Below are 57,671 nucleotides of genomic sequence, written 5' to 3'. Positions count from 1 at the left end.
ATGCCGCTGAAGGTTACCGTGGTCGACGCGGGCGGCCGGGTGCTAAATGAGCGCGTGCGCTGAGCCGCCATTTCCCGCGCTCGAGTTCTTCAACGAGCCGTCGTCACTGATCTTCGGCATCGGCAACGTCGGACGCCGGGATGACGGACTGGGTTGGGCATTCGTTGATCGGCTCGAGGCGCGACAGCCGCTGCCGCGTGCAGTCCTGCATCGCAACTATCAACTCAATCTCGAAGACGCCGATCTGATTCAGGGATTCGCCCGGGTGTTGTTCGTGGACGCGACGAAGGATCCGGCGATCTCGTCGTTCGCGCTGACTCGCCCTGAGCCGAAGCTGGATTTCAGTTTCACCTCGCATGCAATCTCGGTTCCTTCGATCCTGGCGACCGCCACGCAGTGCTTCGGATGGCTTCCCGAGGTCTACCTGTTGGCGATCCGCGGCTTCGAGTGGGAATTGCAGATCGGGCTGACCGAGCGAGCAGAACAGAACCTTTGCGATTCACTGAAATTCGTTTCCGGCTAAGACACGGTTTCGGGTTAAACAAGTTGAGGAGAAAGACATGACGGTTCGAGTAGGCATCAACGGTTTCGGTCGAATCGGACGCAGTTTTTACCGGGCGCTCGAGGCACAGAAGACGAAGGGTAACGGCACCGACATCGAAGTGGTCGCCGTCAACGACCTCACCGACAACACCGCGCTCGCACATTTGCTGAAGTTCGACTCGATCCTCGGCCGCTTGCCGCAAGATGTCAGCGTCGACGGCGACGACACCATCATCGTCGGCAGCAATAAGTTCAAGGCCCTCGAGGTCAAGGACGGGCCGGCCGCGATGCCGTGGGGCGACCTCGGCGTAGACGTTGTTCTCGAATCCACCGGCAGGTTCAACGACGGGGGCCAGGCCAAGGGGCACCTGGCAGCCGGTGCCAAGAAGGTCATCTTCTCCGCCCCGGCCAAGAACGAAGACCTGACCGTCGTGCTCGGAGTCAACGAGGACCAGTACGACGGCAGTCAGAACCTGATCAGCAATGCCTCGTGCACCACGAATTGCCTTGCGCCGGTTGCCAAGGTGCTCAATGACGAGTTCGGCATCGTCAGGGGCCTGATGACCACCATCCACGCCTACACTCAGGACCAGAACCTGCAGGACGGCCCGCACCGGGACCTGCGCCGCGCCCGCGCCGCCGCGCTGAACATCGTACCGACCTCGACCGGCGCCGCCAAGGCCATCGGCCTGGTGCTGCCGGAGTTGAAGGGCAAGCTTGACGGCTACGCATTGCGGGTGCCTGTGCCTACCGGCTCGGTCGTCGACCTGACCGTCGACGTGTCGAAGTCGGCGAGCGCTGAAGAAATCAACGCTGCGTTCAAAGCTGCCGCAGAAGGCAAGCTGAAGGGCATCCTGAGGTACTACGACGCGCCGATCGTCTCCACGGACATCATCGCCGACCCGCACTCCTCGATCTTCGACTCGGGCCTGACGAAGGTGATCGGCAGCCAGGCCAAGGTGGTGTCGTGGTACGACAACGAGTTTGGCTACTCATCCCGGCTCGTTGACCTCATCGCTATGGTCGGAAAGTCGCTGTAGCGATGACTCTTCCAAATCTCGACAACCTCCTGGCGCAAGGCGTCTCCGGGCGTTTCGTGCTAGTGCGGTCGGACTTCAATGTCCCGCTCGAGGACGGCAGGATCACCGATACCGGCCGCATCGTGGCATCGGTGCCCACCCTTACCGCATTGGCCGAGGCCGGCGCCAAGGTAGTGGTCACGGCCCATCTCGGCCGCCCCAAGGGCGCACCCGACCCGAAATTCTCGCTCAAACCCGTCGCCGCGGCGCTGAGTGAAGAGCTTGGCCGCAATGTCCAATTGGCAGCCGACGTGATCGGACCCGACGCGCTGGCGCGAGCCGAGGGTCTGGCCGACGGCGAGGTGCTGCTGCTGGAGAACATCAGGTTCGACTCTCGTGAGACCAGTAAGGATGAGGCTGACAGGGCAGCACTGGCCAAGCAGTTGGCCGAATTGGTCGGCGACGATGGTGCTTTCGTGTCCGACGGGTTCGGCGTGGTGCATCGCAAGCAGGCTTCGGTGTACGACGTCGCCAAGTTGCTGCCGCACTACGCGGGCAAGTTGGTCGCGGCCGAAGTAGCGGTGCTGCAACAACTCATCAGTTCCACCGAGCGGCTGTACGTGGTTGTGCTCGGCGGGTCCAAAGTGTCGGACAAGCTGGCCGTGATCGAAGAATTGGCCAAGAAGGCCGACAGTCTGCTGATCGGCGGCGGCATGTGCTTTACATTTCTTGCCGCCCAAGGCCTTTCGGTCGGCAAGTCACTCATACAGCCGGAGATGACCGAAACCTGCGGGCAACTTCTCGAGTCCTACGCCGACGTGATCAACCTCCCGGTCGACATCGTCGTCGCCGACGAATTCAAGGCCGACTCGGCGGCGCAAATCCTCGCCGCCGACGAAATCCCCCAAGACAAAATGGGTTTGGATATCGGCCCGGAAACCGTCCAGCAGTTCACCACTGTGCTCTCCGATGCGAGGACGGTCTTCTGGAACGGCCCGATGGGCGTGTTCGAGTTCCCGGCATTCGCGGCCGGCACGAAAGGCGTTGCGCAGGCGATCATCGGTGCAACCGGCAAAGGCGCGTTCAGCGTCGTCGGCGGGGGTGACTCCGCCGCCGCCGTGCGGACGCTTGGTCTACCCGCGAACGGCTTCTCGCACATTTCGACGGGTGGCGGGGCGTCGCTCGAATACCTTGAGGGCAAGACATTGCCCGGCATCGAGGTGTTGGAAGAGTCGTGAGCCCACGAGCCGGCTGCGGGCTCTGCTAAATGATTGATACTCAAACCACATTTAGACCGCGCGAGCGGAACTGCTCCTCGACCCGAACAACGAGCTCGGGCTCGGGAGAGCAGACCTCCCGGAGCTGGTAGGGCACGCCCAGCTCGTCCCATTTGGGCACGCCGAACTGGTGGAACGGCAGCACCTCGACGCGGTCCACGCCGTGCAAGGTAGCGACGAAGTCGGCGATGCCGTCGACGTTTTCGACCGCATCGGTCAGGCCTGGAACCAGGACGAATCGGATCCACATGTGATTGCCGCGGTCGGACAGCCGACGCGCGAACCGCAGCGTGGGGCCGGGCTCCACCGAGGTGACGAGCCGGAACGTGGCCGGGTCCCACGACTTGATGTCGAGCAGGACCAGGTCGAGGTTGTCGAGGTACTTCTCCGACGCCCGGTCCCCCAGGTATCCGGAGGTGTCCAGGCAGGTGTGCAGGCCGAGGTCGTGCCTGGCCCGCCGGAAGATCTCGCCGGTGAACTTGATCTGGAGCATCGGCTCGCCGCCGGTGATCGTCAGCCCGCCGTGGGCGACCTTGAGGACCCTGGCGTACTTGCCGATCTCTTCCATCATCCGATCGGCTGTGACCCTTCGGCCGTTGCGCATCATCCAGGTGTCGGGGTTGTGGCAGTACTGGCAGCGAAGCGGGCAGCCGGTGACGAACAGGGTGAAGCGCATGCCCGGCCCGTTCACCGCTCCGGTGAGCTCGTAGGAGTGGTAGAACCCTACGTTCGGGTCGTCCTCCTCCTCCTCGAGCCGGCCCGCGTCCACCAGCTCGGAGCGGCCCACTGACAGGTTGCTCACGGGCACGATCGGCAGCCGGCGCAGGCCCGGCCGGACCGCTGCGGCGACCTTCAACGCTTCGTTGAGGTCGGGAAGCTCCGGCGGACACCCGGTTGGCGACATCATGGCCTCACGGTCACGGGCTCACGCGTTCCGGGCGGACACTAGAGGGCGCCGTGGAAGGTGCGGTTGATCACGTCAAGCTGCTGCTCGCGGGTGAGACGGACGAAATTCACCGCGTATCCCGACACCCGGATGGTGAGTTGCGGGTAATTCTCGGGGTGCTCCACCGCGTCAAGCAACGTGTCGCGGTTGAGCACGTTGATGTTCACATGGAAGCCGCTCTCGCCGAAGTAGCCGTCGAGGACGCCGACCAGGTTACCGACGCGCTCGTCCGTCGTCTTGCCGAGCGCCTGAGGCACCATGCTCCCGGTGAGTGAGATGCCGTCCTTGGCCTGCTGGTACGGCAGCTTGGCGACCGACAGCGCCGACGCGAGGAAGCCATGGGTGTCCCGGCCATTCATGGGGTTGGCGCCCGGCGAGAACGGCTCACCTGCGCGCCGGCCGTCGGGGGTGTTGCCAGTATGCTTGCCGTACACCACGTTTGACGTGATGGTCAGCACCGAAGTGGTGTGCTCGGCGTCCCGGTAGGTCTTATACATGCGGACCTTATCCATGAACTTCTCGACGAGCATGACGGCGAGCTCGTCGACCCGGTCGTCGTTGTTGCCATACGCCGGATAGTCGCCCTCGATCTCGTAGTCCACCGCGAGGCCGGTGTCGTCCCGGACGACCTTGACCCGGGCGTAGCGCATCGCCGACAGGCTGTCGGCGGCAATGGCGAGGCCGGCGATGCCCATCGCCATGGTGCGCTTGACGGGGTAGTCGTGCAGCGCCATCTCGATGCGCTCGTACGCATACTTGTCGTGCATGTAGTGGATGACGTTGAGGGCGTTTACGTACGTCGCGGCGAGCCAGTCCATCATCCGGTCGAACGCCTCGAGGACCTCGTAATAATCGAGGTACTCCGACGTGATCGCGGGCTGCTTCGGCCCGACCTGTATGCCGCTGACCTCGTCGCGCCCACCGTTGATCGCGTACAGCAGGGTCTTGGCCAGGTTGACCCGGGCACCGAAGAACTGCATCTGCTTGCCCACCGGGGCGGCCGACACGCAACAAGCGATCGCTACATCGTCGCCGTACTCCGGGCGCATCAGCTCGTCGCTCTCGTACTGGATCGACGAGGTATCGATCGACACCTTCGCGCAGAATTCCTTGAATCCTTGGGGCAGTCGGACAGACCAGAACACCGTCAGATTCGGCTCCGGGGCCGGGCCGAGGTTGTACAGCGTCTGCAGGAAGCGGAACGAGCTCTTCGACACCAGCGGCCGGCCGTCGCTACCGATGCCGCCGATCGACTCGGTGACCCATGTCGGGTCGCCCGAGAACAGCTCGTCGTACTCCGGGGTACGCAGAAAGCGCACGATCCGCAGCTTGATGACGAAGTCGTCGATCAGCTCCTGGGCTTCGACCTCGGTCAGCCGGCCCTCGGCCAGGTCGCGCTCGATGTAGATGTCGAGGAACGTCGAGGTGCGTCCCAGCGACATGGCCGCGCCGTTCTGCTCCTTGATCGCTGCCAGGTAGGCGAAGTAAGTCCACTGGATCGACTCGCGGGCGGTCCCGGCCGGCCCGGAGATGTCGTAGCCGTATTTGGCCGCCATCTCCTTGAGCTCGCCCAGCGCACGGATCTGCTCGGCGAGCTCCTCGCGGTCGCGGATAACGTCGTCACTGGAGAACACCCTGTCCAGCGACAGGTGGTCCTTGCGCTTCTGCTCGATCAGCCGGTCGACGCCGTACAGGGCCACGCGACGGTAGTCGCCGACAATGCGGCCGCGCCCGTACGCGTCCGGCAGACCGGTGACGATGTGCGATCTGCGGGCGGCCCGGATGTCGGAGGTGTAAGCGTCGAAGACACCGTCGTTATGCGTCTTGCGGTACTTCGTGAAGATCTCGTGCACCTCGGGCGGCACCGGGTAGCCGTAGACGGTCAGCGCGGTCTCGACCATGCGTAGGCCGCCGTTCGGCATGATCGCCCGCTTCAGCGGCGCATCGGTCTGCAGTCCCACGATGAGCTCGCGGTCCTTATCGATATACCCGGGGTCGTGGGCCGTGATGGACGAGGGAATCAGGGATACGTCCAGGACGCCCTTCTCGCGCTCCTTGGGAAACAGCTCGCCCAGCCTGTGCCAGACCTGCGTCGTGCGTTCGGTCGGGCCGGCGACGAAGGACGCGTCCCCCTCGTAGGGCGTGTAGTTCTCCTTGATGAAGTCCCGAACAGAGATGCCGTCCCGCCAGATCAGTCCGTTGAACCCGCGCCAGGCGTCGAAATCACCGGCAGCGGCGGTGCGCTCTACGTCCGTGGCTGTCATCGCAAACCCCCGTCGTCGATTGGGGCCACCCGCCGCCTGGCGAGACCTACCGCGAGTGGCGGTTTTCGGCTGGCTGCTGGAGCTATTGTCCCACGCCCACAGGGAGTTGTCGCCGTCGTCATCCACGCACCGACGAGGCGGCAATGCCCAACAAATCGTGCAAGGTGCTTTGGATGTTGTCGTTTCGGGGTTGGATAATAGAGGCCACCATCCAACGTCGAGCAGTAGGCGAATAGTCCAGTCGAATGGCGACCGCAACGTACCGGTCGTGGTGATCGTCCAGCGTCGGGAAATCGCACTCGCCGGACGGCTGAGCGAACCGGATGAAAGGAGTCCGGCGGTGACAAATGATTCCCTGGTGAGCCAGTCGATGGACGACTCCGCAAACGGGCCACGGCTGGCGCTAAAGCCCGAAGCGCCTCTCCCGCCCCGCCTCGACGGGGCCTGGTGGCCGCGTTCGGGGCATTTGGCGACTGAGTTGCCCGGCCTGATTGCGGAGCTGTCGTACCGACTCGGTGAGGTTAACCTCGTCGGCTATCTTCTCGGCAACTGGACGGAAACCCCGCCAGAGATCGAGATCGCCGGCCAGACAATCAAATTGGTGGGCCTCACGTCCGACGAACCGAATAGCATCGTCCTCGTCGGGAAAGCCCACCGCATCGCGTTGCGCGTCATCGCGCCCGACGTCGCAGGAGATGTCGCCGAACGGCAATTGGACGAGGCGTCGTCAGGCAGGGGTGCGACTCGGGCCGACCAACAGATGGTGAATCAGGTGGCGGCAAAGTTAAACAGTCACGAAGCAAGCGGCGATCCTACACGCCTCGACCAGATCACGAAGTGGTGCGGGGAAGTGGCTGAACAGTTCGTCGAGGCACCGATACAAGTGTTCGTCCCGATCCTCATCGAGAACATGGTCCGCGATCGGATGGACCGTGAGCGCAATGCGACGCATCGTAGATAACTGCTACCTCAACGGTCGGCGGCTTCCGACTATCTCGCATCGACACTGATCCTGCTACACCGCCTGCGGGCGTTGGCGCTTGCGTGACCAACTAGACCTAGGCGCGCATGATCGTCGCCAGGTCTCGGTGTTCCATCCAGCGCTGCTCGACCGGACGGCGAACGTCGCTTTCGACGAGCACTGGATAGGACGTCAAGTCGGTGAGCTGCACCCGCCCCGATTGGAAGCCGACCATTGCACTGGCCCGTCCGCCGGATTCGAGTTGCTCTGACAGGAATTCGATGCAGCGGGCGGTCAGAGTCGTCGCATGTATCCGGTCGAACGGCGATGGGTCGCCCCCTTCCTGGAGGTGGCCGAAGATCGCCTGCCGAGCATCGAAGAGATCCCGGCCTTCCTTCTCAAACAGTGAGGTGATGAACGGGGTGGTGTAGACAGGGTCGGCGCCTTCGCCACGGACGATGAGGCCCAAGCGTTTTCCAGAGTGGAAGCCCTCTGCGAGGGCCTTTATGTCCGCAGTGAGGTCAGCGAGCGTGATGCCCTCCTCGGGCAGGTAGATGCGTTCGGCCCCGGTGGCCAACCCGCTGATCAATGCCAGGTAACCGCAGTTGCGACCCATGACCTCGACGACGAACACACGGCGCGAGGCGACCGCGGACTGCCGGATTTTATCGATGTCGGCCACAATACTGTTCAGCGCGGTGTCGCTGCCGATGCTCAATTCGGTCCCTGGGACGTCGTTGTTGATTGTCATCGGCATGCAGACGATCGGAATGTCGAGCGCGCTGTACTGCTGCCGGTGGCGGTGCAGTTCGTGAGCGGCGTGGTAGCCGTCCCAGCCGCCGGCCATCAGCAGACCATCGATCCGGTGAGCGGCAACCTGTTCGGCGATCTGTGCAATGGCAGCGCCGCTGGGCACATACCGGTTGGTGCCGATCTCGGCACCCCCTTCGGAAACCCACCCGCTGACATCCATCCAATGCATCTCCTGGACATCACCTTTGCGCAATCCGCGGAATCCGTTCTTGACAGCCAGCACGCTGTAGCCACGGTCAAGGCCGAGTCGCACGGCGGCGCGGACCGCGGTGTTCATTCCTGGTGCCAGGCCGCCGCCATGTACTACGGCGATCCGAAATCGTCGCCGCATCGCCGATGTGGGCCGCGGCTCTGCCTGCTGAATGGTCTGCAGGATGTTGTACGACTGCCTGAAGCTACCGCCGCGCAGCAGCATCGCTCCGTCGAAGTCGCGCGCCTTGATGCGCTCGGCAACCGCCCGGGTTTGTCCGACGCACTCCATCAGTGGCAAGGTAACCACCCGGTTCCCCCGCAATCCGATCAACCGCGGGGATGCGTCCGGACTATCGGTGAGCAGTTGTTCGACCGCGGCATGGCCGAGCAGCGTGGCCAAGAATCGGTCGAAGGCGCTCGGGGCGCCGCCGCGTTGCACGTGACCAAGAATCGTGATCCTGGTGTCCTCTCCGAGTTCATCCTCGAGCAGCGTTCTGATCTGGTTGGCGGTGATCGGGTTGTCCTCCAGATCGCGCGCGCCCTCGGCGACGATGACCACGCTTTGCCGACGGCCGATGTCCCGACCCGCTTTGATGTCCCGGCACATGTGCTCCGCCCAGTCCTTCGCAGGAGGCTGCTCAGGGATCACCACCCAGTTCGCTGCGGTCGCAAGTGAAGACATCAGCGCAAGGTAGCCGCAATGGCGTCCCATTACTTCGACGACGAAAGTGCGTTGATGGCTGGACGCGGTGCTGCGCAAGGAATCCATAGCTTCGACGATCCGATGCAAAGCGGTATCCGCGCCGATCGTGATGTCGGTACCCGACATGTCGTTGTCGATGGATCCGGCGAGACCAACGAGGCGCAGGGACGGGTGCTCGTCAGCGAGTTCCTGAGCGATCTGCCCGGAGTCGACCAGTTCCGACAGCAACTCCGACCACTCCTCGCGGAACACGTCGGCGCCGGTGAGGCTGCCGTCGCCGCCGATCACCACAAGTGCGTCGATGCCGCGCGCGACGAGGTTGCGGGCAGCCACTCGACGGCCGTCGCGCGTCCTGAATCGCTCAGATCTGGCGGTGCCGATTGCTGTCCCGCCCTTGTGCAGGATGCCATCGGCGTCCGCAGGTTCCGTTAGCCGGATCAGGTCACCGCCTTCGACGAGGCCGTGGTACCCCTCGTGAATCGCGTACACGTCGATACCGCGGTGTGCGGCCGTGCAGATGACCGCACGCACAGCGGGATTCATTCCCGCAGCATCACCACCGCTAGTCAAAACTCCGATGCTGGATGGTCCGGAGTGATTCTCAGACATGTCGGCGAGCCCGCCTTTCGTCTTGCCGGTCAGAATCCACCGCGTCAGCAAGCCCGGCCGACCGACGGCAATTCACGAAACCCAGGACGATGATGCCACTGAGAGGTGTCCAGAACGGCGAGGGCGTAGGCCATGTAGGGCCTTTCGCTGAGCGTCGCGCATTCGGCGCGCATGCTCCGACGGGGCCCAATGACACGTTTGTGAACAACTCGCGAAATCGCCGTCGTCGCTGCGCGGTTTGGATGAAACAGACCGCTATCCGACGCCAGGGGACGAAGTGATGACAACGCTTGGCGCTCAGCCCATTTGACGCTGTTGAGCCATGAATCGCTCGCCTGCCCGATCAGTGGTATGCGCCTCACCCGCGCCTCATCCTTAGCGTGTCGTTGAACACCCGCAGCATCTCGCCCTGCTATTTCGTGAAGATGCGGCGGTAGGGCTCACGGCCTTTCGGTTGTGCGGGTGGTGTTCGGTTCGCGATCTTTGGTACAGGCAGAGTGACTGGGCGCTGGGCGAGCAGGAAGCTGTCGCCGTGGTGGGCCAGCTCGATCGGCTCGCCGTTAAGAAGGCGATATGTCACTTTGTCGTCGTCGATGGCGACGACGATCTTGCTCTGTCGGATCACCATGCGAAACGAGAGGTAGTTGAGCTTGCTCGGCAACCTTGGCGCGAACGTGATTTGGCCGCCGTAATCACGCATGCCACCGAATCCGGCGACGCAATCAATCCACGCACCGGCTAGGGCGGCGATGTGAAGTCCGCTGGAGACGTTCTCGTACAAATCGTCGAGGTCGGTGAACACCGTCTCGACAAGGTAGTCATAGGCGAGGTCCGGGTATCCGACTTCCGCTGCGATCACTGCCTGACAGCAGGCCGACAGCGACGAATCGCGAACCGTCAACTCTTCGTAGTAGTCGAAGTTGCGCTGCTTCTCCTCGGGGGTGAACGCGTCGCCGCGCAGATACATCGCCAACACCAGGTCGGCTTGTTTGACCACTTTCTTGCGGTAAAGGTCGTAGTACGGATAGTTCAGTAACAACGGGTACTTGCCGACCGACGCCTCGAAATCCCAAGGCGCCGACCTGGTGAATGCCTCGGACTGCTCGTGCACAGCGCGCCGTTCATCGTAGGGAATGGCCATATGTTCGGCGCAACGCTGCCAATTGGCCACCTCCGGCGCGTCGACGTTCAGCTGCGCGGCGACATCGGGTCGGCGCTTGCACGCGGCTACCGCGTCGAGCAGGTTCTGTTGGGCGACAAGGTTGGTGAACACGTTGTCGTTGACGGCCGCGGTGTATTCGTCGGGGCCAGTTACGCCGTCGATGTGGAATACGTCGTCGTCGTGGTGGCCGAGTTTAGCAAACAGTCGGGCGCTTTCCACGAGGAGCTCGACGCCGCATTGGGTCTCGAACTGCCTATCCCGCGTTGCGGCGAGGTATCGCGCTGTCGCGTTGGCGATGTCGGCGGTGATGTGTACGGCCGCGGTCCCGGCGAGCCAGTATCCCGAGCATTCGTCCCCATTGATCGACCGCCACGGAAACATTGCTCCGGCCTGGCCGAGCTCGCCCGCCCGCTGCTTGGCCCTGTCGAGGGTCGAGTGCCGCCACCGCAGCACCTCACGGGCGGCAGCCGGGATGGTGTAGGTGAGCATGGGCAAAACGAATGTTTCGGTGTCCCAGAAAGTGTGGCCGTCGTAGCCGGGTCCGGTGAGGCCCTTGGCCGGGATCGCCCTGGCCTGACCTCGAGCGCCCGCCTGTAGGACATGAAAGATCGCGAACCGGACCGCTTGTTGCAATTGCGGGTCGCCATTCATTTCGATGTCGGCCTGTAGCCAGAACTCGTCGAGGAACTCGCGTTGCGACCTCAGCAACTCGTCCCATCCGGCTTCCATCGCCATCGACAAAGCCGCGTCGACCTGCGCGCTGAGTGCCGGCGCCGAGCGCCTTCCGGACCAGCCGTATCCGATGTATTTCGTGAGTGTCAGCCTCGCGCCGGCGGGCACGTGCGCGGCCACCGTCAGCCGCGCCAGGTCACCCTCGGCTCGGACGGACAGGTTAGCGGTGTCGGGATAGTGGATTTCGTGATCCATCCCGGCCACCAGTCGAAGACCCGACCGTCTGGTCTCGTGGGACAGCATCGCCCGATAGTCTCGACACTCGGCTTCCACGGCTACCAGCGGCGCCTCAAGCGCCGCGGCCAGCCTAGGGTCGTCGCCCGGTAGCGGGACGGGCTCGTTGGCGAGCAGGTCGGACTGCAGCACGAGCCGCATGTCATCGCCGATCGGCTCGACTGAGTATCTGATGGCCGCGATCGCGCGCTTCGTGAACGACACCAGGCGCTGCGACGTGATCCTCACCCTGCGCCCGGTTGGCGAAACCCAGAGCGAGTGGCGGCGAAGTGTGCCCGATCGGAAATCCAGTGTCCTTTCGTGTTCTTCCGTGTGCCCGTAACGCAAATCAACCGGCTCGTCCTCGACAAGCAGCCGGATGATCTTTGCGTCGGTCACGTTGACGATTGTCTGGCCCGACTCGGGATAGCCGTACCCGCCCTCGGCGTAGGGCAGGTCACGCAGCTCGTAGAATCCGTTGAGATAGGTGCCCGGTTGGACGACCGGCTCGCCTTCCTCGAGCGTGCCCCGCAGACCGATGTGTCCGTTGGACAGTGCGAACGTGGACTCCGTCAACCCAAGGCTGGCCGGGTCGGCATGACGCCATCGAAGTTCCCACGGTGCGACCTCGAAGCCCGGGGTATCGCGACTCACGGCGGGAGCAATTCTGCGAGATCCGTCACGACTACGTCGGCCCCCGCCGCGCGCAGTGCCGCCGCATGTTCATTGCCACCGACCCGGTCGACTCCGACCACGTACCCGAATTCGCCGGCTGTGGCGGCCTGCACTCCGGACAGGGCGTCCTCGAACACGGCGGCGTTGTGCGGATCAACACCGAACGCGTGGGCACAGGCGAGAAACGAGTCGGGCGCAGGTTTACCGCGCAGGTGCTGGCTGGAAATGTCAATCCCATCGATGCGCTCCTGCACGAAGCGGGAAAGGCCGGCAGCATCCAGCACAGCGCGTCCGTTCTCCGACGACGTCACCACCCCCACATGTATGCCAGCGTCGCGTACCGCGATCAGATAGCGCATCGACCCGGGGTAGGACTCGACCTCGCCACGCTTCAGGCTTGCGAGAACGAGTTCATTCTTGGCGGTGCCGATTTCCTCAACGAGATGATCGGTGACCTCGAACCCGCGCGACCGTAGGAACGTACGTACGCCGTCTTCGCGCGGGCGCCCGTCGACGTATTGCAGGTAATCGCTTTCGGTGAACGGCAGGAACGGCTCCCCGTGTCGTGCGCGAAGGAAGTCGTCGAAAGTTTGCTTCCATGCGTTCTGATGCAAGACCGCGGTGCTGGTTAGTACGCCGTCGAGGTCGAACAGAGCTACCGAGATGGACACGGGCAAGCCCAACGGGGCTTCCTCGCCACCGTGAGCGCGGTCGAAGGTATCAGACACAATCAGCAACTCGATGTTCGAACTGCACCGCTTAATCGTCACACCGTTCGAGTCTTTACTGCAGCCGGTTCGGTGAACAGTTCGCGCAAATTGTGTCGAAGGTTGCGGTTTCGGGGTTGGACGAAAGGGACCGTTATCCAACGCCAAGCAGTTGGTGAGTCGTCCTCAGTCATTGCGGGGAACCGTCGAATGACGACGCCGAAAACCCGACTGCCCAAGAGACCTGTCGTCCATACGGCTGACAGTGCGTCAGTCAAAAAGTTGAACATCGGTTGAAGCCAGCGGTGCTCGCGTCACCGCAGCCTCGAACGCGGTGTCGTCTTCGGTACCTAGGCATTCAGCGCGCGCGTTCGAGAGCATCGCCGTCAGCCCCGACCGGAATGTCGGGCCGCCACGACCGCAGGGAACGCAGCAGCGATGTCTTTTTGTAGTGGTGCTCTGCCATGCGCCGCAGGATGTTGTCGAGGGCGGTCAGCGCGTCGTTGATGTAGGGACCCTTGTTCAGCATTGCGCACTCCGCCCGCGTACTCATCGCGGCGTCACTGATCTCAGCACGGGTAGGGCTCCCGGTTTTCGCGAGCTGCTCGAGTACCTGGGTAGCCCAGATCACCGGCAGATGTGCGGCCTCGCACAGCCAAAGGATCTCCTCCTGCACCTCGGCGAGGCGCTCGTAGCCGCACTCCACGGCAAGATCACCGCGCGCGATCATCACCCCGAGTCGTGGCCAGCGCATCGCGGTCAACAGCAGTTGCGGAAGATGCTCAAATGCCTGGCGCGTCTCGATTTTCAGGATCACCCCAAGCCGCTCGGCGCCGAGCCTGCCGAGCTCGTCAAGCAGTAGCACCACATCCGACGGATCTTGCACGAACGACATCTGCACCAGATCGGCCAGTTCGACGACCGTAGCCAGGGCGGCGACGTCGTCTTCGGTCAGCGCAGCGATGGGCAGGCGGGTGTCGGGCACATTCACGCCCTTAGCGGCCCTGAGCTTGGATCCACCGTCGGCGGCACGTTCGACCCGAATGAGCAGTCGGTCGGCGCTGACGCTTTCGATCCGGCCGCCAATCATGCCGTCATCAAGCAAGATTTTTTGACCGGCAACGGCGTAATCGAAGATCTCGGGCAGGGTGCAACCGATGCGGGAGTTACCGTTCGTCGCAAGCGGGGCCGGCGAGCAGTCCCGGGTCAACTCGAAGATGTCCCCACGGCGCAGCACCAGACTCTGTTCAATGGGAGGAATTTCGCCGATTTCGGCGGGATCCTGCTCACCGAGGACATGCAGCACGGTACCAGTCGTCAGGTAGGTGGTCTTCACTGCGTCGATCACGAAACCCCTTAGCGCGGAGTCGTTTTCGCCGGCGACGCGCAGCATCAAGTGCCGTTTTGATCCGCGGGCATCGCGCACGGCCAGTAGGTCACCGGCCCGCCGCCGGTCGAGCCATGCTCGCGGTACCGGCACGACGGGCGCGCCCGCCCAGGGCGGGGTCGCGGGTTCCTCCACTGACGTCAGCCACGCCTGCGCAGGCGCAGTCGTCTGTCCCAGCGCGTTCTTCTGCGGTCGAAGCTTGATCACCCGCGGCCCTGGCTGCAGCGGTCCAGTCCGCAGTTTCGGGCCGGCCAGGTCCATGGCCACCAGGCAAGGCTGGCCGGTCTGCTCGGCGGCGCTGCGCACGTGTGCGGCCATCGCCCGCCACGCCTGCGCGTCGTCGTGCGCACAGTTGATCCGGGCAAGGTTCATCCCGCGCTGGACCAGTCCGAGTACTAGGGCCGGATCTGTCGCGGCTTCCGATGGCAGCGTCACCATGATGCGGGTGCTGCGGCCTGTAGGTGCACGGCCGAGTAGATCCACGGCGCGGCGCCGGAGCAGCCTGTTGCCTTCATCGATCCGCACTGCGGGGCGTGTAGGGGGCTGCCACGGGGCGCCCAGCATCGCATCAATCGCCGCCTTCACCAGTGCCAGGGTGGCCTCGACGTGGGCTTCACTGCGTCCCAAAGATGACAACCCGAATTCGGCTAGCCGCGTCTGCAAGCTTCGCAGATCCTGCTGGCGCATCGCCCAGTAGTGGATTAGATTCCGAGCACTCGCTCGGTAATTGGCTGCCACCCTCGCGGACCACGGCGTCCATGCCTCCTCAGCCGCGCTGAAACTTGACAGCAGGCGGTCGATGTCGCTGCGCAGTGCGTAGAGCTGTCGGCTAGTCTCGTCGGTCATCACATCGGGAGCCGAGAGCCCGCTCGAGGTAGCGCCATCCCTTTCGTCAGCGGCGGTGCGGTGCTCGCTAAGCGTCATGCTCGATCCACCTTTCGGTTTGACTTGGCGAACCGTCGCGCGGGCAACGCCCAGCTGGCTGGTATTGCCCCGCCTTGCCCGCCGCGGTTTAGGTTCGTCAATTATCGCTCCGCTCGCCGGGCAGAAGCGAGCCAACAACAGACGGTTTCAGGGAACCGTGTGATACTTGGGGCGCAACGCCCTTGGCTGGGCCCGCATTCGGGCAACGGGAGTCCAAATGCCCTGTCCGTTAGCGACGTTTCAGGGCAATGTCGTGCAAGGATTACGAAACTGACTTCGATCCGCCAGCTGAAACTTCGCCGTGTTGAGGGGCTGGGATGACAACCACACCATCACCGTCGGATGAACCACCAGGACAGATCGCCGAGTATGAGGGGTTCGAGTATCAGGGGTTGAATGGTAGCTGGACCCACAAGACCCGACCCGCGTTTGAGTCCGGTCCGTTGCCGTCTACAGCGCAGTTCACTGAAGCTCAAATTGAGCATCTGTCACGCTGGATGCACGATGGGTTACGCAGCCGGATGGAGATCAAGGACGACTACCTGGTGGCGCTTTTCCTCGTTCCGGTATTAGACGCGCACGCGGATACCGTCTGGATGCGAAAAATCTCGATTCTCACTACCCACCACTCAGTGCTTACCGTCGATGACACCCCGGAGGGCCGCCCGCCATTGGATCTCGACACAGTGGTGACGCGATTTCGATCCTGTCCGGATCGGTCGCCCGGACGGCTCGTGTACGTATTGATTGATGAGATCGCAAGAGCCTTTACAGAATTGGCTGATGGCTTCGAGGCTGAAATCAACGAAATCGAGGACGCTCTGGACGACAGCCACCCGCATCGCGCCTCAGATGGCGAATGGTTCCGCAAACGACTTCAACGATTCCGAAGCGACCTTTACGATGTGCGCTCAGCGCTGATTCCGACAGAACACGCGGTGCATTTCATCATCGTCGGTGAGGATCTGACGGGTGCCGAACTTTTCCCCCGCGACATCGAGGACAAGCTTCGCGACACCTATGACAGGCTGCGGTATGTCTCGGAGTCATTAGATGTGGTCCGCGACGAAATCGGCGGTCTTCGTGATTACTTGCAGGCTCGCATCGGCAATGAGCAAAACGAAATCATGAAAGCCCTCACGATCGTCGCCGCTTTAGTCCTGATCCCGACATTCGTCGTCGGTTTCTACGGCCAGAACTTCGAGTACTTCCCGGGCTTACACGGCAAGCGCGCTTTCTGGGCCGTGTGCCTCGTCATGCTGGCGATCGTCATGTCGGAGATTTGGTATCTGTGGCATCGAGGTTGGATCGGCCGGGGACTGCACAGACGCGACATCAAACGTTCGGGCAGGTAGCGCAATCCTGGCAGATTGCGCCGTCGACGGGGCAATCTGCGTCTGGACGACCCGGATCGACAATCAAGGCGAAGCCTGAGCTAGTCTCCGTTCGAACCCGCTTGAAACGAGAAACAGAGCCGCGTGAGCCAACTGCGCCGAAGTCGTTGATGCAGAAGCATTCTCGCAACTGGCGGTCAGCCTGCTTGCGGTAGAAGGTGCCATAAGCCGCGACTATGGTCTCCGCATCGCCATCAGGAACCGAACTTCATGTACGGGAGCAGCGACAACCGGTCAGTTTGTGCTCGTGTTGCCGCTTATGACGGCGGCACGCACTCTGCGGCGCTACGTTGTCGGCGACATCCGTCGTGACCCCCGTCAACGGCCCACGTAAACTGGACCGTCGAGGTTTCACCAGAAAGAGGGCGTACACGCATGAGCGGCCATTCCAAGTGGGCTACAACCAAGCACAAGAAGGCCGTCATCGACGCCAAGCGCGGCAAGATGTTCGCCAAGCTGATCAAGAACATCGAGGTCGCGGCCCGTGTCGGCGGCGGCGACCCGGGCGGTAACCCGACTCTCTACGACGCGATCCAGAAGGCCAAGAAGTCTTCGGTCCCGAATGACAACATCGAGCGCGCCCGCAAGCGCGGCGGTGGCGAAGAAGCCGGCGGCGCCGACTGGCAGACCATCATGTACGAGGGCTACGGCCCCAACGGCGTCGCGGTGCTCATCGAGTGTCTGACCGACAACCGCAACCGCGCCGCCGGTGAGGTCCGCGTCGCGATGACCCGCAACGGCGGCAACATGGCCGACCCGGGTTCAGTGGCCTACCTGTTCTCCCGCAAGGGCATTGTCACCCTGGAAAAGAACGGCCAGTCCGAGGACGACGTACTGATGGCTGTCCTGGATGCCGGTGCCGAAGAGGTCAATGACCTGGGCGACTCCTTCGAGGTGATCTGCGAGCCCACCGATCTGGTGGCGGTACGAACCGCGCTGCAGGACGCCGGCATCGACTACGACTCGGCCGAGTCCGGTTTCCAGCCGTCGGTGTCGGTGCAGGTAGACCTGGACGGTGCCCGCAAGGTCTTCAAGCTGGTTGACGCGCTCGAAGACAGCGATGACGTGCAGAACGTCTACACCAACGTCGACATCCCGGACGACGTCGCAGAGCAGCTCGACGAGGACTAGCTGACGGGTTCAGGCAATAGTTCCGTGCCCGTGAAAGGCTGAGTAAATCGGCGGACTTGGGTTGGGCGTGCGCTGGACGTCGTTGGTAGACATGGCTGAGTTGCCTTCGGCCATGGACGCTGAGGTCATGACGGGCGCTGAGCTGATTGCGAAGGCAATTGCCCCGGCGCCGATCAGTGCCACGATCCGTTGCTGTGCGATTCTCATTGTGGTTCCTTACGTCTGCCTGGCTCCTATCTGGACATAATCCAGTTTCTGTCGGCTATGTTCCGGCGGGCACTGTCGCGTGCGACACAAAGCCCACGGTTCTGGACATGTGCAGCTAGCCGAGTTTTCGTCAGGCGATGAGTGTGTCGGCCAGACGGGTGTGGTCGCTCAGTCGAGTGCGGTGCTGATCGGCGTGTCCCCGGATATCACTTCGAACGTCCGCCCAGCGGTGGCTGGTGTATCCAGTGCTGCCAACAGAATTGCGGCGACATCCTCGCGGGCGACAGTTCCCCGACCAGTGGATTCGGCAATCCGAACCATGCCGGTGCCGGGCTCATTGGTGAGTCCTCCCGGCCGCACGATGGTCGTCTGCAGCGCCGCGCGAGCTCGTACGTCCGCGTCGGCCTCGGACTTGGCTCGGATATACGCCAGGAACACGGGGTCGTATCGGTCGTCCAGGCTGCGGTCGTCGGCAGAGATCGCCGACACCATCACATAGCGGCTCACGCCGGCGGCTTCGGCGGCATCGGCCAGCAGGATCGCTGCGTCCCGGTCCACCGTCTGCTTACGTGCGGCGCCGCTGCCGGGGCCGGCGCCGGCGGCGAACACCACGGCATCAGCACCCTGCAGTTCTAGCGCGACATCCTCGGTGGAAGCGTGCTCGAGGTCGAGCACGATCGCGGTCGCGCCGATCGCTTCCAAGTCGGATGCCTGTGCGGGGTCACGGATCAGCCCGGCAACCGAATCGCCGCGAGCGGTGAGCAACTGCTCGAGAAGTAGAGCGATCTTTCCGTGTCCGCCGGCGATGACAACGTGCATGACTCCACTCTGACATGTAATCGGGGTGCGGCCGACCGCCGCGATGGGGGAGAATGTCCGTCGCCGCTGAGGCGTGTCCTGGCATGAACTGTCGGCGTCTACCGCTAAGCTATCGAACAGCTGTTCGGGACTAGTGGAGGAGCGCGCGTGCGGGTGATGGGCGTCGACCCTGGGCTGACGCGCTGCGGGCTGTCGGTGATAGAAAGCGGCCGTGGTCGCCACGTCATTGCGCTCGACGTCGATGTGGTGCGCACCCCGTCCGACGAGCAACTGCACCGGCGGTTGCTGACCATCAGCGACACCGTTGAGCACTGGATGGACACCCATCGGCCCGACGTCATCGCCATCGAGCGGGTTTTTGCCAACCAGAACGCCAATACCGCTATGGGCACCGCGCAAGCGGGTGGCGTCATCGCGCTGGCGGCGGCCCGCCGGAGTATCGATGTGCATTTCCATACGCCATCGGAGGTCAAAGCCGCGGTCACCGGCAACGGCCGGGCGGACAAGGCCCAGGTCACCACCATGGTCACCAAAATCCTTGGGCTGCAACAGAAGCCGACGCCCGCGGATGCCGCCGACGCCCTCGCCCTGGCCATCTGTCACTGCTGGCGCGCGCCCATGCTCGCGCGGATGGCCGAAGCCGAGGCCAAGGCCGCCGAGTTTCAACGGCAGTACGCGGCGAAACTGAAGGCGGCACGCGCATGATCGCATCGGTGCGCGGCGAGGTCATCGACATCGCCCTCGATCACGCCGTCATCGAGGCCGCCGGTGTCGGCTACAAGGTCATGGCCACCCCGGCGACCCTGTCGACGCTGCGGCGCGGCACAGAGTCGCGGCTGATCACCGCGATGATCGTGCGCGAAGACTCCCAGACGCTCTACGGCTTCGCCGACTCCGACGCCCGCGACCTGTTCACCACGCTGCTCGGGGTGTCGGGCGTAGGCCCAAAGATCGCGCTGGCGACGCTGGCCGTATATGACCCACCGACGTTGCGGCAGGCGCTGGCTGACAGTGATGTCACCGCGTTGACCCGGGTGCCGGGCATCGGTAAGCGGGGCGCCGAGCGCATGGTGCTGGAATTGCGCGACAAGATCGGCGCGCCGGCCGGTGGGGGATTGGCGGTGTCCGGTGGGCACTCGGTGCGTGGACCTGTCGTGGAAGCCCTTGTCGGCCTTGGCTTTGCGGCCAAACAGGCCGAGGAAGCCACTGACAAGGTGCTGGCCAACGACCCGGAAGCCAACACCGCCACGGCACTGCGCGCGGCCCTGTCGATGCTGGGTAAGAAATGAGCCGCTTTGAGGATTTCGAGGATGAGGCGCCCGAAGATCGGGAGGTCACACCGGCGCTGACGGTCGGCGAGGGCGATGTGGATGCCAGCCTGCGTCCCAAGTCGCTGCGCGAATTCATCGGCCAGCCCCGGGTGCGCGAGCAGCTGCAACTAGTCCTCGAAGGCGCCAAGAATCGTGGCGGCACCCCCGACCACATCTTGCTATCCGGGCCGCCTGGTCTGGGGAAGACATCGCTGGCCATGATCATCGCGGCCGAGCTGGGCTCGTCGCTGCGCGTCACCTCCGGGCCGGCACTGGAGCGCGCCGGCGACCTGGCCGCCATGCTGAGCAACCTCGTCGAAGGTGACGTGCTGTTCATCGACGAGATCCACCGCATCGCCCGGCCTGCGGAAGAGATGTTGTATCTGGCCATGGAGGACTTCCGGGTCGATGTCGTCGTCGGCAAAGGCCCTGGAGCGACGTCGATCCCACTAGAAGTGGCACCTTTCACCCTGGTCGGTGCGACCACCCGATCAGGTGCACTGACCGGCCCACTACGCGACCGGTTCGGCTTCACCGCACACATGGACTTCTATGAACCGTCCGAGCTGGAGCGGGTGCTGGCCCGCTCGGCAGGCATTCTGGGTATCGAGCTGGGCGCTGAAGCCGGGGCTGAGGTGGCCCGCCGGTCCCGCGGTACGCCACGGATCGCCAACCGGCTGCTGCGCCGGGTTCGCGACTACGCCGAGGTGCGCGCCGACGGGGTCATCACCAAGGACGTGGCCAAGGCCGCGTTGGAGGTTTATGACGTCGACGAGCTCGGTCTGGACCGGCTCGACCGGGCTGTATTGACCGCTCTGACAAAGAGTTTCGGCGGTGGGCCGGTCGGGGTCTCGACACTGGCGGTAGCCGTGGGAGAGGAAGCCACCACCGTCGAGGAAGTGTGCGAGCCGTTCCTGGTGAGGGCCGGGATGATCGCCCGCACGCCGCGAGGTCGGGTGGCGACCCCCCAGGCGTGGACCCATCTGGGATTGCAACCGCCGATCAACGGACTGGGGCAAGCCGGCCTGTTTGAATAGCACCATGCTGACCGCAGGGTTGATCGTCGCTGGCTTGGCCGCGCTGCTGCACGTCTACATTTTTGTGATGGAGTCGCTCACCTGGACCTCACCGCGAACTAGGGCGACTTTCGGCACCACCGAGGAGCAGGCAGTGGCCACCAAGGAACTCGCTTTCAATCAGGGGTTCTACAACCTGTTCCTGGCCATCGTGACCGCCGTCGGAATTGCGGCAATGGCCATGGGGCATAACGGAATCGGCTTGGCACTGATCTTCGCCGGCGTGGGTTCCATGGCCGCCGCGGCCCTGGTGTTGCTGCTGTCTTCACCGGACAAGGCGCGTTCGGCGGTAGTGCAGGGCGTCTTTCCGGTGATCGCCATCGCGCTGTTGGTCGCGGGTTCGTTGTGATGGCGCGCGGTATCGGTGCCGCTCTGGTGGCCATGACGGTCGTCCTGGTGGGGTGCGGCCCATCCACCGCCGACTCCGATCCCACACCCTCCGAGGCCTCACCCGTGCAGGCGGCAGCACCGCTGCAGCCAGCCACGGAGGCGCCGCCCCCAGGTGCACAGCCCCGACTCGCCGCCGAACCGGCGCAGGTGGCCGACGACCTCGTCGCCGACGAACAGGCGGTGCGTGATCCGTCGACGTCGGAACCGGCGCTGACCACAGCAGCGCACCGGCAGCAGGCCGCCTACCGTGCCATCGCCAAACACCCCGACTGGGACGGCATCATCGCGCCGCGCATCCCACCGGCTTTGGCTGCCGCTTACCGGCATAATGTGGACGCCGCCCGAGGCCTCTCCTCGATGACGGCACCGCGAGATACGGTGCCGCCGTGGACCATTCAGGCACCGGCCCCGGCTGACGAACTACTGGGCTACTACCACGACGCGCAAGCGGCTTCAGGCGTCGACTGGAATTATCTGGCCGCGGTCAACCTGGTCGAGTCGCGTTTCGGCCGGATCAACGGCAACAGCCCCGACGGGGCGCAGGGGCCCATGCAGTTCCTGCCTGCGACCTTCGCCCAGTACGGCGCTGGCGGCGACATTCATGCACCCCGCGATGCGATCATGGCCGCCGGCCGCTACCTGGCCGCGAATGGCTTTGCCGCAGACCGGGATAGCGCCATCCACCACTACAACCATTCGGCCACCTATGTCGATGCCATCAACGACTACGCCGCGGTGTTGGCCGCCGACCCGGCGGCGTTCGCCGGGTACTACCGATGGGACGTGTACGTGAAAACCATCGCTGGCGATCTCCTGCTGCCCGTTGGTTATTCGGCGTCCAGTCCGACGCCTGCGGCCGACTACCTGGCTGCCCACCCGCAATAGGAGCGTTGCGCCGAAAATCACAAGTCGCGCAGAACCAACTCCAGCACGTCGAGCCCTTCGATCAGCAGCTCGTCACTGATGGTCAACGGCGGCAGGAACCGCAGCACGTTTCCGTAAGTGCCACAAGACAATACGATCACGCCGGCCTGATGGGCGCCGACGCACAGCGCCTTGGTCAATTCAGGATCGGGTTCGGTGGTTCCGGCCTTGACCAACTCCACGGCGATCATGGCGCCGCGGCCGCGGACTTCGCCGATGCGCTCGTCGTCGGCCTGCAGGCGACCCAGCCGATCCTTCATGAGCGTTTCGATCTGCGCGGCACGCGACACCAGACCGTCGGCCTCAATGGTGTCGATGGTGGCCAATGCGGCCGCGCACGCGACCGGGTTGCCGCCGTAGGTTCCGCCCAGGCCTGATACGTGTGGGGCGTCCATGATCTCGGCGCGGCCGGTGACAGCAGAGAGCGGCAGGCCGTCGGCGATTCCCTTGGCCGTGACGATCAGGTCCGGTTCGATGCCTTCGTGCTCGCAGGCGAACATCTTGCCGGTGCGGGCGAAGCCGGTCTGCACCTCGTCGGCTATGAACACCACATTGTTCTTGCGGCACCAGGTCAACAATGTTGGCAGGAACCCGTCGGCCGGGACGATGAAGCCGCCCTCGCCCTGGATCGGCTCGATGATGATCGCTGCCAGGTTGTCCGCGCCGATCTGCTTGTCGATGACGGTCAGCGCGCGCCGGGCGGCCAGCTCGCCGTCGGTGGCCAGTTCCTTGCCGAACTCGGCATCGCGGAACGGGTAGGACAGGGGAGCACGGTAGATCTCCGGCGCGAACGGCCCGAACCCGCTCTTGTAAGGCATCGACTTGGCGGTCAGCGCCATGGTCAGGTTGGTTCGGCCGTGATAGGCGTGGTCGAACGCGACGACGGCCTGCTTGCGGGTGTAACTGCGGGCTACCTTGACTGCATTCTCGACTGCTTCGGATCCCGAATTGAACAGTGCGGAGCGCTTCTCACCGGTGCCGGGGGTCAATCGGTTGAGTGCCTCGCACACCGCTACGTATTCCTCGTACGGCGTCACCATGAAGCAGGTGTGGGTGAAACGGGCGGCCTGCTCGGCGACGGCCTCGACGACCTTGGGGGACGAGACGCCGATGGTGGTGACGGCGATGCCGGCCCCCAGGTCGATCAGTCGGTTGCCGTCGACGTCCTCGACGATCCCGCCGCCGGCGCGGGTGGCATAGACCGGCATGGTGGCCCCGACGCCCCGGGATACCGCCGCTGAGCGGCGCTGCGCCAGCGCCACGGACTTCGGACCTGGGATTGCGGTGGCGAGGTGACGGCTCTGCTCGATGGTGCTCACGGCTACTCCTGGGCAACGGCTGGCACGACGGTCGGGGCAGGAACAAGCGTAGTCGGCGGACCACCTGCGACCGTGGCGGTCGGCGAAATTGCGGACAGTGGCACACTGGTCAGTACTGCGCACCGCGATCGCCTGGTCCGGTCTGCCTGCCTACTCAACAGAAACGAAAGATTCTCGTCGTGGATTTGGTTGTCTTTTTGCCGCTGCTCATCGTCATGGGCGGCTTCATGTTCTTTGCTTCGCGGCGGCAGCGGAAGCAGATGCAAGCGACCATCGACCTGCATGAGTCGCTGAAGGTCGGGGACCGGGTGCACACCACCTCGGGCCTGCAGGGGACCATCGCCCGGATCGACGACGACAACGTCGATCTGGAGATCGCCCCCGGCGTCGTCACTACCTGGATGAAGCTGGCAGTTCGTGACCGCATCGAGCCGCAGGCACCCGAGGCCGCCGACGAGGCCAAAGATCAGGCTCCGTCGGAGGTAACCGGCACGTACACCGAAGAGGACGCGCCGAAGACCGACAGCTGACCATCCTGTAGCACCACGTACCCTTTGCTGGGCTGACGTAACCGATCTCGAGGAGACCTTAGAAACGTGGCATCGTCTTCGGCGCCGGTGCACCCATACCGCTATCTGTCGCTGTTCCTTGTGCTTCTGGTCGGTGCTTACCTGCTGGTCTTTCTGACCGGCGACAAGCACGCCAAGCCCAAGCTGGGCATCGACCTGCAGGGCGGTACCCGGGTGACGCTAACTGCGCGTACCCCTGACGGTTCGAAACCGACTCATGAGGCGTTGACGCAGGCGCAGGAGATCATCGGTTCCCGCGTGAACGGTCTGGGCGTCTCCGGCTCGGAAGTGGTGATCGACGGCGACAACCTGATCATCACGGTGCCCGGCCAGGACGGTAGCGAGGCCCGCAACCTGGGCCAGACGGCCCGGCTGTTCATCCGGCCGGTCATCCAGGTCTTCCCGGCCCGTCCCGCCGCGCCCAAGCCGGCCTCTCCCGCCCCGGGTGCTCCTGCGGCTCCTGCCCCAGGCGCTCCCGCCGCGCCCGGAGGCCCAGGCGACGTGGCGCCGCCTCCCGGTGCCGAGGAAGCACCCGCGCCCGCACCTGCCCCGGCGCCCGCTCCGGCGCCGCAGCCCCGGCCTTACCCACAGGACCCCGCACCGTCGCCGGCGCCCGGCCCGGAGCCTGCTCCGGCCGATAACGGCACCCCCGCGTCGCCTGCGAATCCGGCACCTGACGCCGGAGCCCCGGCGGCTCCCGGCGCTCCCGCGCCCGGCGGTCCGGCGCCGGCACCCGCTCAGCCCGCCGGTGGCAAGGCCGACATGACCAAGCGGATCGCTGCTGAAAAGGAACTGCGGCAGAACACCAATCCGCAGATCCAGCTGCTGGCACTGCAGGTGCAGGCAACCCGTTGTGAGCAGCAGGACGTGCTGGCCGGCAACGACGATCCCAACCTGCCACTGGTGACCTGCTCCAAGGACCACAAGCAGGTGTATCTGCTGTCCAAGTCGATCATCAGCGGCGACCAGATCCAGGACGCCTCTTCGGGTTTGGATCAGCAGCGCGGCGAGTACGTCGTCGACGTGCAGTTCAAGAGCCAGGCCGCTGACACCTGGGCCAACTTCACCGCTGCCAATATCGGTGTGCAGACTGCCTTTACGCTGGACTCGCAGGTGGTCAGCGCGCCGGCCATCCAGGAAGCGATTCCCGGTGGACGCACCCAGATCACCGGGCATTTCAACGCCGAGTCGGCCAAGGATCTGGCCAACGTGCTCAAGTACGGTTCGCTGCCGCTGTCATTCGAGTCGTCTGAGGCCGAAACCGTCTCGGCGACTCTCGGTTTGACCTCGCTGAAGGCAGGCCTGATCGCCGGTGGCATCGGCCTGGTGCTGGTGTTGCTCTATTCTCTGCTCTACTACCGCGTGCTCGGACTGCTCACCGCGCTGTCGCTGATCGCCTCGGGCGCAATGGTTTTCGCGATCCTTGTGTTGCTGGGCAGATATATCAACTACACGCTGGACCTGGCCGGTATCGCAGGTCTGATCATCGGTATCGGCACAACTGCGGACTCGTTCGTGGTGTTCTTCGAACGCATCAAAGATGAGATCCGCGAGGGACGTACGTTCCGCTCGGCGGTGCCACGCGGTTGGGCACGGGCCCGTAAGACCATCCTGTCCGGCAACGCCGTGACATTCCTGGCCGCGTTGGTGCTGTACATCCTGGCCATCGGCCAGGTTAAGGGCTTTGCATTCACGTTGGGCCTGACCACCATCCTCGACGTGGTGGTGGTGTTCCTGGTGACCTGGCCGCTGGTGTACCTGGCGTCCAAGTCGGCACGACTGGCCAAGCCGGCCTACAACGGCCTGGGCGCGGTGCAGCAGATAGCCCGTGAGCGTCGGACAGCCGCCAGCGCGACGGGACGGGGGTAACAGCGATATGTCAAGGCACACAACAGATGACACCGACGTCGAGGTGACGGAGTCGGCTGCTATGGAGGACACCGCGGCTGCCGAGGTGACCACGTCGACCGGCGAGGCGTCCGAGGGCAGCCTGCCGCATCACGGTTTCTTCGTCCGGCTCTATACCGGCACCGGCGCGTTCGAGGTGATCGGCAAGCGCCGGATGTGGTACCTGATCAGCGCTTTGATCGTGCTGGTCGCGATTGCCAGCATCGGCATCCGCGGATTCAATTTCGGTATCGACTTCGAGGGTGGCACCAAGGTCGCCATGCCGGTTGCCGGAGCCACTGGCAACGCCACGCCGAAGCAGGTCGAGGACGTGTTCAGCAAGACGCTGGGCCACGCTCCGGAGTCGGTGGTCAAGGTCGGCAACGGCGATGCGGCGACGCTGCAGATCCGCTCGGAGACGCTGTCCACGGCCGACACCGCGAAGCTGCGCGACGCCCTGTTCGCCGCGTTCCAGCCCAAGGGTGAGGACGGCAAGGCCTCGAAGGAGGCCATCAGCGACTCGGCGGTCTCGGAGACCTGGGGTGGGCAGATCACCCAGAAGGCGCTCATCGCGCTGGGGGTGTTCCTCGCCATCGTCGCGGTGTACATCGCGGTCCGCTACGAGCGGTACATGGCGGTCGCCGCGCTCGCATCGTTGGCCTTCGACCTCATCACTACAGCAGGCATCTATTCACTGGTCGGCTTCGAGGTCACGCCGGCCACCGTCATCGGCCTGCTGACCATTCTGGGATTCTCGCTGTACGACACGGTGATCGTGTTCGACAAGGTCGAGGAGAACACCCACGGCTTCGAACACACCACCCGGCGTACCTTCGCCGAACAGGCCAACCTGGCGGTCAACCAGACCTTCATGCGGTCCATCAACACCAGCTTGATCTCGGCGATGCCGATCATCTCGCTGATGGTGGTCGCGGTATGGCTGCTGGGGGTGGGGACGCTCAAGGACCTCGCCCTGGTCCAGCTGGTCGGTGTCATCGTCGGTACCTACTCCTCGATCTTCTTCGCCACGCCACTGCTGGTCAGCATGCGGGAACGCACCGACCTGGTGAAGACACACACCCGCCGGGTGCTGAACCGCCGCAAGTCGGCGGCCCAGCGCGGAGGATCGGGTGACGAGGTCACCGTGGACGTGTCCACCGCGCCCGAGAAGCTCGCTCCGGAGAAGCCCGAGCCGGGTGCCAAGCCCATCCGGCCGACCGGCAAGCCATCAGGTAAGCGGAACAGCCAGCGGTAGGCCCCGATGCCCGCCCGGTTCGGCCCAACGGCCTTCATCAGTGCGGTGATCGTGGTGGCCGGTTCGGTCTTGTCCGCCTGCGGCAGCTCCGATGGTGCCGTCGAATACGTTGTCGACGGCGCCCTGCCCACCTACAACACCGCAACGGTGGTGGGGGCGGCTTCGGGTGCGCCACAAGCATTTTCGCGAGTGCAGACGGGATTCGGGTTCCACGGTCCGGACGGTCAGGTGGTAGCCGACCGGGATTTCGGGACGGTTTCGGTCGTGGGCCGAGCGCCGTTGATCCTGGACTACAAGATCAACGACAACGCGGTCTATTCCGACGGCAAGCCCGTTACCTGTGACGACATGGTGCTGGCGTGGGCCGCCCAGTCCGGCCAGTTCCCGGCGTTCGACGCGGCCAACCATGCCGGCTACGCCGACGTCGGGGTGCTCGACTGCCAGCCCGGACAGAAGAAGGCACGAGTGACCTTCGCCCGCGATCGTGCCTTCATCGACTACGCGCAGCTGTTCGCCGCGACATCGATGATGCCCGCGCACGTGCTCGACGACACTCTCGGGCTGGGCGATGGTGGAGTGACCAAAGCAATTCAGGACGTTGACGGGCCAACCATCGACAGGGTCGCCCAGGCGTGGAACACCACCTGGAATCTGGACTCCTCCACGGACCTGAAGAAGTTTCCGTCCGCGGGACCCTACAAGGTGGGTTCAGTGGCAAAGGACGGCTCGATCACCTTGGTGGCCAACGACAAATGGTGGGGAGCGAAGCCGACCGTCGTCAAAGTCACTGTTGAGCCGCGGAGCGCTGATCTGGCTGGCCGGATCAAGTCGGGCAAGGTCGAGGTGGTCGACGTCGCAGCCGGGTCTATCGGCGACCTGAGCGTGTCGGACAACTACACCCGCACCGACAGCCCGTCGGCCGGTATCCAGCAGTTGATTTTCGCGGCCCAGGGCCCGTTGGCGGACCCGGCGGCGCGTCGGGCGGTGTCGCTGTGCACGCCACGCGACGCCGTCGCGGGTATCGCGGGCGCCCCGGTGAGCAACGTGCGGTTGAACCCGGCGTCGGACGATTCCCTGACCGTCGCTGAAAACCCCGGCGATGGCGCGCAATTCGACAACGCGGACATCGACGGGGCTCGCGCAGCCATCAACCGTCAGCCGCTGAATGTCCGTATCGGCTACCGCGGCCCGGATGCGCGGCTGGCGGCGGTCGTTGCCGCAATCACCAAGTCATGCACCGCAGCCGGGGTGACCGTGCAGGATGCCGCCTCACCGACGGTCGGACCACAGAGCTTGCGCGCCAATGAGATCGATGTGTTGTTGTCCGGTCTGGGTGGCGCCGCTGGCAGCGGTTCGAGCGGTTCGTCGAGCATGGATGCCTACGCCTTGCACAGCGGCAACGGCAACAATCTGTCCGGCTATAACAACGACCGCGTGGACGGAGTCATCGGTGCCCTCGCGGTGAATGCCGATGCCAAGGAGCAGGCCAGGCTACTGGGCGAGGGTTCGCCGGTGCTCTGGGGTGATCTGCCTACCTTGCCACTGTACCGTCAGCAGCGCACCCTGCTGGTCGCCAAGAGCATCGCCGCGGTCAGCGCCAATCCCACGCGCTGGGGTGCAGGCTGGAACATGGACCGATGGGGGAGCAAATAGTGACCGACATCAGTGCCCTGCTCGACGAATTGATCCGTGAGGTACCGGACTTTCCCGAGCCCGGCATCCAGTTCAAGGACCTGACGCCGCTCCTGGCCGACGCCCGCGGTCTGGCGGCGGTGACCGGTGCGCTGGCCGAGGTGGCCGAAGGTGCCGACATTGTCGCCGGGATCGACGCGCGCGGTTTTCTGCTAGGCGCGGCGGTGGCCACCAAGCTGGGCACCGGGGTGCTGGCCGTGCGCAAGGGCGGCAAGCTTCCGCCTCCGGTGTACAGCCGCACATATGCCCTGGAGTACGGCTCGGCGACGCTGGAGATTCCGGCTGACGGGATCGATCTGACCGGCCGGCGCGTTGTGGTTATAGACGACGTGTTGGCGACCGGCGGCACCGTAGCCGCGACCACCGAACTGTTGCGGGCCGCCGGCGCGACGGTGACCGCAGCCGGCGTGGTCCTGGAACTGAGCGCCCTCAGTGGACGCGCGGTGCTGCAACCCCTGCCGGTCACCAGCTTGTACGTGGTCTGAGGGGATATCCTCGACAAACCGGTATGGAAGGTGGTGACCAGTTGGCTGACGATAGGTTGACGCAAACGCAGCCTGGCCCGCCCGAGGTGGCGGTGGGTCTGGACTCTGCCAAGTCGACCGTCAGTGCCTCGCGGCGGGTTCGGGCGCGGCTGGCCCGTCGGATGACCGCGCAGCGCAGCCAGGTGAACCCGGTGCTCGAACCGCTGGTGGCGGTGCACCGCGAGATCTACCCGAAGGCCGACCTGGCGCAGCTGCAGCGGGCGTATGAGGTCGCCGAGCAGCGGCACGCCCCCCAGCTGCGCAAATCCGGTGATCCGTACATCACCCATCCGTTGGCCGTCGCCAACATCCTGGCCGAGCTCGGGATGGACACCACCACGCTGATCGCGGCGCTGTTGCACGACACCGTCGAAGACACCGGCTACACGCTGGAGGCGCTGACCGCCGAATTCGGCACCGAGGTCGGCCATCTGGTGGACGGGGTCACCAAGCTGGACAAGGTGGTGCTGGGCAGCGCCGCCGAGGCCGAGACCATCCGCAAAATGATCATCGCGATGGCGCGGGACCCACGGGTGCTGGTGATCAAGGTCGCCGACCGGCTGCACAACATGCGCACCATGCGCTTCCTGCCGCCGGAGAAGCAGGCCCGTAAGGCGCGCGAGACTTTGGAAGTCATTGCACCGCTTGCCCACCGGCTTGGTATGGCCACGGTCAAATGGGAGCTGGAGGATCTGTCTTTCGCCATCCTGCACCCCAAGAAGTACGAGGAGATCGTTCGGCTGGTGGCTGATCGGGCACCGTCCCGGGATACCTACCTGGCCAAGGTGCGCGCTGAGATCGCCAACTCCCTTGCCGGCATGAAGATCAACGCCACTGTCGAGGGCCGACCCAAGCACTACTGGTCGATCTACCAGAAGATGATCGTCAAAGGCCGTGACTTCGACGATATCCACGACCTGGTGGGCGTGCGAATCCTGTGCGACGAGATCCGGGACTGTTATGCCGCGGTCGGTGTGGTTCACTCGCTATGGCAACCCATGGCCGGCCGGTTCAAGGATTACATCGCCCAGCCGCGGTTCGGGGTGTACCAGTCGTTGCACACCACGGTGGTAGGCCCGGAGGGCAAACCGCTGGAGGTGCAGATCCGTACCCGGGACATGCACCGCACCGCGGAGTACGGCATCGCTGCGCATTGGCGGTACAAGGAAGCCAAGGGCCGCAACGGTTTACCGGCAGCTCACACGGCCACCGAGATCGACGACATGGCCTGGATGCGCCAACTGCTGGACTGGCAGCGGGAGGCCGCCGACCCTGGCGAGTTCCTCGAGTCGCTGCGTTACGACCTTGCGGTACAAGAGATCTTCGTCTTCACCCCGAAGGGTGACGTGATCACTTTGCCGACTGGATCGACGCCGGTGGACTTCGCTTACGCGGTGCACACCGAGGTGGGCCACCGTTGCATCGGTGCCCGGGTCAACGGCCGTCTGGTGGCGTTGGAGCGCAAGCTCGAAAACGGCGAAGTGGTCGAGGTTTTCACCTCCAAGGCGCAGAACGCCGGTCCGTCGCGAGACTGGCAGACGTTCGTGGTGTCGCCGCGGGCGAAGGCGAAGATCCGGCAGTGGTTCGCCAAGGAGCGCCGTGAGGAGGCGCTCGAATCCGGTAAAGACGCCATCGCCCGCGAGGTACGCCGTGGCGGAATGCCGTTGCAGCGCTTGATGAACGCCGAGTCTATGGCTGCGCTTGCTCGCGAGCTGCGCTACGCTGACGTCTCGGCGCTCTACACCGCAGTCGGCGAGGGACATGTCTCGGCCCGGCACGTCGTGCAGCGTCTGGTGGCCACCCTCGGTGGTGACGAGGACGCTGCCGACGAGATCGCCGAGCGGTCGACACCGGCCACCATGCCGGTGCGGCGCCGCACGAATGACGATGTGGGCGTGGCAGTTCCGGGTGCGCCCGGGGTGCTGACCAAGTTGGCCAAGTGCTGTACGCCGGTGCCCGGCGACAACATCATGGGATTCGTCACCCGTGGTGGTGGAGTGAGCGTGCACCGCACCGACTGCACCAACGCAGCCTCACTGCAGCAGCAGGCGGAGCGGATCATCGAGGTGAAGTGGGCGCCGTCGCCGTCGTCGGTGTTCCTGGTGGCCATCCAGGTGGAGGCGCTGGACCGGCACCGCCTGCTGTCCGACGTGACCCGGGTATTGGCGGACGAGAAGGTGAACATCCTGTCGGCGTCGGTGAATACGTCCAACGACCGTGTCGCCATCAGTCGCTTCACTTTTGAAATGGGCGACCCGAAGCACCTGGGCCATGTGCTCAACGTGGTGCGCAATGTCGAGGGCGTCTACGACGTATACCGGGTGACGTCCGCGGCGTAGGCCCGTGATTTCGGCGCGCTCCGTACTGGTCAGCGGGACGGGACGCGCCCAAATCCCCTGTTCACCCTGATTTCGATGTCCTCCAGGTCGACTGGCTGAGCCTCATCGTCAGCGGTCACGACCACGTTGACCTTGTTCCCGGATTCGCGGTCGACGAAGGTCAGCGGTCCTTGGCCGTTCTGCAGATGTTTGTCGCCCCACTGGCTCATGGCCAGGTACACCGGCAGCAGGTCTTCGCCCGCGGCGGTCAGTCGGTACTCGTCGCGGGCGCGTTTGCCGGGTTCCTGATACGGCACCCGGACCAGTAGTTGCGCAGCCTCCAGTTGCTTGAGGGCTCGCGACACGGCCGGCGCCGATGTACCGATCCGCTCGATGAAATCCTCGAATCGGGTTGTACCGAACAAACTTTCGCGGACGGCGAGGAAGACAGTCTTGGTGCTGAGTAGGTCGAGCAGCTTGGCCACCGAACACGCTTCGCCGATCGACCACTGCTGTCGATCGCTGAGCTTTTCTTCAAACTTCATCTCGCCTCCTTTGGCTAATGCTTGCGTTACTCAGATATCTGTGCTTCCATCTTAGTAACGACATCGTTATCCAGCAAGGGAGTGGTTCAGATGGTTGCAGTTGCAGGCAAAGTGGCAGTGGTTACCGGCGGACGTCGTGGGCTCGGGGCCGCGCTGGTTGACGAGCTGCTGGCCAGGGGAGCGCGCAAGGTGTACTCCACGGGCCGATCGTCCTTCGTCGACGACCGGGCGGCAGTGGTGCCCCATCAACTGGAGGTCAGTTCGGAGGCTTCGGTTTCGGCGTTGGCCGAGATCGCTCCGGACGCTGAGATCGTCTTCAACAATGCCGGCATCTTGTTGCCCGATTCGCTGCTGACAGGGAGTTTCGACGACATCGAGACGACCTTTGACATCAACGTGTTCGGACCGCTGCGGGTCGCTCGGGCCTTTGCGCCGATTCTGGCGGCCAACGGCGGCGGTGCACTGGTGAACATGCACTCGGTGTTGTCCTGGGTTGCCGGCAGCGGTGCCTACGGTGCTTCCAAGGCGGCGGCCTGGTCAGTGACCAACTCGCTGCGCGGCGAGCTGGCCGCACAGGGCACCCAGGTGGTCGGCGTGCATGCCGGATTGATCGACACGGACATGGCTGCCGCGCTCGGCGGACCGAAGACCACTGCGGCCGAGATCGCCAAGCGCATCGTCGACGGACTGGAAGCCGGCGAAGTGCAGGTGCTGGCAGACGATGTGACAGTAGGCGTCAAGGCGGTGCTGTCGGGCCCGGTGGAGAACCTGACGTTTGCGCTGGCGGTCTGATCCGGTCTCGATCGAAGGAGCTGAACTGTCATGCCGCTGTGGACCATTCATCACACGCCGGGGTACTTCACCGCAGAGGATAAGCACGACTTGGCGTCTCGCATCACCGATCACTACGAACAAGCCGGATTGCCGAGGTTCTACGTTGTGGTGATCTTCAACGAAACCCGTTCGGACGACCTCTATGTGGGCGGTGAGCCGACCCCGGTCGGGCTGCGCATCGTCATTGATCACATCGCTCGGCACGCCGCAGACAAGCAGAGCCGCAACAGGATCGCCCACTGGATCAACTCGATACTGCTGCCATACCTGCAAGGCCGCGACGACGTCCACTGGGAGTTCCACGTCGATGAGACCAGTGAGGACCTCTGGATGATCAACGGCTTGATCCCGCCGCCGATGGGCTCGGAGGCCGAACAGCGTTGGGCTGCAGACAATATGGCCGCTGCGTACTGACAGCGTTACTGCTGCCGTTGGGGTACTGAGTGTCAGGACCCCAACGGCAGCATTGCCAACTGGCGGCTCTGCACGACCACCTGACCGTTGGCATCGAGGATGACGTGGTCCTCCTCGAACCAGGTGTCACCCACGATGTTTGAGCTGGCCATGACCCGCAGCCAGCCGGGCGCCGGACGGCGGCGCAGGTAGGTGGTGAGCTGCACGGTCGGACTCCAGCCGAAGTGGCCCCGGTTCATCGTTACCGGCGGCGTGATATCGCCTGCCATTAGCGCGAACAGCATTGCCGTGTCGGGGTTGTCCTCATCAGAAGCAAAGGGCCGCAACCACATCCGGTTGACAGGTTCGCCCTCGGCGCCGGTCAGGAACGGGGTAGCGGAGTCCATCCGCAGATCACACGCCTGAGCCAGGTGCACGACCTGGCCCAGGGGATGGTCCGAAGTGACCGGCACCGCGTCGACTGGCGGTTCGGCCGGCATGGCGGTTGCCGCCAAGGATGCTTGATGCCGCGGAGGCTTGGAGTCGAACGGCCCAAGTGTGACCGAGCAGGTGACGGCGGGGCGCCCGTGCTGGGACAGCTCTACCTGGACCAGGCTCACCTGCCGGCCGCGCTTGCGCACGGCGGTGGACAGTTGCACGTCGCCGGGGTCGGGGGCGTTGAGGTAGTTGGCGCTCAACGCGATTGGTGCAGACTCCGTATCGCTACCGATGGCCTGCTGAGCTGCTGCGGCGCACACCGCCATCATGCAACCGCCGTGCACCTTGGGTCCGATGGTCCACAGCGGATCGATGGTCGCGGTGAAGGTGCCGTCGCCCAGGTTGGTGACCGTGGTCAGGTCGGTGAAAGGCCGCGCGGTCATACCATCTCCAGTTCCATTGTGGTGCTGCTCGATTCCTGGCTCCGGGCAGGCCGGGTCCGGACCTTCAACGGCCACCAGAACCAGCGCCCGAGCAACGCTGCGATCGATGGCGTGATCAGCGACCGCACCACGAAGGTGTCGAACAGCAGCCCCAGCCCGATCGTGGTGCCGATCTGCCCGACCGACCGCAGATCGCTGGCGATCATCGAGATCATGGTGAATGCGAAGACCAGTCCAGCTGCGGTGACCACCCCTCCGATCGCCCCCGTCGCGCGGATCAGTCCGGTACGCAAGCCGGCGCCGATCTCCTCCTTGAATCGGGATACCACAAGCAGGTTGTAGTCCGATCCGACGGCCAGCAGCACGATCACCGACATCGCGATCACCAGCCACTGCAACTCGATGCCCAGGAAGTACTGCCAGATCAGGACCGACAGACCGAAGGAAGCGGCAAGTGAGAGCACGACCGTCCCGACGATCACGATCGACGCGACCAACGCTCGGGTGATCAGCAGCATCACGACAAAGATCAAGATGATTGCCGCGAGCGCCGCGATCAGTAAGTCATAATGCGCGCCCTGCTGAATGTCCTTGTACGTAGCCGCGGTTCCACCCAGATAGAACTTCGCACTGGACAACGGGGTGCCCTTGACCGCCTCTTTGGCGGCTTGCAGTTCCGCGTCGACGTGCGAAATGCCTTCCAGCGTCGCGGGATCGGTGTCATGGGTGACGATGAAGCGGGCAGCTTTGCCGTCGGGGGAGAGCATCAGCTGCATGCCGCGCTTGAAGTCCGGGCTGTCGAAGGCTTCCGGCGGCAGGTAGAACATGTCGTCGTTCTTGGCGTCGTCGAAGGTCTGACCCATGACCGCCGCGGTGTCGGTCATGCGTTCCATCTGGTTGACCATGCCGTCGAAAGTGCTGCGCATGGTCTGCATCAGGTCCCGGACGTCGGTCGCCAGACTGATCATCGGCGGCAGCTGCGCGGCGATCTGCGGTGTCACCGAGTCGAGCTTGTCCATCGCGTCGGACAGTGACTTGGTGTTGTCGGCCAGCCGGTCGAAGCCATCGGTGGCGTCGAACACCGAGCGCATGGCGTGGCAGATCGGGATGTCGTAGCAGTGCGGCTCAAAGTAGAAGTAGTTCCGCAGCGGCCGAAAGAAATCGTCGAAATCGGCTACCTGGTCGCGTAATTGGGCGGTGGTCGCCGACATGTCCTGCGCCGCGCCCTGTGCGGTGTGGGTGGCGTCGGCCAGCTGCAGGCTCAGATCATGCATGTGCCGCATGATGCCGATCATCGACGTGAGGTGGTTGGTCATGGTCTGAACATCGCCGAGTCGAGCCTTGAGGAACTGTAGGTTCTCGTTCATCGACACGGCCTGGGCGCTGATCTGGAACGGGACTGATCCATGTTCCATCGGCGGGCCGAGCGGCCGGGTGATGCTCTGCACCCGGGCGACACCAGGAACTCGGAAGATGTATTTGGCTATCCGGTCCAGTACCAGCATGTCGCGTGGGTTGCGCAGGTCGTGGCCGGCCTCGACCATCAGCATGTCGGGGTTCATCCGCGCCGAGGTGAAATGCTTTTCCGCAGCGGCGTATCCGACGTTGGACGGGACATCGGAGGGTACGTAGAAACGGTTGTCGTAGCTGGTGCGGTAGCCGGGCAGGGCCAGCACACCGACCAGTGCGGCAGCGGTTGCGGCGGCCAGGATGGGCGCCGGCCACCGAACCACCGCGGTGCCGACCCGGCGCCAACCACGGGTCTTGGTGGCGCGCTTGGGATCGAGCAGACCGAAGCGGGTGCTGACCACCATGACCGCGGGGGCGAAGGTCAGTGCCATCACCAGGATGACCGCCATGGCCGTGGCACAGGGGTAGGCCAGCGTATTGAAGTAATTCAGCCGGGTGAAGCGCAGGCACATCATGGCACCGGCGATGGTCAGGCCAGACCCCAGGATGACGTGATACACGCTGGAAAACGTTGAGTAGTAAGCGGGTTCCTGATCCTCGCCGGCATTGCGGGCTTCGTGATACCGGCCGAGCAGGAATATCCAGTAGTCCGTTCCGGCGGCGATCGCCAGTGCGGTCAACACGCTCACCGCGAAGGTGGACAGGCTGATGGCCTCGGCGTTGCCCAGCACCGCGACCAAGCCGCGGGCCATGCTCATCTCGGTCAGTACCACCAGCAGAGCGATGAATGTCGTTGCGATGGAACGGTATACGACCAACAGCATGAAGGCGATGACAACCAGCGTCACCAGCGTCATCTTGACCATGCTCTTGTCGCCGGCCTCGTTGTTGTCGGCCACCAGGGCGGCCTGGCCGGTGACATGTGGTTTGACCCCGGCAGGCGGGTGACTGTTCTCCACGATGTGCCGGACCGCGTCCACCGATTCGACGCCCTCGGTGGAGCCCTGGTCACCGCGCAGGTTCACCTGGACGTAGGCGGCTTGATGGTCTTCGCTCTCGGAGCCTGCCGAGGTGATGCGGTCGCCCCAGAAGTCCTGGACGTGCTGAATGTGAGCAGTGTCTTTGTCGAGTTGGTGAACCAGGTCCGCGTAGTAGCGGCGCGCTTGGTCGCCGAGCGGCCCGTCGGACTCGATGATGATCATCAGCACGCTGTCGGAGTCGAATTCGCCGAACGTGGTGCCGATGTGCTTCATAGCCTTGACCGACGGTGCGTCCTGCGGTGACAGGGAAACCGCATGGTTGGCGCCGACCACCTCAAGTTTGGGCACCAGCAGGTTGGTGGCTGCGGTGGCGGCCAGCCAGATCAGGATGATCGGCACAGACAGGATGCGAATCAGCCGCGGATAGCCCCCGCGGCTGCCGTGCTGGCCGCTCATGCCGCCTTCACCAGGCAGAAGGTGGATGCGGCTGCGCCGTCGACGCCCTGGTGATCTCGTAATTCGCCGTTGACCGTGATCCGGCAGCTCAGTTGTCCGCTATCGCCCTGGGCCACCAGGTTCGCGAAGACGCTCGGCACGGTGGTGGTCAAGGTCTTGGACCACGGCAGCGATGTGAACCGCTCGTGCTGAGGCTGCGAGCGCTCATCGACGTAGCTGATCATCCCGGTGGTCCCGGCGGGTCCGTCCACCTCGTAGGTGACGTACTTCGGGATGGTGGAAACGATGTTGTCCGTGCGGCTTTCGGCCGAATGCTGGGCACCGAACACACCATGAAAGCGCACGATGACGAGCCCTCCGGCGGTGACCACAGCGATGACGACCAGCGGCACCCAGCATTTCTGCGCGGCCTTGAGCAACCACTTCATGGCGCGTAACTATACGGTCGTATATATACGCATGTATAGTTATGGTTCGGTGGTGACGATCACACCCGTCCACCTGGGACTTGAGACACAAGAGCCCTCACCGTCTCAAAATAACTGGCGGTTACCAGCAACCGCCCGCCGAGCTCGATATGGTGGGCATTGGTCGGATGGCAGGCAGTGCGCACACGGAATCGGGGTCGTCAAGCGTGTCGGAGTTGGAGCCCAAGTACGAGGAACTGCAGTCGATCTACGACATCTCTAACGAGTTTTTTGAACTCTTTCTTGGCCCCACGATGGGGTATACGTGTTCGTATTTCCCGCGCGACGGCATGACTCTTGAGGAGGGCCAGGAGGCCAAGTTCGATCTGGCGCTCGGCAAGTTGGACCTGCAGCCCGGTATGACGCTTCTCGACATCGGCTGCGGTTGGGGCGGCGGCATGCAACGGGCGATCGAGAACTACGACGTCAACGTCATCGGGTTGACTCTCAGCGAGCGTCAACGTGCCTATGCCGAGGCCAAACTCGCCAGGATCGCGACGGAGCGCAACGTCGAGGTCCGGTTGCAGGGTTGGGAAGAGTTCAACGAGAAGGTCGATCGGATCGTGTCCATCGGCGCGTTCGAGCACTTCGGCCACAGTCGCTACGACGCATTCTTCGCCATGGCCTACAACGCTCTGCCCGACGGCGGGACGATGCTGCTGCACACCATAACCGCGATAACGCAAGCCGACGCCAAACGCCTCGGCGTTCGGCTGACGATGGAGATAGTCCGATTCTCCAAATTCATAGCGACTGAGATCTTCCCGGGCGGTCGCCTGCCCACGGTGTCGATGGTCGAGGAGCACGCCGCCAGGGCCGGCTTCACACTGACGCACAAAGAGGCTATCGGACAGCACTATCCGCGGACACTCGAGCTATGGGCAGCCGGCCTGGAAATGCACCGAGATGAGGCAATCGCGGCGCAGTCGCAAGAGGTCTATGACCGCTACCTGAAGTACCTGACCGGCTGTGGGCGCCTTTTCAACGAAGGGCACACCAACGTTCATCAGTTCACGCTGCAGAAGTAGGGGAGACCTGCTGGCTTCGGGCGATATCACCGCTCGCTACCAGATCAGGAAGCACACCGGTCACACGAATTGAGGTGTGCATCGAACCCGGGATGCTTCAGAAGCTCCATTGAGGTGTGAGTTGGTCGAATGCGAGTCCGGAGGATCCTTCGCCTCGGCCGGTTTGGCGGCTCACTCGTAGCCAGGTGTACACCCGGCCGTCGGTCCATCGGGTGCGTTGGTAGGCCTGGGAGAGGCGGGTGCCGGCGCGGGGGAACCTCTTCCTGATGAACGAAATATGGTTGCGGCGGTGTGTCGTCTAATCCGTTCCGTAGCAACACAGTTCGGGGTTGGACTTTGACCGGGGGGCTAGGGTTGCCTTCGAGGATCCGCGTCCGAGCAAGGCGCACGCGATTTCGGCAAGACGCTGTCTTCGGTCGCTGACGCCATTCAGAAAAGCAATCTCAATTCGCTGTTGACGATGATCGGACTTGCTACCGGCGTGGCGACGGCGACTGTTGCGATGGTCGAGCAGGCCGCAGTGCAGCTCGCCGACGTAGTCGGCCAACTATTGCAGGCCACGAGCGATGACTATGTTGACTTCTACGAGGGCTACTTCCCCCCGCCGCTGCACCGTGGACCAAGGGGGACGTCCAGCATTCGGGTCACGCGAGCACGATCACCCTTAATCAGTTCTAAACCTCCATCGCTACATCCACGAATCCGCATAACTGGCGCGAGCCGATTTGATGGCGGGCCGGGCCCTCCTGGGTACCGACGACCGGCTCACTGTGCTGCGAGTGGGTTCATGCACCACCGTACCGTTCTAGGATTCGCCATCCAGAATGCAAAAACTCGTCCGCCAAACCCGATGCAATCGCGTAAAGGCGGAGGTCAGGGCATCGTGATATGACACGGAGTTTTGCAACCTACAGGGGTTGTAGGTTGCATTTCTCCGTGGAGGATTGCATTCCGTGATGTCGGAAGTTGGCGGATCCGCCAACTGGAATGCAAAAATCGGCGCCCGGCTTGGGCGTGAACAGACTCCTTGGCTCGGCTCAATATGCGGTGCTGGATGCATAGACTGTCTGACTTACTCGATGACATTGGGACAGGGGCAATTTCGCAATCAGTGTCGTTAGCGCGACGCCGTGGGCGGCGGGTTGACGTAGTTTGGGATGATCGGCGTCGCGATTTGGAAGCCGTAGTAGCTCTGCAGGTGGGCGCGACCGGCGGCGGCGGTGTCGCTATCACCGAAGGTGAAGTTGACACAGGTGCCATTGCAGTCGACTGCTCGGATCGGATTCGTCGTGTGGCCCGGCGGAGAGCTTGCTGAAATCTGGCTGAACGACAGACCACGACCGTCGACGGGCAGTGATTGCTGCTGTTAACGTCGGTTTCGAATCGCCAACGAATTTGCGAAAGGCCGGGTCAATGTACATTTCGAAGCTCAAGCTGTGGATTATCGGTGTGCTTGTCGCGGTCAGTTTCGCGGCGCTGGGCACCGGCGTCGCCGCGGCCGATCAGTGGCGTATGTTCGACGCTCGCGACGACCTGCAGAACGCTAAAAACGCTCTCCAAGCGGCCGAGCCTGACAAAGGTGGGCATCGGGTGAGCGCGATCAACCTGGTTCAGCAGGCGATCGATCAGGTCAACGCGGGAATCCAGGCGGGTCGCTGACTGCCTGGCTTGTGCGGGTCTGAAGTGGCCGCCGGCTTGTGGTGTCCAGCGGCAACACGGCGCCGTGCCTCCTGGAGCAGTGAAGAATAGGTCTTCGAAAACGGCTCGGGCAGCAGCCGTTCGACGCGCATTCCAGATCCCACAAGACCTGCTGCTCGGCGGGATCGGCGAATGGTACTGGTTCGCCGGCCCGTGAGCTGCGCGGCAACCAATCCAACAGAACCAGGGCCTCATCGGAACTTAGGTCAAGGTTGACCGCTTCGCGGTAACTGCTCATTGGGCCATTGAACAGTGTTGTCGATCCGTACTTTCTGCTTCCACCACCGCGAGCTCGCCCAGCCGGTTCGTCATTGCCAGATGCACCACCGGCGGTCCGCGCGCCGCCGTTCTCGGCCAGGCCAGCCACGACTCGGCCGCGCCGGCGCGCGTGAGTCATAACGTCCAGCTGCTGCGTCGTCCCGGGTGTCGCGGTGCAGCGACGGTCCGGCTGCATCCCAATCCGGCAGCGCCGTGCCGGCGGTGGCCGTGCGTTCGACCGTCTCTGATCTGACCGGCTACGCGGTCAACATATATTTGACGCGGCAGACAATATAAGTGCATGGTGGAGGGAGGAGTCTCAGCCTGGGCAGGCGGGACAGGCGGGGCAGTGATGGGCGTGGTGAAGCGGGTCTGCGGTGGGTTCCCGTTGGGTGTGCTCGGGTGGATTGGTGCGGCTGTGATGGCCGCCGGCGCGGGACTGATGCCCTCCGCTGCGGGTGTAAAGCGGATCGAGAGCCTGCCGGTTGCTGTGCCGGGTTGCGCGTGCACGGAGGGAGATCCCTCCCAGTGCGTTCACCGTTGGGCTCTGTGAGACTCGCGGGCGCCGTACGCACATGGTCGATCGCTCGACCTGCGGCGGTCTAGATGCCCGCCAACCATGGTCGGTTTGACGGCAGACGCCCGTAAGCTCCACCCGTGCGGGTGCTGGGTGTGGATGCGTGGGTCAAAGGCTGGGTGGGTGTCGAGCTCGTCGACGGTGAATTCGCGGCGGCCCACAGTGCGGCGCAACTCGCTGATCTGCTCAGCGTCGACACCTACGATGCGATTGCCGTCGACATTCCGATGGGTCTGCTGGACAAGGGGTTTCGTACGGCCGAGCGAGCCGCACGGGTCGAGTTGGGTGCGCGCAGATCGTCGGTTTTCGCCACGCCGCCAAGGCCGGTGCTGTTGGAACCGGCGTTCGACGCGGCCAACGCTTTGAGCCGGGAGCTGACAGGTCAGGGCCTGAGTCGGCAGAGCTTCGCGCTGGGGCCGCGGATCTTGGAGGCCGACTCCCTGTACAGCGCGGGTTCGTGGCCGCTATTCGAGGTTCACCCGGAAGTGTCGTTCACGATGATGGGCGGCGGGCCGCCGGCGTCGAGCAAGAAGACCTGGCACAGCCTGCAGGACCGCATGGGTCGTCTGGCGAGCGCGGGCATCGTCGTTCCGGGCGATCTCGGAGCCGCCGCGCAGGCTGGTGCCGATGATGTCCTCGATGCAGCGGCAGCGGCCTGGAGCGCACACCGCCTCGCGATGGGTGTCGGTGTTTCACTGCCGGACCCGCCGCAGATCAACGAGCGTCGGCAGGTGTCGGCCATCTGGTTCTGACCCGCGCATACCGGCCGGTCGGGCCGGTAGCCACCGCCGCGGGGACCCAGTCACTCATCGTTGCGAGTGGAGATGGTGCTCGGTCGAGTCAGTGCGCGCTGCTGCCTCACCGGCCGGCGTGAAATTCAGCCACGTCGCGTACGCGCACGCGTCGGGGTCGTTCCACTGCCCGACCACCGGTGTCTCCAGCCGCGTCACGACCGCGTCGTCCTCGCCCGGCCACGCTGTGAATCCCGGGTTGTCTCAGGGAAGCCGGGTGGCTGCGCTGACGCGGACGTGGGCAGTGAAACCGCAAGAGCGGCAACGGCACCGAGCGGCAGCGCCGCGCGAGTGGCGGCCCGGAACGTCATGGCGGTCACGCTACGGGTGGTGGCTACGTCCAATTCGCGGGGTTCGAGTTTCTCATTAGCTTTGAGACACCGCCGTGCGGCGGATCTATCGCCCGTGCGGCATCACGTTCTCTGCGGCGGCAGTCGAGCGGGTGAGTGGTGATTGGTGATTGGTGCCCCTGAGGCGTCATGCGAGACGTCCGCCGGGGCGTCAGATGGCGGGTCTGATATCGATGTCATGGTCTGTCGGCATGATGTGGCTAGGTCGACGGCGATAGCGCAATCGGCGTGGGCGGACAGAGTGCACCGGGTCGGCCTCGACGACGGTCGCCGGCGGGGTATCGGGCCTCGGGGCGTCGGGTGGCGCGGGCCGGCGCAACTTCCAGGTGGCCAGTCCGCGCAGGAGGTCTTTCTTCTCCTTCACCGCCTGGAATTCGGCGACGGCCGAATGAGCGGCACGCTCGTTGACGGGGTTTTGTTGGACGAGGTCGAGCAGCCGGCCGTGGATGCTGCCGTAATGGGCGGCGAGTATCAGGGCCGCGCCGGCGTCCTCGGCGTAGTTCTTCACTCGCGGCACCAGTGCACAGATGGCCGATGCGAGGGCTATCACGGACATGATCGACTTGGCCAAGGTCGAGTTCGCGGCGGGGGACGAGAAGATGGCCGAGCCGGTGAGTGCGGCGAGGGTCCCGGCCAGTATGGCCCAGAAGTCGGCCTTCTTCTGCCAGCAGTCGGCGAATTGCGGTAGCAGCTGCGACCATCGCTCGGCGCTGTGCAGGCACCCGTGCAGGCGTTCGGCCGAGATGGGCACCGCAGGCGCCGCGTCATCGGTGGTGCTTGTGGTGACCGTGTCAGACATGGTTCCTCCCAGTGGCTACGGGTCATCGTGCGCCGCGAGGGCCGCGCCGTCATGCGTAGTCGACTACTCGAATCGAGTGGCCACTGACCGGGGTCAGGCCCGCCCACCGAGCCGACGGCGAGGCGCGGTGTCGAGGACCGTCGCGAAGTGCAGTAGTCGACTACGCACGCGGGCCGGCGCCCGGGGTCGGACACTGAACTGCACTCGGCTGAGACGTCCAGGTCGACGACGGGGCTTGGGTGTCCGGCCCACCAGGCAAGGAGGAGCGATGAGCCAGCCACGCAATCTGGTGGTGTGCCTGGACGGGACGAACAACGAACCTGCCCACGGCGCCACCAACATCGCACGGATCTATGGTTCCGCGCGCCAGGATGACCGCCAGTTGGCCTACTACGACCCGGGTGTGGGCACCGTCGGCGGGCTGGATACCCTGACGCCCCACCTCGACGCTGTGAAACGGGTCTGGGGTCTGGCAACCGGCTATGGCATCCGCGATAACATCGCCCAGGCCTACAGTTGGCTGGCCGACAACTATCGGCGCGATGACCGGATCTTCGTATTCGGTTTCTCCCGGGGCGCCTACACCGCCCGCGCCCTTACCGGGATGTTGCGCACGGTCGGACTGTTGCATCCTGACAGCGCCAACATGGTCCCGTATGCCTTGAAGCTCTACGCCCAAACCGGGCCGTTGGGCTCCGCGGACGCCGACCCCGACGGCCCACCCGATCCGAGTGCCACGGAAGCCGAACGGCAGTTCTGGCGGCAGCGGGCGGACTTCCGGACCCAGTTCACCAATCCCGACTTCCCGCACCCGTTCGACAGCTCCCGCAACCAGGTGCACTTCCTCGGGGTATGGGACACCGTCAAAACTGTTGCCTGGCTGGACTTCTGGGGAAAACTCATCGTGGCCCGCTGGCCGTTCACCGCGAAGGTCAGCAACGTCGGCACCGCCCGACACGCCATGGCCATCGACGAGCGGCGGCACTTCTACGAAGTGAACCGGTTTGACCCGGCGCTGGTCGCGACCGACCCACAACGCTTTCAGGAAGTGTGGTTCACCGGGGTGCACAGTGACGTCGGCGGCCAGTTCCCCGACCACCGATTGTCCGACCTCGCGTTCAGTTGGATCGCCGCCGAAGCTCACACCGCCGGCCTGGCGATCAACACCAGGCGCTACCAGCGCCTGGTTGGAACTGCGTTCGGCCAACCGCTGCCACCTGACGATTGCCTCGGCGCGCTGCACCCCAACACGTGGCCGTGGTGGCTGCTCGGCGGCTGGCGACCGCGGACGATCCAGCCGGGGGACAACGTGCATTGCAGTGTGCGGCAACGGATCACCGAAACTGCGAACAAACCAGACCCGTACCATCCTGTGCTGCCGGCGAACGTCAGCTGGGTGACCGACGCCGCAACGCAGTCACCGGCCGCAGGTCCGCCCCCGCGCGCGAAGAACGATGCGCAGGCGATCCAACCGGTGCCTTAGGGACGACGGCCGGCACCGACGTTGGAGCCACCGCCGGGCGTAGGAGCACGTAGTGGGCCGTGGCGGACCCGGTGGTGGGGTCTAGTCCGATGTGCCTGGCGTCTTCGATAGCTTGCGCGCTCCTTCACGAGGCGTTCGGCGATGTCGACTTGGGTTTGGCCAGTAGGACAGGCGGCAAGAAAGCGCTGAACATCCCCACTTCTGGATGGGCGACGGCGTCCACCTAATGTTCCGTGATCGAGGTCCGGCATCACGATTTCATGCACCACCGTACCGTTCTCGGATTCGTCAGCCAGAATGCAAAAATCCGTCCGCCAAACCTGATGCAACTAAAGGAAGGCACAGTTCATAACATTTTGGTACGACACGGAGCTCTGCAACCTACAGGGGCATTTAGGGTGAAGGCATGGCAGGGTCGACGCGGCGACGGAACGTGCGTGGTCAGGGCGCTCTGTTGCGCGACGAGATTCTGGCCGCCGCGATCAGGGTCGTCGATTCGTCCCAGACCGCGAATGAAGTGTCGCTGCGCAGTATTGCGCGGGAGGCCGGCATCGCCACCATGTCGGTGTACGGCCACTTCGACAGTCGCGAGGAGCTGCTGGCGGCCGTCGCTGAGCTGAGTTGGGACCAAGTCGGCAGGGAGATCACCGCTCAGGTGCAGGGCGGTGCGACGCCGCGAGACCGGCTGCTGCTCGGCTGCCAGGCGTATGTTGCGTTCGCCCAACGTTTTCCGTTGCGGTACGTGTTGATGGTCAAGGTCGACGAGATCACTCCGTCAGCTCGCCAGGCCCTGCTGGTGGTGACCCGCGGACTGCTGGCCAGCGGTGGGATGGACCCGGACTCAGAGCCGAGCGTTGAGGCGCACCGCGCCGCCGCGGCGCTGTCGGTGGCACTGCATGGCGTCGCGATGTTGCATCGCACTGACACCCCGCATCTGTGGCTGAGTGATTTCAGCACTTACGAGATCATCCAGACGATGGTGGATGCGGCGATTCTGAAGTTGGAGCAAGGCGCCGACGCATCGACGGGGTGACGCTGTGCAGTTGGCCTGCGGAGCGGATACCGACTGCTCGATAATGCCCGGTATGACGAAAACGGCTGTGGGTGCGCTGATTGCGGCAGGCGCGGCGGCATTGATTGCGCTGGTCTTACTACCGGTTGCGCAGGCGGCCCCGGCTAATTTCCCGGATCTGTCGCGGTATCAGCCGGTGAACCCCGACGACTACACCGCCGACCACGGCTACGCGACCGAAGGTGTCCGGTTCAGCACACCGGACGGGCTGCACTGCTCGCTCAGTCATAATGTGCGCGGCAGTGAGTCGGTGGCGCGCTGTCGGGGCGAACTGCCCGGTGTCGGAGGTGCTACCGGAGTGCTGGCGACCACCTACATGCCGACAGTCTGGCAACAGGTGGACCTCAGCAAGCCCGAGATGTATCTGGACATGGGGGACAACGGTTTTATCGACATGCCGGTCGACGGCGCATCGTTTCGGCCGTTGCCGGCCGGAAGCCGGATCACTTACCACAATGTCACCTGTGCCGTCGACAATGCGCAGATGACGGCATGCGTCATTGACAGCGCGGGTCCATCACTGGTCGACCACGGATTCCTGCTGACACCGGGCGGCAGTTCGACGTTCTAGGCCCCTACTTCTCCACTTCCCGCCAGGCCCGCTCGAACGGCAACCGCCAGGCGTTCGGCGCGATCAACTGGTGAATGGCGTTGGGGCCCCACGTCCCGGGTTGGTATATCTTCACCGGCGGTGGATCATCCAGCAGTGCAGCCGAATTCGCCCATAGTGACTCGATGCCCTCGGCGGTGGTGAACAACGTGTGGTCGCCGCGCATGGCATCGAGGATCAACCGTTCGTAGGCCTCCAGAACCTGATCGGCGCCGTCGGCTTCGATGGCCGAGAACTGCATGGACAGCTTCTCCAGCCTCATACCAGGACCAGGGCGCTTGCCGTAGAACGACAATGACACCCTGGAGTTGTCGGCCAGGTCGAAGGTCAAGTGGTCCGGTCCTTGAGAGCCGACGCCCGATCCCGGCGGGAACATGGTGCGCGGCGCCTCTTTGAACGCGATCGAGATGATCCGCATGCCTTCGGCCATTTTCTTGCCGGTGCGCAGATAGATCGGCACCCCTGCCCAGCGCCAGTTGTCGATGGCGACCTTGAGTGCGATGAACGTCTCGGTGTCCGAATCCCTTGCCACGCCTTCGAGTTCGCGATATCCGATGAACTGGCCGCGAACCACATCGGAACACCTGATCGGCAGCATGGACCGAAAGACCTTGTTCTTTTCTTCGCTGATGGCCCGCGGCTCCAATGCGGTCGGCGGCTCCATCACGACGAACGCCATCACCTGGAGCAGGTGGGTGACCACCATGTCCTTGTACGCGCCCGTGCTCTCGTAGAAGTTGGCGCGTTGATCCAGTCCCAGCAGCTCCGGGATGTCGATCTGGATGTGGTCGATGAAGTTGCGATTCCAGATCGGCTCGAACAGACCATTCGCAAACCGGAACGCCAAGATGTTCTGTGCGGCTTCCTTACCGAGGAAGTGATCGATGCGGAAAATCTGTGACTCATCGAAGGTCCGGTGCACGAAGTCGTTCAGTTCCACCGCGCTCGCCAGGTCGGTGCCGAACGGCTTCTCCATGACAACCCGAGAATTCTCCACCAGGCCGGCCTCGTCCAGAGTGGAGACTACCTGTCGGGCGGCTTTGGGCGGCACCGAAAGGTAGTGCAACCGACGGACATTGGGCCCGAGGGTCTTTTCGGCTACAGCCACTGCCGCCGCCAGCGCAGACGGACCGGCGTCTTGCGGCACGTAGGTCAGTTTGGCGGCGAACCGGTCCCACTGTTCATCGGTGAGCCGGTGGCTGCCGAATTCATCGATGGCAGCTTTGGCCAGCGCCCGGAACTCTTCGACGCTGAGGTCCTCGAGCGAGGTTCCGACGATCTGGATGTCGGGAGCCAGCTCCGACTGCACCAGATATTCGAGACCTGGCAGCACTTTGCGCTTGGCGAGATCGCCGGTTGCGCCGAACAACACGATGACGTACGGGTCTACCGCGATGTCGTCGTGTCGGTGAGGTCGGGAACCGGGAGCCGGATAGGAAATGGTCTGTGCGGGTGCGTTGGCCACCTCCGCAATACTTCCATTGCGGCACGGTCCGCGCAGCCGCACAGACGAACAGGGCCGGCCACCGCATCGGTGGCCGGCCCTTTCGCGAACCTTCTCAGTCCAGCTGGATGTACTTGATCTGCACCGGCTGTGCGGGCTTGCCGTCGCCGCCGCCACCCTCGATGCCGTTCTTGGCGATCTTGTCCAGCGTCTCCAGCCCGGTCGCGTCGATGGTGCCGAACGCGGTGTAGTTCGGGGGCAGCTGAGAGTCCTTGTACACCAAGAAGAATTGGCTGCCGTTGGTGTTCGGCCCGGCATTGGCCATCGCCAGCGTGCCACGCGGGTAGACCACCGGCTGGCTTAGTGCCGGGCTGTCCGGCTGATACTGGTCGGTCGGGTATTCGTTGGCGAACTGGTACCCCGGCCCGCCTTGACCGGAGCCGGTCGGATCACCGCATTGCAGCACGTCGAGACCGAGCGCATTCGGATCGGCCTGGGGCGGCGTAGCGGTCAGCCGGTGGCAGGGGGTGTCGTTGAAGTAACCCTGCTGGGCCAGACTGGCGAAGCTGTTGACGGTGCACGGCGCCTTGGCGTTGTCGAGAACCAGGCCCAGATTGCCCTGGTTGGTGCTCATGCTGGCGGTTACCGTCGCCGGGTCGGTCGGCACCTTGCCGGTCTTCGGCGGGTTCACCTTCTTGCTCGCCTGTTGCGGCGATGCCGGGTACTGGCAGTTCTCACCGAGTCCCGCCGGTGCCACGAAGGCGGGCAGCTTGCCACCGTTGGGCGGCGGGTCCTGGGTGGGCACCGCGGTGCTCGGCGCGGCGCTCGAGGCGGCCGATGCGGTGTTTGAGCTGCTGGTGGAGTGGAAGTGGTCCCAGACGAAGTAGCCGACCAAGCCGGCCACCACCAAAACCGCGACCACGGCGCTGGCGATGGTCATGGTCCGTTGCCTGCGAGCCCTCTCGGCGCGGCGCTCGAGCTGGCGCTCCAGCTTGCGCTTGGCGGTTTGCCGCCGCTGTTCGTTGGTCGGCACTGCCGATGTCCTCCTTGTGATCAGCCTCGGGGTCGCAGACGCCCGTTCGGCTTCCTCTTCGTCGGCACCGAGTGTGCCAGGCAATGCTGAATATGGTGCCAAGACCCGCAGCCGCGGCTACGGTGCGGCGTCAGGAACCGGTGACGGCCTGCACCTTGTCGAGCAGGACTCGCGGATCGCGCTTCATCAGCAGCTCGCGGCCGATCTCTACACCGTTGAGGTAGACGGTCGGAGTGCCTTCGATGTTTGCGTTTTCTGCCGCGTTGTTCACCATGTCGAGGTATTTGCCGCTGTGGACGCAGTCGGGCACGGAACCGGTCGCGCCGGCCGCAGCGGCCTGCGCGATCAATTGGTCGTCACCCGGGAAGCTGGTGCCCAGCTCGTCGGGTTGGTTGGCGAACAGCGCCGCGTGGAACCGCCGGAACGCGGCGGTGTCGGCGTCGGCCACGCAGTAGCCGGCTGCGCCGGCACGCACGGAATACGAGCTGGTCTTGTGCTGGCCCAGAACCGACACCAAGGTGTAGTCCACCGCGATCTGGCCACTGTCGATCAGCTGGTTGATCGTCTGGGCGTACATGGACTCGAACGCCCCGCAGACCGGGCATAGGAAGTCTTCGTAGGTCACCAGTTGGACCTTGGGTTCGGTGCTGCCGGGCTTGGTGGCGACGTTGGGCGCGGCGATGTGGACCGATTTCGGCTGGCCAGCAGCCCCGGCGTCCGTCGACATTGTGGCGGAAGAGGCAGCTGACGAAGCGGGGGACTGGTGGTGGCGTGCAACCACGACGATGACACCCACCGCTACCAGCGCGAACACTGCCAGGACCGCGAAAATCGCCAAACCTACGCGGCTCTTGCCACTCTTGGCGGGCGGGGGTGGCACGGGCCATCCGGGATAGCCGCCTGGAATGGGACCTGGAACGGGGAACTGTTGCGGTGCACCATAATTCGGATACCCCGGTGACGGTGGGTAAGCGCCTTGGCCAGGTGGGGGATAGGGACCGCCCGGACCGTAGCCGTACCCGAGACCGTGCTGATCGTCGCCCGGAGGTCCTGGTTGACTCATAAACACAGTTTTGCACGGACATGGGTACTGCCAGCGGCGTGAACTGAAGATGGGAAACTGGTTGGCGTGTTACTGACGGGGTTTGCCGCTGGGATGTTGCAGTGCAACTGCTACGTCCTGGCGTCGCGCCCTGGTTCGGATGCCATCGTGGTCGATCCGGGACAGCGGGCCATGGGCCAGCTGCGCCGGATTCTCGATGAGAACCGGCTGACCCCGGCCGCAGTGCTGCTCACCCATGGGCACGTCGACCACATCTGGTCTGCGCAGAAGGTGGCCGACACCTACGGCTGTCCGGCCTATATCCATCCTGACGACCGGTTCATGCTGACCGACCCGATCAAGGGGTTCGGGCCGCGCGTGGCTCAGCTGGCGTTCGGGACGTTGTTCTCCGAGCCTCGTGAGGTCATCGAGCTGGACCGCGACGGTGACAAGCTCGACCTGGGCGGCATCACCGTGACGGTCGACCACACGCCGGGGCACACCCGTGGCTCGGTCGTGTTCCGCACGACGGTTACTGGTCCCGTCGCTTCGCTCGCCCAGGAAGGTCCAGGCGACCTGGTGTTCACCGGTGACACCTTGTTCAAGCAGTCGGTGGGCCGCACCGATCTCCCGGGCGGCAGCGGCCGGGACCTGCTGGACTCGATCGTGACAAAACTGTTGGTGCTCGACGACGACACCGTGGTACTACCGGGGCACGGCCCGCAGACCACGATCGGCGCCGAACGCCGTTCCAACCCATTTCTCGAAGGTTTGAGTTGACTGATTTTCAGGCGCCCAAGGGCGTCCCGGATTACCTGCCGCCCGACTCGGCGGAGTTCGTCGCGGTCCGTGACGGGCTGCTGAACGCCGCTCGTCTGGCAGGCTACGGGCACATCGAGCTGCCGGTGTTCGAGGACACCGCGTTGTTCGCCCGCGGGGTCGGCGAATCCACCGACGTGGTGTCCAAGGAGATGTACACCTTCGCCGACCGTGGCGACCGGTCGGTCACCCTGCGGCCCGAGGGCACCGCGGGAGTGATGCGGGCCGTGATCGAACATGGCCTGGACCGAGGTGCCTTGCCGGCCAAGCTCCGGTACTCGGGACCGTTCTTCCGCTACGAGCGGCCACAGGCCGGCCGGTACCGCCAGTTGCAGCAGGTCGGTGTGGAGGCCATCGGCGTCGACGACCCGGCGCTGGACGCCGAAGTGATCGCCTTGGCCGACACCGGGTTCCGCTCCCTGGGGCTCGACGGCTTCCGGCTGGAGATCACCTCGCTGGGTGATGACAGCTGCCGCCCGCAGTACCGGGAGTTGTTGCAGGACTTCCTGTTTAAGTTGGACCTCGACGAAGACACCCGGCGCCGCGCGGAGATCAACCCGCTGCGTGTGCTCGACGACAAGCGCCCGCACATGAAAGAGATGACTGCCGATGCGCCGGTGATGCTCGATCACCTGTCTGACGCGGCAAAGGCGCACTTCGACACCGTGCTGGCCTACCTGGACGCGCTGGGTGTGCCTTACGTGATCAATCCGCGCATGGTCCGTGGGCTGGACTACTACACCAAGACCACTTTCGAGTTCGTGCACGACGGACTCGGTGCCCAGTCCGGTATCGGCGGCGGTGGTCGGTACGACGGGCTGATGAAGCAGTTGGGCGGGCAGGACCTGTCGGGCATCGGGTTCGGGCTCGGTGTGGACCGCACGGTGCTGGCCTTGAAGGCCGAGGGCAAGACAGTCGGATCTACTGCAGCGGTCGACGTGTTCGCTGTGCCACTGGGTGCACCGGCCAAGCTCGAGTTGGCGAAACTGGTTGCGGCCCTGCGTGGTTCGGGCGTGCGCACCGATATGTGCTACGGCGACCGCGGACTCAAGGGTGCGATGAAGGCAGCCGACCGTTCTGGCGCCAAACTGGCGCTGGTGGCCGGTGACCGTGATGTTGAGGCAGGCACTGTCGGCGTGAAGGACCTGTCGACCGGTGAGCAGGTCGACGTGCCGATCGCAGACGTCGTCGCCCAGGTCGTGGCTCGGGTGCGCTAGCCGCGCCGACCGAAGGTCATCCGCGACAACATGTGGTCGCGCAACGTCAGGGTGTGCAGCAGAATCGCACTGACGTGGGCGGCCACTGTTGCCACCAACAAGTACGCCACCACCGAATGTGTCTGGCGCAGTACGCCGTACAGGTCAGCGTCGAAGGGTGCGATGTGTGGCAGCGTGATACCGCCGAAGACCCGTACAGGTAACCCGCCCGCCGACACCATGGCCCAGCCGACCAGCGGCTGTGCCAGCATCATGACGTACATCGACTTCTCTGACCAGGCGACCACCTTGCCCTCCCAGTGGCCCACGGTGTCGGGCCACTTCGGCGGCTTATGGGTGAATCTGTTTGCCGCCCGGACGATCACGATGACCAGGATGCTGATGCCCAGCGTCATATGGACATTGACCAGAGTCCGGTGGGAGCCGATGGCATTGGTCATGGTGAAGCCGATCAGCAGCGCGGCGAAGATGCCCAGTGCGGTCAGCCAGTGCAGCACGCGGCTCCGGGTGGGAAAGCGGTCCGTCATGGGTTCACACTCTCGACCTGAACGGGTGAGGGGGTTTTCGGCTCGGTGGTGCGCGCCCGGAACGACCCGGCGTACACCGCTGAACGCGCACTGAGCAGAGGATCATCAGACGGTTCGATGCCGTCGGGCAGCACCAGTGGGTCGAAGTTGACGTCTCGGGCGTTGCCGGCCCGGTCGGTCTGGGCTTCGGTGAGGGTCAGGATGCCGGCATCGATGGTTCGCCGGTCGGCCGGCCACGGCAGTGTCGAGTCGATCGGATCTGCTGGGTGGCCGACGGTAAACCGCAGAACCCAGTGCAGCGGACCGGCTTTCAACTGCTTGATCAGCGCGTCGAACAGAGCGTTGGGCTGATTCGACTGCGCCGGCAGCGCTTCCTGGTTCGGGACGAAGGTCCACCGGACCGGGGTGCGGATGCCAGCCGGCCCGGCCAGGTAGAAAGTGTTCAGGCCACTATATGTGCTGTCGGCGAAACCTGGTGTGGGAGGGGATTTTTTGACCAGAGCCATGGCTGCGGCGGTCTCCGGGTGCTGTTTGAGAAATGCAGCCATCGCGGCCGGGTCGGGCTTGCCGCCCACGGTTTTGGAGGCCAGCAACCGGTCGTAGAACCCCTGCGGTGAATTATCAAGGAATACTGGAAGATTCAGCATTGCGGTCCGCCATTGGTCCGCTCCGGGCAGGCCGAACACCAGACCCAGTCCGCGGGCGGCACCGGGGGTGTCGGCCATGGTGGGGTTGCCGCCGGCGAGCGAAAACCGCCCCTCCACAGGTGTTTCGCCCGGCTCGAACAGGCTTGCCCGGGACAATTCGGTGGCTTTGCCGTTGCTGGTGAAGTAGCCGACCACCGCGACACCCTTGGCGTGGTTCTTTCGGAAGCCGGGGTGTACGCCGTAAACAGTTCGGAATCCGTCGAGGAATGTCTGGCGGTTCAGCGTGCCAGCCCTGCTGGTGTACGCGACCAATCCCAGATCGACGGCGAGGAACGCGCCGACGGCGCCGAGGCCAACCAGGATTGATCGTCGAGTCAGAACGGTGCCGCGCCAGGTCAAGCCCGAGTGGTCCACGAGCTACAGAGTAACGACAATGGCTGTGGCAGCATCGGCGATTGTGCGGGTTCTGGTGCAGCGGGTTACGTCAGCGCGGGTTCTGGTCGACGGAAATGTGGTGGGGCAGATTCGGCCGGTCAGCCAAGGTTTGGTGGCCCTGGTCGGTCTGACGCACACCGATGATGTGGCGGTGGTGCGCAAGATGGCCGACAAACTCTGGCGGCTGCGCATTCTCGACGGCGAGCTCAGCGCAGCTGATGTTAATGTTGTCGAGATGCAAAGAAGTTTAATTAATTGCCAGTTGTAGTTAAACTACGCAGTTACCTAACGAAATTAGCTGTAGATCTGAATCTTGACGCTCATTCGTTCTTCTTGACGGAAGTGCGCACAGGTATCGATTGCTGAGATACTTGCTGATCTGTCTGCGCGCGTGGATCGGTCCGCTACGTTCTGCGTTTGCACTTGACTTTTGTAACCCAGTGTGAGTGGACCCCCGCATTCGGTGCTACTGTGATGTACATCACACATCGTGAAACTGTGGGTACGAAATGGCGTCTTTGTCGTCGAATCTCGACCGTGCGGTAGCCCCAGGGGATCCGCGGTTAGTCCTTACATGGACGTTTCGGATAGGCGGCAATGACATGCCGGCGTGGAATTGGGCCGCGCAGGGGCACCCGCCGCTCGATCGGCTGCAACCGACCCGGATACCACGATCGTCGAAACACAACCGCCACATACCCGTGACTGCGTATTCGATGACCAACGGTGGCTACCTCCAGTTGGAGTCGGGTCTGGAACATGACCTGCTACGCAAGGTCGACCGAGACCCAGCTGTGGAAGGCATTGTGTCGCAGCCGTTTACCTTGTTCTGGCGTGGCAGTGAGGACGGCCATCATTTTCCTGATCTGCTGACCTGGAAAACAGATGGGTCCGTCACTGTATGGGATGCCCGATCGCCAGACAAGCAGACTGATAAATTTCGGCGAGCCATGACCATCACCGCGCCGGCGTGCGGAGCAGTAGGTTGGCGGCATGAGGTGTTCCCCGGACTGGGTCGCACCGAGCGGGTTAACTTGTTGTGGTTACATGGTTTTCGACGTCGACCGACAAGGGCGGATGCGGTCCAAAAGCGGATCTGCTCCGCCGTGCGCTACCCAGGGGCGACGCTGGGGGATCTGTTTGATTGCGATGACGGATCGGGCGAATTGATCGCAGTGGTATGGCATTTGATCTGGTCCGGTGTGCTGACCATCGACATGGATGCGCATTGGGAGCGCGAGACTGCAGTTGCGCTGGGACCGGAACTGGCGGGCAGTTGAGATGGCCGCACCCGAATTTTCCCCCGGGAGAACGTACCTCATCGAAAATCATCTAGTTTTCACCGATGCAGGCGCAGCACTAGTCGTGAAAGTGCTCAATGATGGAGTGGACCTTCGGGATCCGTTCGGCTGCATCACCCACACGCACTACTGGGACCTTTCGACCATTCTGAATATCGAAGGCGGGGACATCGCGGCTCTGTCAGAGTCACTGCGTCCGCAGTGGGACGCACTCGACGACGCGGCACGCGCGGCAACGCTGACCAAGCTGGAGATCGTGCAAGAGATCTACACGGGGTACCGTGACGGACACCCCGAGCTAGCCAGGCCCGGCGAACCCCATCATCCATTCGGTCCGTTCTTCAAGATGTCACTAACGGCCCGTTGTCAGGCAATGGCCGTACAACTCAACCGACACAGACAGTCCGACTACCCTGTGCAACGCCGGGTCCGCGACGGCGAAATCCAAAGCGCAGGAATCAGTCCCAGCACGCTAGGCAATTGGATGCGTAACTGGGAACGGCACGGCATTCTCGGACTCATCGACGGGCGCAGCACCCACACGCCAACGTCATGGGACCGCATCGATGAAGACTTCCGCAAGGCCTTCGAACGACAGATCAACATGCTCGACGGAGACACCTCGACGGTGTCCATTCAAGAACTGGAACGCCGAGCACGCGCCGAACTCCTCAAGGAGGGCATCACCGATCCGAGAACCCCTCAGCGATTAACCCAGCAGTACATGTCGTGGACCAAACATAAGAGGGGCGAAACAACCCGCGCCCAGCGCAGCGCAGCGCAGCGTGAGGTTTCCGGTACCCGCCAATTTGCGGCGGTGCGTCCCGGGCAAGTTGTGGCGATCGATGCGACCAATGCCGACAACCTCGTCTACGACGCGCTGAGCGGGAAAGCCGTTAGCGTCCAAATCTTGACCGCCATCGACGTGGCGACCCGCGTCATCCTGGCGTTGCGCGTTGTCCCCTTGTCAGCCAACAGCCAAGACACACTGATGCTGATCTACGACATCTGTCGCCCGTTCGCCATGACTGTCGACGGAACCGATGTCAGCAACTGGCGGTGGTGCGGCCTGCCCGAGGCCATCGATTTGTCCACCTGTCAGCGCGATTCCGCGCCGCGGCTTTCCGTTGCCCCGGATCTGATCAATCCGAATGGCGAGCATTTTGTGCCATCAGTGCTCCCGGACGGGATCCATGTCGATTTGGGATCGAACTTTCATTCGCTGCCCGTCAGGGAGCTGCTCGGGACGTTAGGAATCGACCTGCTGCCAAGTAGGGGAGGAAAACCCACCGATAACCCGCACGTCGAGCGATGGCACGAATCGCTTCAGCGCGGACTGCAGCGACTGCCTGGATATAAGGGCCGCAACGTCCTTCAGCGGGGACGGTTCGTCGCCGAGGAGCCGCTGGTGACCGCCAGTTTCCTGCAGAACTACTTGCGCCAGTGGATAGCGCTGGACTACCACCGCAGACCACACGAGGGGTTCGTACTACCAAGCAGGAGCAAGGAGGAGATTCAAGCACAGCTGTGCCCCTTGGAAATCTGGGACATCTACACGGAAGCTACGGGCAGGATCGATGGGGTCTGCTGCACGGATGGGTGACACCTTCACCTGATCGTGCAGCAGACCCAGATCAGTCCGACCCGGAACGCCTGGCCGAATGGGAACGGGTGCGCTTAGCAGTGGGACGACGCATTCGCGAGATTCGGACGCGCACCGGGTTGACCCAGGAAACCCTGGCCTTACGTTCTGGCTTTTCTCGAAACCTCTTGGTGGACGTCGAACTCGGCAAGAGTGGCTTGCTCTATGAGCGGCTGTTTGATCTTGCGGCGGCACTTGACATCCCGGCGCACGAACTCCTGAAAATCGAAAACACTGCCGTGGGCGAAGCAAGTCGGCCGCCGACGGGATGACTAACAGGTCGGGTCCGATTTGGTGCGTTCCGAGTTAGATCAAAGTGGCAGTTGATGTCGAATACGACATCTCGGGATGCACATGTTGGGTCACCGTGCACTGCGACATGGCTCATCAAGCACGCTGTCCAATGCAGCCAGGCGTTCGAGGTTCGATGGGCACTCGCACGCGATCGGCCGACGAAGTACAGATAGTGCCCAATTCGTGTCGTGCCGTGGCCGTCCTGGCGAATCTGACGCGAAACCTCGAAATTGGTTCTGTATCAATGCAATTCCGTGAGCGTTGTTGACGAACGCAGTCACATCAACTTAGGGCCAATGGTCGTAGGGTTCGCCGCTACTGGCAGACCACAACTGCTGTGGCAACATCGGCGAGCATGCGAGCTGTGGTACAGCGAGTGACGTCAGCGCTGGTGTCGGTCGACGGACACGCCGGGGGTCAGATCAGCCCGGACGGACAGGGGCTGGTGGCGCTGGTTGGTCTCACTCATTCCGACGATGTCGAGGTCGTGCGGAAGATGGCGGCGAAGACAATTGGCCTGCGGATCCTCGACGGCGAACTCACTCCGCTTCATAATTTCTTGAGCCCGCGGAGAAGCCTCAGGAAAGGTGCGTTGGCGGTGAGACCGTTGCGTAGGCTGGGCTGCAGGATGCTGAGGTTCATCACGACCAGATAGCGCAGTCCGTGATCGCGCCATTGGGCGGCTTGATCGACAAC

The 57,671-nt window shown here is 63.8% G+C and carries 51 protein-coding genes and 2 pseudogenes (1 of these 53 running past the window's edge); 33 read left to right on the top strand and 20 right to left on the bottom strand.

The genetic code is table 11. The features are described from left to right. The 4 genes in view from M2432_RS23885 to M2432_RS23870 are tightly spaced (at most 37 nt apart) and all read left to right on the top strand, a layout consistent with a single transcriptional unit that may run on beyond the window. On the top strand, positions 1 to 63 hold the end of the coding sequence (locus tag M2432_RS23885) for a Ni/Fe hydrogenase subunit alpha (protein WP_280829322.1). 1,404 nt of this gene lie to the left of the window's left edge; the window shows 63 of its 1,467 coding nt (coding positions 1,405–1,467); the start codon falls outside the window, past its left edge; it ends in the stop codon at positions 61 to 63. After that, the gene (locus M2432_RS23880; RefSeq protein ID WP_280829321.1) at positions 47 to 523 is read left to right on the top strand and encodes a hydrogenase maturation protease; all 477 of its coding nucleotides are present in this window, start codon (positions 47 to 49) and stop codon (positions 521 to 523) included. Before M2432_RS23885 ends, M2432_RS23880 begins: the two co-directional genes overlap by 17 nt. Positions 524 to 560: 37 nt before the next feature. Continuing rightward, complete coding sequence (gene gap / locus M2432_RS23875; RefSeq protein ID WP_280829320.1) at positions 561 to 1,583, top strand: type I glyceraldehyde-3-phosphate dehydrogenase; 1,023 nt, start codon at positions 561 to 563, stop codon at positions 1,581 to 1,583. Positions 1,584 to 1,585: 2 nt separating this feature from the next. Then, positions 1,586 to 2,800 (top strand): phosphoglycerate kinase, encoded by a 1,215-nt coding sequence (locus M2432_RS23870; protein WP_280829319.1) that lies wholly within the window; start codon positions 1,586 to 1,588, stop codon positions 2,798 to 2,800. Positions 2,801 to 2,840: 40 nt separating this feature from the next. Here M2432_RS23870 and pflA read toward each other — a convergent pair whose 3' ends face one another. Together pflA and pflB are read right to left on the bottom strand one after the other, a co-directional pair. Next, positions 2,841 to 3,746: a pyruvate formate-lyase-activating protein gene (pflA, locus tag M2432_RS23865; protein WP_280829318.1), complete on the bottom strand. Its 906-nt coding sequence runs from the start codon at positions 3,744 to 3,746 to the stop codon at positions 2,841 to 2,843. A gap of 38 nt (positions 3,747 to 3,784) precedes the next feature. Continuing rightward, entirely contained in the window at positions 3,785 to 6,049 is a 2,265-nt protein-coding gene (gene pflB, locus M2432_RS23860; protein WP_280829317.1) for a formate C-acetyltransferase, read from the bottom strand. Positions 6,050 to 6,317: 268 nt separating this feature from the next. Here pflB and M2432_RS23855 point away from each other — a divergent pair, with 268 nt between their 5' ends. Then, positions 6,318 to 7,010 carry a DUF5994 family protein gene (locus M2432_RS23855; RefSeq protein ID WP_280829316.1) on the top strand — a complete coding sequence of 231 codons (693 nt, stop codon included), beginning with the start codon at positions 6,318 to 6,320 and terminating at the stop codon, positions 7,008 to 7,010. A gap of 97 nt (positions 7,011 to 7,107) precedes the next feature. On the opposite strand, the gene M2432_RS23850 is transcribed toward M2432_RS23855, so the two are convergent. The 4 genes from M2432_RS23850 to M2432_RS23835 form a co-directional block, all read right to left on the bottom strand. Continuing rightward, the gene (locus M2432_RS23850; protein ID WP_280829315.1) at positions 7,108 to 9,327 is read right to left on the bottom strand and encodes a 6-phosphofructokinase; all 2,220 of its coding nucleotides are present in this window, start codon (positions 9,325 to 9,327) and stop codon (positions 7,108 to 7,110) included. Between the two features lie 412 nt (positions 9,328 to 9,739). Continuing rightward, positions 9,740 to 12,088 (bottom strand): glycosyl hydrolase family 65 protein, encoded by a 2,349-nt coding sequence (locus M2432_RS23845; protein WP_280829314.1) that lies wholly within the window; start codon positions 12,086 to 12,088, stop codon positions 9,740 to 9,742. Next, positions 12,085 to 12,792, bottom strand: coding sequence for a beta-phosphoglucomutase family hydrolase (locus tag M2432_RS23840; RefSeq protein ID WP_280829383.1), 708 nt, complete (start codon positions 12,790 to 12,792; stop codon positions 12,085 to 12,087). Before M2432_RS23840 ends, M2432_RS23845 begins: the two co-directional genes overlap by 4 nt. Before the next feature lie 382 nt (positions 12,793 to 13,174). Then, positions 13,175 to 15,127: a pyruvate kinase gene (locus M2432_RS23835; RefSeq protein ID WP_280829313.1), complete on the bottom strand. Its 1,953-nt coding sequence runs from the start codon at positions 15,125 to 15,127 to the stop codon at positions 13,175 to 13,177. A 317-nt stretch (positions 15,128 to 15,444) separates the two neighbouring features. Here M2432_RS23835 and M2432_RS23830 point away from each other — a divergent pair, with 317 nt between their 5' ends. Both M2432_RS23830 and M2432_RS23825 read left to right on the top strand, forming a co-directional pair. Further along, on the top strand, positions 15,445 to 16,482 hold the full coding sequence (locus M2432_RS23830) for a magnesium transporter CorA family protein (protein WP_280829312.1): 1,038 nt from the start codon (positions 15,445 to 15,447) through the stop codon (positions 16,480 to 16,482). Between the two features lie 414 nt (positions 16,483 to 16,896). Further along, positions 16,897 to 17,652, top strand: coding sequence for a YebC/PmpR family DNA-binding transcriptional regulator (locus tag M2432_RS23825; protein ID WP_280829311.1), 756 nt, complete (start codon positions 16,897 to 16,899; stop codon positions 17,650 to 17,652). Between the two features lie 9 nt (positions 17,653 to 17,661). Here the strand turns inward: M2432_RS23825 and M2432_RS23820 are convergent, their stop codons facing one another. Together M2432_RS23820 and M2432_RS23815 are read right to left on the bottom strand one after the other, a co-directional pair. Then, positions 17,662 to 17,859 carry a hypothetical protein gene (locus tag M2432_RS23820; RefSeq protein WP_280829310.1) on the bottom strand — a complete coding sequence of 66 codons (198 nt, stop codon included), beginning with the start codon at positions 17,857 to 17,859 and terminating at the stop codon, positions 17,662 to 17,664. A gap of 168 nt (positions 17,860 to 18,027) precedes the next feature. After that, a complete protein-coding gene (locus M2432_RS23815) occupies positions 18,028 to 18,678 on the bottom strand; it encodes an NAD(P)H-binding protein (RefSeq protein ID WP_280829309.1) in 651 nt (216 codons plus the stop codon). A gap of 147 nt (positions 18,679 to 18,825) precedes the next feature. Here M2432_RS23815 and ruvC point away from each other — a divergent pair, with 147 nt between their 5' ends. Genes ruvC through M2432_RS23790 form a run of 5 tightly spaced genes read left to right on the top strand, consistent with a single transcriptional unit; the run spans position 18,826 to position 22,339 of the window. Then, the gene (gene ruvC / locus M2432_RS23810; RefSeq protein ID WP_280829308.1) at positions 18,826 to 19,383 is read left to right on the top strand and encodes a crossover junction endodeoxyribonuclease RuvC; all 558 of its coding nucleotides are present in this window, start codon (positions 18,826 to 18,828) and stop codon (positions 19,381 to 19,383) included. Next, positions 19,380 to 19,967, top strand: coding sequence for a Holliday junction branch migration protein RuvA (gene ruvA / locus M2432_RS23805; RefSeq protein ID WP_280829307.1), 588 nt, complete (start codon positions 19,380 to 19,382; stop codon positions 19,965 to 19,967). The genes ruvC and ruvA overlap by 4 nt, the downstream gene beginning before the upstream one ends. Then, positions 19,964 to 21,025: a Holliday junction branch migration DNA helicase RuvB gene (gene ruvB / locus M2432_RS23800; RefSeq protein WP_280829306.1), complete on the top strand. Its 1,062-nt coding sequence runs from the start codon at positions 19,964 to 19,966 to the stop codon at positions 21,023 to 21,025. Before ruvA ends, ruvB begins: the two co-directional genes overlap by 4 nt. 4 nt (positions 21,026 to 21,029) lie before the next feature. After that, positions 21,030 to 21,413, top strand: coding sequence for a DUF1304 domain-containing protein (locus M2432_RS23795; RefSeq protein WP_280829305.1), 384 nt, complete (start codon positions 21,030 to 21,032; stop codon positions 21,411 to 21,413). Next, positions 21,413 to 22,339, top strand: coding sequence for a lytic transglycosylase domain-containing protein (locus tag M2432_RS23790; protein WP_280829304.1), 927 nt, complete (start codon positions 21,413 to 21,415; stop codon positions 22,337 to 22,339). The genes M2432_RS23795 and M2432_RS23790 overlap by 1 nt, the downstream gene beginning before the upstream one ends. 17 nt (positions 22,340 to 22,356) lie before the next feature. Here M2432_RS23790 and gabT read toward each other — a convergent pair whose 3' ends face one another. Continuing rightward, a complete protein-coding gene (gene gabT, locus M2432_RS23785; protein ID WP_280829303.1) occupies positions 22,357 to 23,697 on the bottom strand; it encodes a 4-aminobutyrate--2-oxoglutarate transaminase in 1,341 nt (446 codons plus the stop codon). Positions 23,698 to 23,876: 179 nt separating this feature from the next. Here gabT and yajC point away from each other — a divergent pair, with 179 nt between their 5' ends. The 6 genes from yajC (at position 23,877) to M2432_RS23755 (ending at position 31,963) form a co-directional block, all read left to right on the top strand. After that, positions 23,877 to 24,227: a preprotein translocase subunit YajC gene (gene yajC, locus M2432_RS23780; protein ID WP_280829302.1), complete on the top strand. Its 351-nt coding sequence runs from the start codon at positions 23,877 to 23,879 to the stop codon at positions 24,225 to 24,227. Positions 24,228 to 24,293: 66 nt separating this feature from the next. Beyond that, complete coding sequence (gene secD, locus M2432_RS23775) at positions 24,294 to 26,135, top strand: protein translocase subunit SecD (protein ID WP_280829301.1); 1,842 nt, start codon at positions 24,294 to 24,296, stop codon at positions 26,133 to 26,135. Positions 26,136 to 26,142: 7 nt separating this feature from the next. Further along, positions 26,143 to 27,408: a protein translocase subunit SecF gene (gene secF, locus M2432_RS23770; protein ID WP_280829300.1), complete on the top strand. Its 1,266-nt coding sequence runs from the start codon at positions 26,143 to 26,145 to the stop codon at positions 27,406 to 27,408. A gap of 6 nt (positions 27,409 to 27,414) precedes the next feature. Further along, a complete protein-coding gene (locus tag M2432_RS23765; protein ID WP_280829299.1) occupies positions 27,415 to 29,061 on the top strand; it encodes an ABC transporter substrate-binding protein in 1,647 nt (548 codons plus the stop codon). Further along, positions 29,061 to 29,585 carry an adenine phosphoribosyltransferase gene (locus M2432_RS23760; RefSeq protein ID WP_280829298.1) on the top strand — a complete coding sequence of 175 codons (525 nt, stop codon included), beginning with the start codon at positions 29,061 to 29,063 and terminating at the stop codon, positions 29,583 to 29,585. The genes M2432_RS23765 and M2432_RS23760 overlap by 1 nt, the downstream gene beginning before the upstream one ends. Positions 29,586 to 29,641: 56 nt before the next feature. Further along, the gene (locus tag M2432_RS23755) at positions 29,642 to 31,963 is read left to right on the top strand and encodes a RelA/SpoT family protein (RefSeq protein WP_280829382.1); all 2,322 of its coding nucleotides are present in this window, start codon (positions 29,642 to 29,644) and stop codon (positions 31,961 to 31,963) included. 29 nt (positions 31,964 to 31,992) lie between these two features. On the opposite strand, the gene M2432_RS23750 is transcribed toward M2432_RS23755, so the two are convergent. Beyond that, positions 31,993 to 32,487 (bottom strand): helix-turn-helix domain-containing protein, encoded by a 495-nt coding sequence (locus tag M2432_RS23750; RefSeq protein ID WP_280829297.1) that lies wholly within the window; start codon positions 32,485 to 32,487, stop codon positions 31,993 to 31,995. Positions 32,488 to 32,577: 90 nt separating this feature from the next. On the opposite strand from M2432_RS23750, the gene M2432_RS23745 reads away from it, so the two are divergent. Both M2432_RS23745 and M2432_RS23740 read left to right on the top strand, forming a co-directional pair. Further along, positions 32,578 to 33,279: an SDR family oxidoreductase gene (locus M2432_RS23745; protein WP_280829296.1), complete on the top strand. Its 702-nt coding sequence runs from the start codon at positions 32,578 to 32,580 to the stop codon at positions 33,277 to 33,279. 30 nt (positions 33,280 to 33,309) lie between these two features. Beyond that, positions 33,310 to 33,735, top strand: coding sequence for a tautomerase family protein (locus M2432_RS23740; RefSeq protein WP_280829295.1), 426 nt, complete (start codon positions 33,310 to 33,312; stop codon positions 33,733 to 33,735). Positions 33,736 to 33,767: 32 nt separating this feature from the next. Here the strand turns inward: M2432_RS23740 and M2432_RS23735 are convergent, their stop codons facing one another. The 3 genes from M2432_RS23735 to M2432_RS23725 are packed head-to-tail and all read right to left on the bottom strand — an operon-like array spanning position 33,768 to position 37,869. After that, positions 33,768 to 34,595 carry a thioesterase family protein gene (locus M2432_RS23735; RefSeq protein WP_280829294.1) on the bottom strand — a complete coding sequence of 276 codons (828 nt, stop codon included), beginning with the start codon at positions 34,593 to 34,595 and terminating at the stop codon, positions 33,768 to 33,770. Further along, positions 34,592 to 37,441 (bottom strand): MMPL family transporter, encoded by a 2,850-nt coding sequence (locus tag M2432_RS23730; protein ID WP_280829293.1) that lies wholly within the window; start codon positions 37,439 to 37,441, stop codon positions 34,592 to 34,594. The genes M2432_RS23735 and M2432_RS23730 overlap by 4 nt, the downstream gene beginning before the upstream one ends. Then, positions 37,438 to 37,869, bottom strand: a complete 432-nt coding sequence (locus M2432_RS23725) for an MmpS family transport accessory protein (protein WP_280829292.1) — start codon at positions 37,867 to 37,869, stop codon at positions 37,438 to 37,440. The genes M2432_RS23730 and M2432_RS23725 overlap by 4 nt, the downstream gene beginning before the upstream one ends. A 206-nt stretch (positions 37,870 to 38,075) precedes the next feature. Here M2432_RS23725 and M2432_RS23720 point away from each other — a divergent pair, with 206 nt between their 5' ends. From M2432_RS23720 to M2432_RS23710, 3 genes are all read left to right on the top strand, one after another. Then, complete coding sequence (locus M2432_RS23720) at positions 38,076 to 38,936, top strand: cyclopropane mycolic acid synthase family methyltransferase (RefSeq protein ID WP_280829291.1); 861 nt, start codon at positions 38,076 to 38,078, stop codon at positions 38,934 to 38,936. Between the two features lie 1,413 nt (positions 38,937 to 40,349). Beyond that, the gene (locus M2432_RS23715) at positions 40,350 to 40,595 is read left to right on the top strand and encodes a hypothetical protein (RefSeq protein WP_280829290.1); all 246 of its coding nucleotides are present in this window, start codon (positions 40,350 to 40,352) and stop codon (positions 40,593 to 40,595) included. A gap of 954 nt (positions 40,596 to 41,549) precedes the next feature. Next, a complete protein-coding gene (locus M2432_RS23710) occupies positions 41,550 to 42,221 on the top strand; it encodes a DUF429 domain-containing protein (RefSeq protein WP_280829289.1) in 672 nt (223 codons plus the stop codon). A 540-nt stretch (positions 42,222 to 42,761) separates the two neighbouring features. Here the strand turns inward: M2432_RS23710 and M2432_RS23705 are convergent. Then, complete coding sequence (locus M2432_RS23705) at positions 42,762 to 43,409, bottom strand: hypothetical protein (RefSeq protein WP_280829288.1); 648 nt, start codon at positions 43,407 to 43,409, stop codon at positions 42,762 to 42,764. A 268-nt stretch (positions 43,410 to 43,677) separates the two neighbouring features. Between M2432_RS23705 and M2432_RS23700 the strand changes: the two genes are divergently transcribed. From M2432_RS23700 to M2432_RS23690, 3 genes are all read left to right on the top strand, one after another. Next, positions 43,678 to 44,892 carry a DUF2235 domain-containing protein gene (locus tag M2432_RS23700; protein ID WP_280829287.1) on the top strand — a complete coding sequence of 405 codons (1,215 nt, stop codon included), beginning with the start codon at positions 43,678 to 43,680 and terminating at the stop codon, positions 44,890 to 44,892. Positions 44,893 to 45,298: 406 nt separating this feature from the next. Next, positions 45,299 to 45,925 (top strand): TetR/AcrR family transcriptional regulator, encoded by a 627-nt coding sequence (locus M2432_RS23695; RefSeq protein WP_280829286.1) that lies wholly within the window; start codon positions 45,299 to 45,301, stop codon positions 45,923 to 45,925. Positions 45,926 to 45,977: 52 nt separating this feature from the next. After that, positions 45,978 to 46,535, top strand: a complete 558-nt coding sequence (locus M2432_RS23690) for a hypothetical protein (RefSeq protein ID WP_280829285.1) — start codon at positions 45,978 to 45,980, stop codon at positions 46,533 to 46,535. Positions 46,536 to 46,539: 4 nt separating this feature from the next. On the opposite strand, the gene zwf is transcribed toward M2432_RS23690, so the two are convergent. From zwf to M2432_RS23675, 3 genes are all read right to left on the bottom strand, one after another. Continuing rightward, positions 46,540 to 48,039, bottom strand: coding sequence for a glucose-6-phosphate dehydrogenase (gene zwf / locus M2432_RS23685; RefSeq protein ID WP_280829284.1), 1,500 nt, complete (start codon positions 48,037 to 48,039; stop codon positions 46,540 to 46,542). 94 nt (positions 48,040 to 48,133) lie between these two features. Continuing rightward, entirely contained in the window at positions 48,134 to 49,051 is a 918-nt protein-coding gene (locus M2432_RS23680; RefSeq protein WP_280829283.1) for a peptidylprolyl isomerase, read from the bottom strand. A 130-nt stretch (positions 49,052 to 49,181) separates the two neighbouring features. Then, positions 49,182 to 49,931, bottom strand: coding sequence for a thioredoxin domain-containing protein (locus M2432_RS23675; protein WP_280829282.1), 750 nt, complete (start codon positions 49,929 to 49,931; stop codon positions 49,182 to 49,184). 249 nt (positions 49,932 to 50,180) lie between these two features. On the opposite strand from M2432_RS23675, the gene M2432_RS23670 reads away from it, so the two are divergent. Together M2432_RS23670 and hisS are read left to right on the top strand one after the other, a co-directional pair. Then, entirely contained in the window at positions 50,181 to 50,873 is a 693-nt protein-coding gene (locus M2432_RS23670) for an MBL fold metallo-hydrolase (RefSeq protein ID WP_280829281.1), read from the top strand. Next, the gene (gene hisS / locus M2432_RS23665) at positions 50,870 to 52,129 is read left to right on the top strand and encodes a histidine--tRNA ligase (RefSeq protein WP_280829280.1); all 1,260 of its coding nucleotides are present in this window, start codon (positions 50,870 to 50,872) and stop codon (positions 52,127 to 52,129) included. The genes M2432_RS23670 and hisS overlap by 4 nt, the downstream gene beginning before the upstream one ends. Here the strand turns inward: hisS and M2432_RS23660 are convergent. Next, positions 52,126 to 52,656 carry a cytochrome b gene (locus M2432_RS23660; RefSeq protein WP_280829279.1) on the bottom strand — a complete coding sequence of 177 codons (531 nt, stop codon included), beginning with the start codon at positions 52,654 to 52,656 and terminating at the stop codon, positions 52,126 to 52,128. The genes hisS and M2432_RS23660 overlap by 4 nt on opposite strands. Further along, positions 52,653 to 53,717 (bottom strand): catalase family peroxidase, encoded by a 1,065-nt coding sequence (locus tag M2432_RS23655; protein ID WP_280829278.1) that lies wholly within the window; start codon positions 53,715 to 53,717, stop codon positions 52,653 to 52,655. Before M2432_RS23655 ends, M2432_RS23660 begins: the two co-directional genes overlap by 4 nt. A 43-nt stretch (positions 53,718 to 53,760) precedes the next feature. On the opposite strand from M2432_RS23655, the gene M2432_RS23650 reads away from it, so the two are divergent. From M2432_RS23650 to M2432_RS23630, 5 genes and pseudogenes are all read left to right on the top strand, one after another. After that, positions 53,761 to 54,006 carry a D-aminoacyl-tRNA deacylase gene (locus M2432_RS23650; RefSeq protein ID WP_280829381.1) on the top strand — a complete coding sequence of 82 codons (246 nt, stop codon included), beginning with the start codon at positions 53,761 to 53,763 and terminating at the stop codon, positions 54,004 to 54,006. A 241-nt stretch (positions 54,007 to 54,247) separates the two neighbouring features. Beyond that, positions 54,248 to 55,018 carry a TnsA-like heteromeric transposase endonuclease subunit gene (locus M2432_RS23645; RefSeq protein WP_348536335.1) on the top strand — a complete coding sequence of 257 codons (771 nt, stop codon included), beginning with the start codon at positions 54,248 to 54,250 and terminating at the stop codon, positions 55,016 to 55,018. A gap of 85 nt (positions 55,019 to 55,103) precedes the next feature. Then, on the top strand, positions 55,104 to 56,642 hold the full coding sequence (locus M2432_RS23640; RefSeq protein WP_280829276.1) for an integrase: 1,539 nt from the start codon (positions 55,104 to 55,106) through the stop codon (positions 56,640 to 56,642). A 50-nt stretch (positions 56,643 to 56,692) separates the two neighbouring features. Next, positions 56,693 to 56,953, top strand: coding sequence for a helix-turn-helix transcriptional regulator (locus M2432_RS23635; protein WP_280829380.1), 261 nt, complete (start codon positions 56,693 to 56,695; stop codon positions 56,951 to 56,953). 377 nt (positions 56,954 to 57,330) lie between these two features. Next, positions 57,331 to 57,513 (top strand): annotated as a pseudogene (locus M2432_RS23630) (D-aminoacyl-tRNA deacylase); the annotation flags it as partial. Positions 57,514 to 57,524: 11 nt separating this feature from the next. On the opposite strand, the pseudogene M2432_RS23625 reads toward M2432_RS23630, so the two are convergent. After that, a pseudogene (locus M2432_RS23625) lies at positions 57,525 to 57,671 on the bottom strand (LLM class flavin-dependent oxidoreductase); the annotation flags it as partial.

The sequence above is a fragment of the Mycobacterium sp. OTB74 genome (assembly GCF_029892685.1).
GTDB lineage: Bacteria > Actinomycetota > Actinomycetes > Mycobacteriales > Mycobacteriaceae > Mycobacterium.
The sequence above is the reverse complement of the archived record's forward strand: the minus strand, read 5'-3'. Positions and strand labels throughout refer to the sequence as shown.

Excerpts from the sequence above, each read along its gene's own strand:
- M2432_RS23835 (WP_280829313.1), bottom strand. The coding sequence starts at position 15,127 with ATGACGCTTAGCGAGCACCGCACCGCCGCTGACGAAAGGGATGGCGCT.
- pflB (WP_280829317.1), bottom strand. The coding sequence starts at position 6,049 with ATGACAGCCACGGACGTAGAGCGCACCGCCGCTGCCGGTGATTTCGAC.
- M2432_RS23850 (WP_280829315.1), bottom strand. The coding sequence starts at position 9,327 with ATGTCTGAGAATCACTCCGGACCATCCAGCATCGGAGTTTTGACTAGC.
- M2432_RS23820 (WP_280829310.1), bottom strand. The coding sequence starts at position 17,859 with ATGAGAATCGCACAGCAACGGATCGTGGCACTGATCGGCGCCGGGGCA.
- M2432_RS23745 (WP_280829296.1), top strand. The coding sequence starts at position 32,578 with ATGGTTGCAGTTGCAGGCAAAGTGGCAGTGGTTACCGGCGGACGTCGT.
- M2432_RS23715 (WP_280829290.1), top strand. The coding sequence starts at position 40,350 with ATGTACATTTCGAAGCTCAAGCTGTGGATTATCGGTGTGCTTGTCGCG.
- M2432_RS23735 (WP_280829294.1), bottom strand. The coding sequence starts at position 34,595 with ATGACCGCGCGGCCTTTCACCGACCTGACCACGGTCACCAACCTGGGC.
- M2432_RS23750 (WP_280829297.1), bottom strand. The coding sequence starts at position 32,487 with ATGAAGTTTGAAGAAAAGCTCAGCGATCGACAGCAGTGGTCGATCGGC.
- M2432_RS23730 (WP_280829293.1), bottom strand. The coding sequence starts at position 37,441 with ATGAGCGGCCAGCACGGCAGCCGCGGGGGCTATCCGCGGCTGATTCGC.
- M2432_RS23795 (WP_280829305.1), top strand. The coding sequence starts at position 21,030 with ATGCTGACCGCAGGGTTGATCGTCGCTGGCTTGGCCGCGCTGCTGCAC.
- M2432_RS23825 (WP_280829311.1), top strand. The coding sequence starts at position 16,897 with ATGAGCGGCCATTCCAAGTGGGCTACAACCAAGCACAAGAAGGCCGTC.
- M2432_RS23765 (WP_280829299.1), top strand. The coding sequence starts at position 27,415 with ATGCCCGCCCGGTTCGGCCCAACGGCCTTCATCAGTGCGGTGATCGTG.
- M2432_RS23725 (WP_280829292.1), bottom strand. The coding sequence starts at position 37,869 with ATGAAGTGGTTGCTCAAGGCCGCGCAGAAATGCTGGGTGCCGCTGGTC.
- M2432_RS23740 (WP_280829295.1), top strand. The coding sequence starts at position 33,310 with ATGCCGCTGTGGACCATTCATCACACGCCGGGGTACTTCACCGCAGAG.
- M2432_RS23695 (WP_280829286.1), top strand. The coding sequence starts at position 45,299 with ATGGCAGGGTCGACGCGGCGACGGAACGTGCGTGGTCAGGGCGCTCTG.
- M2432_RS23870 (WP_280829319.1), top strand. The coding sequence starts at position 1,586 with ATGACTCTTCCAAATCTCGACAACCTCCTGGCGCAAGGCGTCTCCGGG.
- M2432_RS23790 (WP_280829304.1), top strand. The coding sequence starts at position 21,413 with ATGGCGCGCGGTATCGGTGCCGCTCTGGTGGCCATGACGGTCGTCCTG.
- ruvA (WP_280829307.1), top strand. The coding sequence starts at position 19,380 with ATGATCGCATCGGTGCGCGGCGAGGTCATCGACATCGCCCTCGATCAC.
- M2432_RS23880 (WP_280829321.1), top strand. The coding sequence starts at position 47 with ATGAGCGCGTGCGCTGAGCCGCCATTTCCCGCGCTCGAGTTCTTCAAC.
- M2432_RS23690 (WP_280829285.1), top strand. The coding sequence starts at position 45,978 with ATGACGAAAACGGCTGTGGGTGCGCTGATTGCGGCAGGCGCGGCGGCA.
- secF (WP_280829300.1), top strand. The coding sequence starts at position 26,143 with ATGTCAAGGCACACAACAGATGACACCGACGTCGAGGTGACGGAGTCG.
- M2432_RS23660 (WP_280829279.1), bottom strand. The coding sequence starts at position 52,656 with ATGACGGACCGCTTTCCCACCCGGAGCCGCGTGCTGCACTGGCTGACC.
- M2432_RS23705 (WP_280829288.1), bottom strand. The coding sequence starts at position 43,409 with ATGTCTGACACGGTCACCACAAGCACCACCGATGACGCGGCGCCTGCG.
- M2432_RS23645 (WP_348536335.1), top strand. The coding sequence starts at position 54,248 with ATGGCGTCTTTGTCGTCGAATCTCGACCGTGCGGTAGCCCCAGGGGAT.
- M2432_RS23815 (WP_280829309.1), bottom strand. The coding sequence starts at position 18,678 with ATGCACGTTGTCATCGCCGGCGGACACGGAAAGATCGCTCTACTTCTC.
- M2432_RS23830 (WP_280829312.1), top strand. The coding sequence starts at position 15,445 with ATGACAACCACACCATCACCGTCGGATGAACCACCAGGACAGATCGCC.
- pflA (WP_280829318.1), bottom strand. The coding sequence starts at position 3,746 with ATGATGTCGCCAACCGGGTGTCCGCCGGAGCTTCCCGACCTCAACGAA.
- gap (WP_280829320.1), top strand. The coding sequence starts at position 561 with ATGACGGTTCGAGTAGGCATCAACGGTTTCGGTCGAATCGGACGCAGT.
- ruvB (WP_280829306.1), top strand. The coding sequence starts at position 19,964 with ATGAGCCGCTTTGAGGATTTCGAGGATGAGGCGCCCGAAGATCGGGAG.
- M2432_RS23700 (WP_280829287.1), top strand. The coding sequence starts at position 43,678 with ATGAGCCAGCCACGCAATCTGGTGGTGTGCCTGGACGGGACGAACAAC.